This window comes from Exiguobacterium sp. SH0S2, from assembly GCF_004337185.1.
Lineage (GTDB): Bacteria > Bacillota > Bacilli > Exiguobacteriales > Exiguobacteriaceae > Exiguobacterium > Exiguobacterium aurantiacum_A.
In genome coordinates this window covers 229,005-285,618 of sequence record NZ_SJVB01000003.1, presented here as the reverse complement: position 1 = coordinate 285,618, position 56,614 = coordinate 229,005, and the positions used below count along the sequence as shown (strand labels likewise).

Sequence of the window (56,614 nt, the reverse complement as noted above, 5' to 3'; positions counted from 1 at the left end):
GTTAGTGCGTGAGCTCATCTACAACGTCGCCGACTTGGTCAACAAGGTCGGATTCGGATTGATCGCTTTCTTCGCAGTGAAAACGATCTCGACGCTCAAACAAATTAAAACGTGATTGTAAGTTCACATTGACGTAGATTTTTATCTTGCGCTAGAATGAAGAGGTGAGATAAAAATTGCGTTGATAAGGAATAGTATCGTAGGGTCGATATTTTAGAGAGCCGGTGGTTGGTGTAAACCGGTATATGGACCGCGAGAACTCGCCTTGGAGCTGTTCGCCTGAACTAAAAGTAGGGTGAACCGAAGTTACGCCTCGTTACCGGCGTCTCAAGTGGCAGACATGCAACATGGGTGGTACCGCGGAGAGCTTTCAAGCCTTTCGTCCCATTTACCGGGGCGGAGGGCTTTTTATTATGCAGAGGAGGAAGAAATTTGAGCTATTTTAAACATCAAGACATCGAGCCGAAATGGCAAAAGCGTTGGGAAGAGAAAGATTCATTCCGGACGACGGAAGACCCGGACAAGGAATGTTTCTACGTCCTCGACATGTTCCCTTACCCGTCAGGAGCCGGACTTCACGTCGGTCACCCGGAAGGTTATACGGCGACAGATATCATCGCCCGTATGAAACGGATGCAAGGCTATAACGTCCTTCACCCGATCGGTTGGGACGCGTTTGGTCTTCCGGCCGAACAGTACGCCCTCGACACAGGGAACGACCCGCGCGAGTTCACGGAGCGTAACATCGGGACGTTCCGCCGTCAGTTGAAAGACCTCGGTTTCTCGTACGACTGGGACCGTGAGATCAGCACGACCGACCCGAAATACTACAAGTGGACGCAATGGATCTTCACGCAGCTCTATGAGCGTGGCCTCGCCTACGTCGACGAAGTGGCGGTCAACTGGTGTCCGGCCCTCGGTACGGTACTCGCTAACGAGGAAGTCATCGACGGATTGTCTGAGCGTGGGAACCACCCGGTCTACCGCGTCCCGATGAAACAGTGGGTGCTCCGCATCACGCATTACGCCGAGCGGTTGCTTGATGATTTAGAAACACTCGACTGGCCAGAGAGCGTCAAAGAGATGCAACGCAACTGGATCGGAAAATCGGTCGGCGCCGAAGTCGACTTTAAAGTCGACGGGCACGATAAAGTCGTTACCGTGTTCACGACGCGGCCTGATACTCTTTACGGAGCGACGTACGTCACACTCGCGCCGGAGCACCCGTTCGTCAAAGCGATTGCGACGCCGGAACAACTCGTCGCGGTCGAAGCGTACGCGGAAGAAGTCTCGAAGAAGACCGACCTCGAACGGACCGATCTCGCCAAAGAGAAGACGGGTGTCTTCACGGGCGCTTACGCGGTCAACCCGGTCAACGGGGAAAAACTTCCGATCTGGATCGCTGACTATGTCTTGTCGACGTACGGCACGGGTGCGGTCATGGCCGTACCGGGCCACGATGAGCGAGACTATGAGTTCGCGAAGACGTTTGACCTCCCAATCCGCGAAGTCGTCAAAGGCGGTAACTTGGATGAGGCGGCTTACACGGAAGACGGCGAACATGTGAACTCAGGAGCGCTCGACGGTCTCAATAAAGTCGATGCCATCGCCAAAATCATCGAAGAACTCGAACTTGCCGGCACGGGCCGGGCGAAGACGACGTATCGTCTCCGTGACTGGTTGTTCAGCCGTCAACGCTATTGGGGCGAGCCGATCCCGATCGTTCATATGGAAGACGGGACGCTCAAGACGGTATCGATCGAAGAGCTTCCGCTCGAACTTCCGATCATCGATGAGATCAAGCCGTCAGGCACAGGCGAGTCACCACTCGCGAACGCAGACGAGTGGTTGACGTACACAGACCCGGTGACGGGTGAGAAGGGTCGTCGTGAGACGAACACGATGCCGCAATGGGCCGGCAGTTGCTGGTACTACATCCGCTACATCGATCCGCATAACGAAGACATGATCGCCGATCCTGAGAAGTTGAAGCGCTGGCTCCCGGTCGACTTGTACGTCGGTGGGACGGAGCACGCGGTCCTACACTTGCTCTACGCGCGTTTCTGGCACAAAGTGCTCTACGACATCGGGATCGTCCCGACGAACGAGCCGTTCCAAAAGCTCTACAACCAAGGTATGATTCTCGGTGAGAACAACGAGAAGATGTCGAAATCAAAAGGCAACGTCGTCAACCCGGACGATATCGTCAAATCACACGGTGCCGACACGCTTCGTCTCTATGAGATGTTCATGGGACCGCTTGATGCGGCCATCGCGTGGTCGACAAACGGCCTTGACGGGGCACGTCGCTTCCTCGACCGTGTCTGGCGTTTGTTCGAACAAGCGAAACTCGAAGACGTCGCTGCGACGGCCGACTTTGAGCGCACGTACCATCAGACTGTGAAAAAAGTGACGGAAGATTATGAGGCACTTCGCTTCAATACAGCGATCTCGCAACTCATGGTCTTCATCAACGAAGCGTACAAGCAAGACACGTTACCGAAGCAAGAGATGGTCAACTTCATCAAGATGCTCGCTCCGGTCGCACCACACTTGGCTGAAGAGTTGTGGGAGCGTCTCGGGATGGCAGAAGAGTTGACGTATGCGGCGTGGCCGACGTTTGACGAGTCGAAACTCGTCAGCGATACGATCGAGGTCGTCATCCAAGTGAACGGCAAGCTCCGGGCGAAGATGCACGTGACGCGCGACGCTTCAAAAGAAGCACTTGAGGCGGAGGCACTCGCGAACGAGCGTGTACAAGAGTTCACTGAAGGAAAAACGGTCCGTAAAGTGATCGTCGTCCCAGGTAAACTCGTTAACATCGTCGTAGGATAAGTTAAGGAATGTGTGACATTGTCACACGTTCCTTTCTTTTTGGGGATGCCGTTTTCTTTTTGAGGCGGTTTTGTTACACTAAAGGGCGACACTGAATATAAAGGGGACTAAGCGTCCATGAAACGATCTTACGTACTGTACACGACGTTGTTTGCGGTCGTGGTCGGCGTGATTCTTTGTTACGTGTTCGTTTTTTCAGACGAAGACATTCAAAGCCAAATCGCTGCGACATTTGAAAAGATTGAGATTCAAACGAGTCATCAAGCGACGTCGATGCCTCCGGTCGAGGCCTCGCCAGACGAAGAAGACATCGATACGACCGATGCGCTCGAACAAATACAGAATATTGACGAAGTTTACTATAGCGACACGATCGGGGCTTATTTGGTCTTGACGAAAGACAACGACTTCTTTGAAGTGAGCGGAAACGCGAATCGAGTGAACGCTTCGCTCAAGCTCGAGACCGAGAATCAATCGTTCCCGCTCGGTGACTTTATCGGGATGCGTATGATTGCAGAAGATAAAATTTATGCCGTCACATCGACCGGTGTCATCGTGACGATCGAGCGAGAAGAAGGACGTTGGATGGAGCGCGAACGAAAAGCAATCGGCGGGCTTGTTTCGACCGATCGGCTGTTCGGGCTCGGGTACGACCAAGAGACGGAACGGCTCATCATCATGAACCGCACGGCAGCGGCGCCGGATATCGAACTCATCTACGTTCAAGAACGGATTATGAAGGCGGAAACGCCGGATGAAGCCGAAGCGACACCGGATGAGGAAGTCGACCCAGCAACGGATGAACCGGCCCAATCGGCTGAAGAAACGATCGAGACGGATGCTGTCTCTCCGGAAGATGAGGCACTTCAAACAGAAGAAACAGAAGACGTCGAACCGTTGACGGAGTGGACGATTGAATCACGCAAGCCACTCACGACGGAAGGGATGAGCGCCTCGATTCAACAGAAGTTTGAGAAGTTCCGTGGGGTCGGTCTTGTCGAACGGCAAGGACGGATTTACGTCCTCGATTCGGAAGAACTCGTGTTATACACGATCAACCCAGGCGAAGGGACGATGAACGGTCAAATGGTGACGCCTCGCGTCTACGGTTCGACCGGCATGTTCCTGCAAGACAATGAAATTTTTGCAATCGTACGACCAGACGTGTTCGATCTTGACGCGTTCGTCTCGGTCGACTGATAGGAGCGGATCAAATGAGTAAACGTTATTTTTATGAAGAAGTACGTCAGTTTCACGAAACGTTCGGTCACCCGGAAGCAAGCGTGCCGAGCCCGCTCGAACTTGACCGGGCCGTGAAACGGTCGGTCTGGACGGCAGAAGAAGCGGTCGTCGAATTTTTGCACCAGTCAGCCCGGACGGAAGACGAGTTTTTGCAAGCCGTCGCGACGTTCCAACAAGGGTTTGAGAAAGCCGTGCACAAATCGCTCCAAGAAGCGCCGCCGACGAACGACGTCGACCGGCTCGTCGGTCAAGGGGACGCGCTCACGGACGCACTCTATTTCGTGATGGGGAGTTTCGTCGAGCTCGGGCTCGACCCGGTGCCGCTGTTTGAAATCGTCCAGCGTGCCAACATGGCGAAACTCGGCCCGGACGGATTGCCGATCCTGCGCGCGTCAGACAATAAAGTCATGAAGCCTGAAGGGTGGATGCCACCTGAGCCGGAACTCGAGGCTGAGGTCCGTCGCCAAATGGCAGAAAAATAAGAGAGCGTGGTCACTAGGACCACGCTCTCAGATTGTTGATGAACCAAATCGTAAACAGCGATCTGGTTCATCTTTTTTTATGTTCGATGGCCTTAAGGCGCTCTGTCTAACATAAAATTGAAGTCGAGTCCGCAGTAGACCGATGTCGACCGTTTACGTTGCTCGTCAGACGGCGCCCCGACTCCTGCAGGAAAGCAATCCGACGGAGACCCAGCAGCGGATGCGGCTCCGGGATTACCTGCGGAAAGCGTGGGCGCCGATAGGACGAGCGATATCACTCCTGTTAGTCCACGCTTTCTTTACGTTGTAGGCTCGAGTGTGGAGAATTCCGCTGCATGTGACCCGGCGCAGTGGCCGGTCGTGAAAGCGGCCGTAATGTTATAGCCGCCCGTGTATCCATGAATATCGAGCACCTCGCCGGCGAAGAACAAACCGTCTGCTTTCTTTGACATCATCGTCTGCGGGGCGATCTCTTTGACCGAGACACCACCGCCCGTGACGAACGCCTTGTCGAAGTCGAGCGTACCTGTCGCGTGCAGTTCGAACGTCTTGAGACGCGTCGCGAAATCGATGACCGATTGTCGTTTCAACTGGCTCGCGTCCTCTTCGCCGAAAGCGAGTTCAGCCAAGAGGAGGTCGAGCATCCGTTCCGGGATGAACCCTTTCCAGACGTTTTTGACGGCGCGTTTCGGCTGGGCTTGGACTTGGTTCCACAACTCTTGAACGAGCTCGTCGCGCGCCATGTCTGGGAATAAGTCGAGTGACAGTGCGACGACCCGTTCTTTGCTGCGCTTGCGTTCTTTGATCGTATATTGACTGCATCTGAGTGCGATTGGACCCGAGATACCGAAGTGGGTGAAGATCATGTCGCCGCGGTGCGTTTTGATCGGCTTGCCTTTTTTACCGTGCACCGTGAGTGCGACGTCACGAAGCGATAGCCCTTGCAACTGTTTCGTCCCGATGAACGAATCGTTCAAGAGGATCGGCACTTCGGTCGGGAACAGCTCGGTGATCGTGTGCCCCGCTTTCTCGGCCCACGGGTAACCGTCGCCGGTCGAACCGGTGTGGGGGACGGATTGTCCGCCGACGGCGATGACGCAAGCTTTGGCCTCGATCCGTTCCCCGTCTTCTAGCTCGACCGCCTCGAACTCATTTGCTTCATTAAAATGGAGCGTCTTCACTTTCGCGTTCTTCCGAATCTCGACACCGAGCGAATCAATCGCGCGGAGGAGCGTGTTGACGACGTCCTGGGCCTTGTCCGTCACCGGGAACATCCGGCCGTTGTCTTCTTCTTTCAACGGGATGCCGAAGCCCGTGAACAAATCGATGATGGACTGATTATCGAACTGGGCGAGGGCGCTGTACAAAAAGCGGCCGTTCCCAGGAATGAACTGAATCAACTCGTCGACCGGTTTCCGGTTCGTGACGTTACAACGCCCGCCGCCGGAAATGGCGAGCTTGCGTCCGAGCTTAGAACCTTTATCAATCAGGAGCGTGTTCGCCCCGGCTTTTGCGGCTGCATAGGTCGCCATCAGGCCGCTTGGGCCTCCTCCGATGACGATGACATCTTTCATCATAGTATCCCTCGTTTCTGTTTCAAATCCTCGTTTCTGTTTCAAATCGACACGTAAAATTATCGTAACTTTATTATCCGCAACAGTAAGAGTATAATGAGAAACGGTCGTTTTGTAAAACTAGGACATTTCAAACGTTGTATGAATAGATGGAGGTATCTCATGTCATCAAGCGTCAAACAAGATTCAGGACGAGAATCCTTCGTCAAAGGAACGCTGCTCTTATCAGCCGGGAACTTGATTTCCCGTGCGCTCGGACTGCTGTACACGTTCCCGTTCCAAGCGATGGTCGGGATTGCCGGTGTTACGTTATACCAAGCGGCATATACGTATTATGCGCTCATGATCGCCATCTCGACGGCAGGGATCCCGGTTGCCGTCTCAAAATTCATCGCCAAGTATAACGCGCTCGGCGAGTATGGGACGAGTCAACGGCTGTTCCGGCAAGGGATGAAGCTGATGCTCGTGACCGGTGTCGTCGCCTTTTTCTTACTCTTCTTTGCCGCTCCGTGGTTATCGGAGCTCATGGTCCGCAATTCGGAAAATAATCAACAGTATATCGACTCGCTCACGCTCGTCACAAGAAGCGTCAGTTTTGCGCTCTTGCTCATCCCGGCGATGAGTATGGTCCGTGGTTATTTTCAGGGACATCAAGATATGGCCCCGACGGCCATCTCACAAGTCATTGAACAAATCGTACGCATCATGTTCTTGCTCAGCGGAACGATGCTCGTCTTGTTCGTCTTCTCAGACTCGGAACTCGTCCGTCCGCTCGCTGACACGCTCGGCGGAACGGCGGCGGTCGAGACGACGGAACTGAATGGATTGAAAGTGCTCGCCGTGACGATCGCGACGTTCAGCGCGTTCATCGGTGCGATCGGGAGTATCGCCGTCCTCGCGATGTACTGGCGCAAGCGAAAAGACATTCATCGACAGACCGACAACCCTGAAGGGACGCCGGTCCGTTCGATGAAATCGCTCTTGCTCGAATTGCTCAGTTACTCGATTCCGATCGTCATGGTCGGCTTGTCGACACCGCTCTACCAGTTCGTCGATCAGTTGACGATGGTCAACACGCTGCTCAACGCTGGGAAATCGGTGGCTGAAGCGACGTCGGCGTTCGGTTTTTTGACCGGTAACGCCCACAAGATCGTTTTGATCCCGGTATCGATCGCGGCTAGTGTGTCGATGGCGACGATTCCACTCGTCACCCGATCGTTCACACACGGGGACATGGATAAAGTCCGCAATCAAGTCAATCATATTTTCCAAGTATCGTTCTTCGTGACGATTCCAGCCGTCATCGGACTCGTCGCGCTCTCAGAGCCTTTGTTTGGGACGCTCTTCCCGGGTGACCGGGAAGGGTGGGTCTACTTGCTCCATTACGCACCGAGTGCATTCTTCCTCGCCTATTACTCGGTCGCTGCGGCAATTTTGCAAGGGATCAATAAACAATACTTCACGATTTTCGCGACAGCGATGGGGCTCTTGACGAAAGTCGTCTTGAACGTCCCGTTCGTATACGCGCTCGGCGGCATCGGGGCCGGGTATGCGACGATTGCCGGATACATCGTGGCGATCATCCTCATGGTGTGGAAGATTCAGCGGGCACTTCAGTTTCCATATAAACAACTGTTACGTCGCACGATCCTCATGTTTGCGATGGGTGCGGCGATGTTCGTTGCGGTGTATGGGTCGTTGTTCGTCACGCTGAATGACCAACCGAGTTGGAGCAATGACATCGTCGCGACCGTCGTCGGCTTCGGGATCGGGCTCGTCGTGTATGGCTATCTCGGATGGAGAAGCCACTTGGCCGGGAAACTGTTAGGAAAACGATTCCAATATCGGAGGAAAAATAATGCGAATTGATAAGTTGTTAGCCAATATGGGCTATGGTTCACGTAAAGACGTGAAACTGTTATTAAAACAGGGAGCGGTTCGAATCAACGACCAACCTGTGAAAGATGCGAAACGTCACGTCGACACGGACAGTGAGCCGGTCACCGTGCTCGGTGAGCCGGTCGAGTACCGTCCGTTCGTCTACTTGATGATGAATAAGCCGGCTGGTGTCATCAGTGCGACCGAGGACAAAGTCGAGTCGACGGTCATCGAATTGATCGACCCGGCTTACGCCCATTACGAGCTGTTTCCTGTCGGTCGTCTCGACAAAGATACGACGGGCCTGCTGCTCATCACGAACGATGGCGCGTTCAACCACGCCCTCATGTCACCGCGTAAACACGTCGACAAGGTGTATATCGCCGAAGTCGACGGTGAGATGACGGTCGAGGACATCCGCACGTTCGCAGAAGGAGTCGCTCTCGAGGACGGATACACGACGAAACCGGCGCGTCTTGAAGTGCTCAGTCAGACGGGCCAAAAATCGGTCGTCCGCCTGACGTTGTCGGAAGGGAAGTATCATCAGGTCAAGCGGATGATCGCTGCGGTCGGCAAGCACGTCGAACAGCTCGAACGTGTCCAAATTGGACCGCTCGAACTCGATGAATCGTTACAGCCTGGTGAATACCGTGAACTGACTGAAGCAGAAGTCGAACAGTTTTTGTCATGAATCAGGGGTGAAAAGTGAGACCGGATGTCGGAAAGGCATCCGGTCTCATTTTTTATGTAAAAAAAGAGGCCCCGCTCGCGGAACCCCTTGTAATTATATTCAATTTGCCGTCTTCAGTGAACGTTTCGATGACGTCCACGTGCCGCGACTCGGACTTTCTACAAGATTGTTGTATTCAAGTACGTTCAAATCACGCTGGACAGTGCGTGATGTGATGCCGAACTCTTCTACTAGTTCTGAAGTGGTAACGCAATCCCTTTCGTTGATAAATAAATAAATCGACTTAATACGGGTTAGCATACGATCTGTTGAACCTTTCATTGGATGACCTCCCAATGCGTAGAATGGTGAAAGACGAAACCGACGGACGACGAATGAAATATGAAATTGTTATTTTCTAAAATTACATCTTAAGTATAACGCTCCTAAACAGAAAAGCAAGAGAAAAGAACGAACGATTTCAATGTAAAGAACATGTTATGAACGTAAATATCGAATGAACGAACTGTAAATCATCTGTTATAGAGCTTAAAGACGAACGAAAAATTATTTTCGAAATAAATGTTCGTCTTTCTGACATTTGGATATACTAATAAGGGAGAGAACATTCGCAAAGGGGAGATTGACATGAACTGGAGACAAGAAGTCGACTTACGAAAAGATGCGTTTTTAAACGATCTTAAAGGATTACTTACAATTCCGAGCGTGTTAAACGAATCGAAAACAGGACCGAACGAGCCGTTCGGCCCAGAAGTCCGTCAAGCGCTCGACTATATGCTCGAGCTAGGTCAACGTGATGGCTTTATTACAAAGGATGTCGACGGATATGCGGGACATTTAGAATACGGCGAAGGTGAAGAACTCGTCGGCATCTTGTGCCATCTCGATGTCGTACCGGCCGGGGACGGGTGGACGTATGGGGCGTTCAACCCGACAATCACCGACGGCAAAATTTTTGCACGCGGTAGCAATGACGATAAAGGGCCGACGATGGCTGCCTATTACGGATTGCTGATCGTCAAAGAGCTCGGTTTGCCGCTATCGAAACGGGTCCGGCTCATTGCGGGCTGTGACGAAGAGAGCGAGTGGCGTTGCGTCCGTGAGTACTTCAAACAAGAAGAGATGCCGACGTATGGGTTTGCGCCTGACGCCGATTTCCCGATCATCAACGCCGAGAAAGGTCTATACGATGGCGTGCTCAAGCAACTTCCGATCCAGCACGGCACGGGAACGAAACATCACCTCGTCTCGTTCATCAGCGGGGAACGCCCGAACATGGTGCCAGACGTTGCGACAGCGGTGTTGAAAACGAATGAAGTGCTCGAAGACCAATTCGAGGCGTATCTCGAGAAGTATGAAGCGGACGGGACGTGTGTTTTTGAAGAAGGGATGTACACGTTCACAATAAAAGGCGTCGCGGCCCACGCGATGGAACCAGACAACGGGGTGAACGCGGCCTACGTGCTCGCAGGCTTCCTGCTCACGCTCGCGCTCGATATTCAAGGTGAGCGCTACATCGAGTTTGTCCGTCACGTCTTTGCGGACTCACGTGGCATCTCGCTCGGTATTGAAGCGAGTGACGAGACCGGGGATCTGACGATCAACGGTGGCGTCTTCCGCTACAACGACACGGAGCGGATGGCGACGGTCAACATCCGTTACCCGTATACGGCAAAGTTCACGGAACGTCTGCAAAACTTGAAAGAAATCGCGTTGTCATTCGGTTTCGAATTGACGACAAAACACCATATGCCGCCACACCACGTTTCGGAAGACCATCCGCTCGTGACAACATTAGCAGGCGTCTATGAGCGCCAAACTGGTGAATCAGCGCACCTGATGGCAATCGGAGGCGGTACGTATGCCCGCTCGCTCGAAGCCGGCGTCGCGTTCGGCGCGTTGTTCCCGGGAGCGAAAGATGTCGCCCATCAGGTCGACGAGTATATGGAAGTTGAAGATTTATTACGTGCGGCCGCAATCTATGCGGAAGCAATTTACGAGCTCGCTAAATAATAACCTTTGAGAGCTGACTGCATCGGTCGGCTCTCTGTCTGTTAGGAAGGAAGTTGAACGTGAACCAGCAAAAAAAATCGTTTCAATCGATTTATGTCGCCATCTTTTTCGCACAAGGCGCCCTCATCCCATACATGGCCTTGTTCTTCTCACAAGCACGTTTTGATTTGTCACCAAGTGAGGTCGGGACGATCGTCGCTATCTTGCCCATTTTATCGATTGGTGTACAACCACTCTGGGGCATGCTGGCCGACCGCACGGGACGAACCCGCGCCTGGTTAATGTTAGCAATGATTGCGGCTGCGGCAATCTCAATCACATTTTTATTTGCGACATCGTACGTCTGGATCATTCTGTTGATGATAGTCTGGTCGATATTTCAATGTGCCCACATTCCGCTCGTCGATATGATGACGCTCGATTACACGTCCCGCGCTAAAATCGATTACGGAGCCATCCGTTTGTTCGGCTCGGCCGGGTTTGCTATCGCGGTCTTCATGATCGGCCGGATTGCGGATACGTCATGGGGGTTATCGAGTACGTTTCTGCTTAGTGCGATCGTGCTCGTCGTCGGAACCGTCGCCTTGAAGCAAATTACGGATACGGGTGTAACCCATACGACTACAGCAGCCCCGTTCGCTTGGTCAGCCATTTGGAATGCACCGTTCGTGGCGTTTTTAGTCGGCGGCATGCTCGTCTTTGGTCCGATTTACGCAAACAACTACTACTTTGGCATTTATGTGACGAGCATCGGCGGCTCGACGACGCTCGTCGGGACGTTGTTTTTAGTGGCGGTGCTCTGTGAGATCCCGTTTATGAAAGTGGCGCATCAAATTGTCGCACGTCTCGGCACTGTCAACGTACTCGCTGGGGCAGCTTTGATTTCAGCGCTTCGGAACGGTTGGCTCGCACTCGAACCGTCGTTGTGGGTCGTTTGGTTGCTCGCCATCGTTCAAGGACTCGTCGTCGGGTTGCTCATTCCGGTTGCACTTCAGTTTGTCCGAAGTCTCGTCAGCTTAAACGTCACCTCGACAGCGATTGGCGTCTATATGGCTGTCACATCGGGCTTGGCGACAGCCGCATTCAATCAGTTGAGCGGGATTATCATTGAAGTAGACAGCATTATCGGTGTATTTTGGATGTACACAGCAGTCAGTGTCATCGGCGCGATTTTATTCTTGGGACTGAGACGGTTCCGTGAGAAAGGATGACGAGCGATGTCGACACATTATTTTATAGCGCTCCCGATCGAAGCGCGACAGTTTGAACAAATCCAACGGGACATCTTACCGTTCTATTCCTATCGCCGCGTTTATCGACCAGAGGAATTTCATTTGACGCTTCAATTTTTAGGGGCATTAGACGATGACCAAGTAGAGGCAGTCAAAGAGATCACTCGAGACGTGGCGCACGAAACGGCGCCGTTCACGTTATATTTTCAGCAGATTGATCATTTTGGGAGACCCGATCGTCCGCGCGTGCTGACAATCATCCCGAATCCGTCTGTAGCGCTTTCGACATTCGTCAGTACACTTCGGCGCAAATTGGCAGAAGAGATTTCAGCAATCGATCGGAAACCGTTCGCAGCACACGTCACCCTTGCAAAGAAATGGGATACCGGCGAGCGGATCCCTTATATCGCACCTGCGTTTGACGTGGAAGAAGCAATCACAGAAGTAGTGCTCTATCGAATCAATCCGACAAAGACTCCTGCCTATGAAGCAGTTGAAGTATTTCCGCTAGCGCATTCAGAGGAGGACACATGGCGATCCCGATTAAAATTTTTGACGTAATTTCTAAATATGAACGGAACATGCTCGATCAATTCAATCGTTTTCAAGAGTATATCGAATCCGATACGGCGCGAATGCGCAGACTCTACGACTCAAATCGGCTAACTCCGCCGGAAATCATGGAGTTTGAAAACCCGTGGTGGAAATTTTGGCGTCGTACGGAGCGCATCGAGCTCGAAGCGAACCCGTTGACGGAAAAACAATTTCAAACGCTGCTCACAAACCGGCGCCGCATCCAAAAGCTTCAATTTGCGTGCGAAGGGGCAACAGAAGCGGACATGCCACTATTAGCTTTTTTGCGGGACTATAGTTATCGGCATATGCTCACAGAATGGAACGAGCATCACTTTTTCATGTATCGTCCTGTCGTCGAGTGGAACGGGGCCATGGTTGAACTAAGCCATATCATCGTTGGGCCGTCGCATATTTATCTCGTTGAATGGCTTGAAGGTGACCGCAGCATCTATCACGTATCGAAACAGAAGACTTGGATTCATCAACCACTCAAAGGGGAAAATAAACGTGTAGTCAATCCGCTCATCGCATTGACACGCACCGAAGAAATCGTAAGGCAGTTTCTTCCGTCCTATGATGGGGTCATCCAAAAAGTGGCGTTGGCTCCGAACGGCTATTTCGATCATGTGCCGGAGACACGCGCGACCCAGTTTGTTTCACGGTCGGATTACGACCAATGGATGAAACAAGTCAATGCGAGGGCATCCATCGTGAAAGCCCAACAAATTCGAGATGTGGCGAAACTTCTAGATACGACAGCACAGATGCCGTTTCGACAATTTTTGGATCAGTAGGAGAGGATGGAACGAGTATGTATCACACACCTGATCAACAGGCGACAACGCATGTAACAATCGAGCGGGCAACGCTCCTCTCATTTGAGACGGTTCGACTCGAAGTCATCGCCGAATATGAGTCCATTCCAGTACAAATCGAGCAAAATGGGCGCCCTGTTACTTACGTGGTGCTCGAAGAACGATCAACTGAGGCCGGGACGATTGAACGGGACATCCGTCTCGCGCGCCCGGTAACGCTGGAATCGGTTTATACCGTATTTCATCCTGGACATAAAACAATCGTGGTCGTCCCGAGAGAAATTGTCCAGACGAATGAGTTTGAACGCAGATACGCCTACGATGGACCGCTCGGACTCCTCTTTGGCATAAATGTGATTGACGTATTCGTCTGGTCACCTGTCGCTTTCTCGATTTGGGTGACGGTGCATGATGAAGACACGCATCGGGAAATCGAGCGATTTCGGATGATGCGCGGTAGCCGCGGCGTCTGGCATGCCGAGGTGCCAAAAGGTTACGAAGGTTTACTATACCGTCTTCACGTCAAAACACCGGTCGAAACGAACGATATCGTCGACCCTTACGCGAAAGCCGTCAGCCTGAATGGCGAATTTGGCGTATTGGTCGATGTCGAAGCCGAGATTGCGAAACACGTTGAACCGGTGTTACGGCCGCCGCTCCGAAAAGCGACTGACGCCGTCATCTACGAACTTCATATCCGCGACTTCACGAGCCACCCCGCTTCGACGAGCCGTTTAAACGGATTGTACGGCAGCATCGTCGAAACCGGGATTCGGACGACCGGTGACAAGAGTGCCGGTCTCGATTACTTGAAAGAGTTAGGCGTCACACATTTACAATTGCTCCCGGTGCATGACTTCGGCAGCGTCGACGAGTTGACACGCATGCCTTATAACTGGGGGTACGACCCGATTCATTGGTTCGCTTTAGAAGGGAGCTACGCCTCAGACCCAAGCGCCCCGACAACAAGAGTGCTCGAATATGCCCGAATGGTGAATGAGTTACACAAAACCGGGATGCGCGTCGTCGTCGATGTCGTCATGAACCATGTGTTCATTCGTGAACAGTCGTCGCTCGAAGCGCTCGTGCCGTATTATTATTTCCGGTATGAGCACGACGGAACGGTCGCAAACGGTACCGGTGTCGGGAATGACACAGCGTCTGAGCGGTATATGATGCGTCGCATGATTGTCGATTGCATCACTTATTTTGCGACGACGTATCAAGTTGACGGTTTTCGATTCGATTTGATGGGGATCCATGATGTGGAAACGATGAACCAAGTTCGGACGTCGCTTGATAAAGTCGACAGGTCTATCTTGATCTATGGAGAAGGTTGGGATTTGGCGACACCGCTCGGCCCGTCCTTGAAGGCGTCTTCCCACAATGCGGCGCATATGCCACGAATTGGTCATTTTAACGATATGATGCGAGATGCGCTGAAAGGTTCCTCGTTCAACGAGCGCGAGCGCGGCTTCGTATCCGGGAACGAATGGCGGGAGTGGGAACTTCGTGAATGCATCACCGGTGCCGTTCAGATTCCGAACGTCACCGTCGGTCGGTTCCCGAGTCCGCAATATACGATCAATTATGTGGAAGCGCACGATAACTATACGACGTTTGATAAATTGCTGCTCGCTTGTGAGGATACGGATGAGACGACGAGGTTACGGATGCAACGGCTGGCCACGGCGATCGTCATTACGTCACAAGGCGTTCCGTTCCTTCACGCCGGACAAGAGTTCGGTCGGACGAAACAAGGCGTAGAGAACAGCTACAACGCCCCTGATCGGATCAATCATTTTGATTGGGACCTTCGTGACAGTCGGGCGACAGAAGTGGAGTATGTGAAAACGCTGCTCAAGTTACGCCGGCGCCACACGTGTTTCCGATATGATACCCGGCAAAAAGTAGTCGAGCAGTTCAAGTTTCTCCCGTCGCCACCTGGTGTGATCGCTTACGAACTGACAGCAAGCCATTCTTACGATGCTTGGCAGCGAGTGCGTGTGTATTTGAACGGGACGTTCGAGCAAGTGACGTTCCAAGCCGAAGGCGACTGGAACGTATACGTGCAAGGGGATAAGGCGAGTTTGACGCCGATTGTTCGAAACCCGAGTCAGATTCAAGTCGAGTCGTTGTCAATGACGATTATCGCGTGTTAATATTGTGATTGTATCTTTTTAACTTCCAATGAGATTTGAGCGTGATGAACATGTATTCAGATATAATCGGTGCCCTCGGTGAAGAGTGGACAGTGGCTTCCGCAGGCGGGATTACGGGTGAAGCGTACGTAGCGACGACGCACCAACAAAAAATCTTTGTTAAACGGAATTCGTCTCCATTTTTAGCGATTCTATCCGCCGAAGGCATCGTCCCGAAACTATTGTGGACGAAGCGGATGTTCAACGGAGACGTTCTCAGTGCCCAACAGTTCATCGAAGGTCGCGAGTTATCGCCTGCCGACATGGAGCGTTCCGAAGTGGCGGCGCAACTCGGAAAGATCCATCATTCGAAAGAGCTATTATTCATGTTACAGCAGTTAAACCATACACCGGTCACTTCAGAACTGTTGTACCGGCAATGTGCCGCCTATGAGCAAGATGAGGCAGATGAGACGATCGATGAGGCGGTCCGTTGGTTATCAGACCATCGGCTGCCCGATGACGAGCGCGAACTAGTCGTTTGTCACTCTGACCTCAATCACAATAATTGGATTGAGGATGAGTCGGGACTTCTTTATTTGACCGATTGGGACGACGCCATTATCGCAGATCGCGCGTTTGATTTGGCGATGGTCGTCTATAGCTATGTCGATGAAGTCGATTGGGAAGAGTGGTTCAGCCATTACGGGATCACGCTGACCCCCGATCTGCATTACCGAATGCACTGGTACGCGATTGCCCAGACGGTGTTGACCATCTATGGTGAACAGAGCGCCATGGCAAGAGCTGAAGGTTTGACCGTGCTTCGTGAGCTTCTCGACGAAGCGGATGAACGGACGCAATGAAAAAAGGGATGGCTCACGAATGTGAGTCATCCCTTTCGATATACATCAGACATCTTCAGGTTTCATAAAGTACGCCCAGACGAACGTAGCGATGACGGCGCCGAAAAACGTGAGCGGGGCCGCATAAAAGATTAAGAATTGATCTAACGTGCTCATTGATTTAACCTCCTTGTGAGGGATGATTCATGTTCATTAAACAATGATTTCGTGTATAATCGCAAGGGGACTGCTCGCGCGAAGCGGCTCAGTCAGCAGAAACTTGAACATTTCATGAACGAAAGGTAGGATTTCAATGCGCTTACGCCATAAACCTTGGGCTAAAGACTATATGCAAGCCCAAGAACATGTATTTATCACGAATCCCGAACAGTTGAAAGGGAGTTGGAAAACCGAATTCGGTAACGACAATCCACTCTTTATCGAGGTCGGTTCTGGGAAAGGGCAATTCGTTCTCGGGATGGCCCAACAGTTCCCGGACGCCAACTTTATCGCCATCGAGCTATTCGAGAGCGTTGCCGTCTCGATCGTCCAAAAACTCGTCGAAACGCCGATGCCAAACGTACGCGTCTTGACCGTCGATGCGAAGCAACTCGTCGATTACTTCGAAGCAGGGGAAGTCGACCGCGTTTACTTGAACTTCTCGGACCCTTGGCCGAAGACGAGACATGCGAAGCGTCGCTTGACGTATAAGACGTTTTTAGCCACATACGAAGCGATTCTGCCTCGCGGGGGCGAAATCCACTTTAAGACGGACAACCGAAGTCTGTTCGAATATTCGCTCGAGAGCATGAGCCAATACGGCATGTACTTCACGGATATTTCACTCGATTTGCACGCAAACGAACCGGGTGACAACGTTCGTACCGAGTACGAAGAGCGCTTCAGCGCCATGGGTCAGCCGATCTACCGGATGGAAGCAGCGTTCCGACCGAAAATTTGACACGCTTTTTTCTTATTTTGATAGCATTTTCTTCACACTTTTTTCTTTCTTCTTGGTACAATAGGAATGACGCTAAATTGGAATTAGAGAAGGGGGAATATGGGGATGTTGAAAAAAGCATGGGCAAGCCTGCTTGCAGTAATCTTCATTCTAACAATCGCACCACTCAATACCTCGGCAAACGAGGCGTTCTTAGACGCACTCGAAGAGGATTTGAAAGCGACGCATTACGACTATAAAGAAGGAACGGCTAAAATCGTCAAAGAAGAGACGCTCACGCACTCGAACGGCAACGAAGTCATCGCAGCGGTCGTCGAACTCGATACGGTACGTGACGGCATCTTCATCACACGTAAGACGGAGTTCCATTATTACGATGCGACGGACAACAAGATTCTTGCAACGGCTGACCTTGTCGAAGTCGAAGGTGCGACCGAGTTTTCGGACGCGAACATCGACATGCTCGGTCAACAGATCATCTACTGGCTGCCGGTCTTGATCATGTTGCTCTTAATCGCGGTTCCGGCGCTCATTCTTTTCTTCGTCGTACCACGCTTCTACTCGACGACAGATTACATGAATCCGATTTATGAGAAAAACGATAATCCACGTTAAAAAAGAGCCGAGAGGCTCTTCAGCTTGTTGACTAACATCAATAGAATCGCTCGTCCTTCCGGCGCCCACGCTTTCCTGCAGGAGTCGGGGCGCCGTCGGACGAGCAACGCAAACGGTCGCCATCTGGCGGCCGTTTGTCTTTTTCTGAGGCCTCGATGGCCGACGAGAAAAGCCCTGGATATGTTCTTAGAACCGATGAAAACGGAAAACGGTATGTATGGACCGTCACCGCCTCCGAACAGGAAGGGAATCATCATGAACCGATCCGCACCGACGCCTCGTTAGACCAGTTGGTCCCGAAAAACCACCTCGTCCGTAAGATTGACCGCCATGTCGACTTCTCCATCGTCCATCGCGCCAACCTTATGGCAGCCACCGCATAAAACATGAAGAAGTTGGCCAGTTCACTGGCCTGGAGAGACTGTATACATACCATTTTTTCAATCTTGTGCCGGGCAGAGCGCCTCAAGGTCATCGAACATAAAAAAAGATGAACCAATTCGCTTTTCGCGAATTGGCTCTTTTTTTACGTCATTTTCAACTGTTCCATAATTTGATCAAGACCCATGCCGTTTCCTGAAGAGACGGCTGCGACGAACGCGCTCTCGACGATCGGACCGTCATAGAACTTGATTTTCTTATCGCCTTCATACATATCGATGGCAAGCTCAGCGTTCATCGTCGCCGATCCGATATCGGACAGGATGAGTGCCTCTTTGTCGACGGTTTCGATGGCCTCGAGGATACGGGTCACATCGGTTCCGATACTGCCGTCTTCTAGTCCGCTCGCAAGATGAATCGGAACGGCTGGAGCCATCTCTTTCATCAAATCTTGAATCCCTTCACCAATTTTAGCGCTATGCGAAACGATGATGAGCTCTACGATGTCAATCGACCTCCTTCATGATCGCTTTCAAGACGATTGAACTGGACAACGCGCCAGGGTCGATTGTACCGCGAGAGTTCTCTCCGAAGTATGAGGCGCGGCCTTTCGTCGCCAGCATCCCCTCCGTCTCATTGACGAGATGATCCAACTTTGAGGTGAAATCATCTGATTCACTCAAACCGTCTAAAAATGGCTCCCAGACGTCGACCATTGTCTTTTGCCCGGCGGTGGACTTGCCACGAGCTTTGATCGCAGCCGTCCCTTCCTCTAGCGCTTCTTTCACGAGCGCGAAGTCGGCCTCGGTCGCGTCACCAAATTTCGGTGCTGCTTTGACGAATGCCGAACCGTAGAGTGGACCGGCCGCACCACCGACTTTTGACATGAGCGTCATCCCGACTTTCTTACTCAACTCACCGAGAGAAGCGTACTCATCGTCGAGGATCGCAACGACCGCATCAAAGCCGCGTGACATATTGATGCCGTGGTCACCGTCCCCGATCGCCCGGTCTAGGTCTGTCAGTGTATCTTTATTCGCTTCAATCTCAGATTGGGCATGGCGTAGCGCTTGTTTGAACCCTTCAATCGTCAACATCGATTAAACACCTCGTTTGTTAGATTTTGAAACCGAGCGCCGCTGATGGCGCGTCAAGATAACTTGTCAATTCATCGTCGAGCGGTAACAGGGTGATGGAGAAACCATGCATCTCGAGAGATGTCATATAGTTACCGACGTATTTACGTTTTAACGTGTAACCAGCTGCTTCTAATTTTTTGGCAACGAAGTGGTACGTCACGTAAAGCTCAGACAGCGGTGTCCCACCCATACCGTTGACCATGACGGCGACTTCTCCAGGCTCGACTTCTTTTGTCAAATGTTCGAGTAGGTCGTCGACAATCGAATCGACGTCGGTCGTCGGTTTCCGTTCGACACCGCGCTCGCCGTGAATCCCGATTCCGATTTCCATCTCTTCCTCGTTCAGGTCAAAGCCGGGTTTACCGCTCACGGGCATGTAGCACGGCTCGACCGCCATTCCCATCGAGCGGACGTGAGATGCGACTTTCTCGGCAAGCGCTTTCACTTCTTCCAATGACTTCCCGCTCGCTGCTGCGGCTCCGGCAATCTTATGCACGAACACCGTGCCCGCTACGCCACGGCGGTCTTCTTTATTCGCAATCGCGACGTCATCAGCGACGACGACGTGATCGACTTTGATCCCTTCGGCGTCGGCGAGTTCGCCGGCTAGTTCAAAGTTCATGACATCACCAGCATAGTTTTTGACAACGAGTAACACACCATTGCCGCCGTCTGCCGCTTTGATGCCTTCGAGTACCATGTCTGGGGTCGGGGACGTGAACACTTCACCACAGACAGCGGCGTCGAGCATCCCATCGCCAACGTAACCGGCGTGTGCAGGTTCATGCCCGCTTCCGCCACCTGAGACGAGTCCGACTTTTCCGGACTTGGCGCCGTCCGCTCTGCAGATGACGTTCACCCCTTCGACGCGACCGTACAGTTCAGGATGGGCGTGGACCATCCCTTCGACCATTTGCGACACAAGTTCACTTGCTTCACCAATCAGTTTTTTCACGTGGGATCACTCCTTTTTAAGTTTGAAAACTACCATTCTCAATTTTCCACTCTTTCGAACGGACTAAACAAAAAAGTCGGCGAATTGTTTCGCCGACTTTGTTTCATGCATATTCAAGTAAAGCGCCAGTCTCTGAATCGACCGTGAATTGGTACGTTTTTTCTTCGTCGCTCTCGAGGACCGAAATCCCGCCTTTGTAAACATCATACTCACGACCGTCATAAGTATAAATCTCTGGTGATGCCGAGATCCATGCGCCTTGGACGTGACCTTTCGCTGAGAATGCCCGTTTCGTGTACTCGAGCGCATCTTCAGCCGATAAGCTTCGTTCATCTAACACTTTTTTCGTCATAAGTGCGGCAACGACGGCAACCCCGATTCCAACTAACCAATACCTTTTCTTCATATGACTACCTCCCCTTGAACTATGGCTATCACATACATCGTACCAAAACCTGTACCCCATTGGAATGAAAAGCATTCGCTTCCATCGAAATATTCTGTATATAATGAGACCAGAACGAGTGAAAGGATGAAATAAAATGGAACAAAAAACGAGAGAATTATTTAAGACGTTGACAGAATTGCCAGGAGCGCCTGGTTTCGAATCAGAAGTTCGGCAATTTGTCCGCGATCGGATCACCCCGCACGTCGATGAAGTGATGACGGACGGAATCGGTTCAATCTTCGGGAAACGAGTCGGGGACGAGTCGGGACCACGCATCATGGTCGCCGGTCATATGGATGAAGTCGCGTTCATGGTCACACGGATCACAGAGAACGGAATGTTGTACATACAACCGCTCGGCGGCTGGTGGAGCCAAGTGCTGATGGCACAACGGTTCGACATCATAACATCGAACGGGAAAATCCCGGGTGTCGTCGCCTCGACGCCTCCGCATTTACTCGGGCCTGAGGCACAGAACAAACCGATGGAAATCAAGCAGATGTTCATCGATATTGGGGCCGACTCAAAAGAAGAGGCGGAGTCATGGGGCGTCCGGCCAGGAGTTCCTGCCGTGCCGACGAGTGAATTCACTCCGCTCCACCATCCGAAAAAAATTATGGCCAAAGCATGGGACAACCGCTACGGCGTCGGTCTCGCCGTCGAGTTGCTCGAAGAAACGACCAAAGCAGATCACCCGAACATTTTGTTCTCGGGTGCGACTGTCCAAGAAGAAGTCGGCCTGCGCGGGGCCCAGACGGCTGCCGAGATGATTCAGCCGGACGTCGCGCTCGTGCTCGATGCGTCGCCAGCCAATGATGCTTCCGGCAATAAGACGGAATTCGGTCAGCTCGGCGAAGGCGCGCTCATCCGGATTCTTGACCGCGTCATGGTCATGTCTCCTGAGATGCGTGACTTCTTGCTCGATACAGCGTCAGATGAAAACATTAAGACACAATACTTCGTGTCACCAGGTGGGACGGACGCAGGTCGTATCCATATGAGTGGGCAAGGTGTGCCGACCGCCGTCATCGGCGTCGCAGCCCGTTACATTCATACGCACGCCTCGATTTTGCACACGGATGACTACGATGCGGCCAAAGCGCTTCTAAAAGCGCTCGTCAAACGGTTAGACCGCTCGACGATGGAAACGCTTCGCGCATCCCGTTAATGAACGACGCCACTTTAACCGAGTGGCGTTTTTTTCTGTTGATATTTACCGGGAAAAGATTATACTGATAAAAGTGTGAAGACAGAAACTTTACGACTGACAAGACAATAGAAAGAGGGGTGAATCCCATGCTCAAGAAGAAAGGGATCACGCTCAGCCCGTCACTCTACTTTGTGACGGCGCTCAGCTATATGGCACTCGGATTATTCAGTACACTCATTATCGGGTTGATCATGAAGACGATTGGCGGACAATTGCTCGGCACGAGCGTTAGCGGTCTCGGTGATACACTCCAACAAATCGGAGACGTCGCCATAAGTTTGACGGGACCAGCCATCGGGATTGCAATTGCCTATGCGCTCCAGGCTCCGCCACTCATCTTGTTTTCAGCGCTCGTCGTCGGGACGTTCGGCTATGAGTTCGGGCCGGCGGGTAGTTACGTCGCGACGCTTCTTTCGGTCGAACTGGCCAAACTCGTTTCGAAGTCGACGAAGCTTGATATTTTAGTGACGCCATTCACGACGATCGCGATCGGCTACTTGAGTGCGACGTATATCGGGAAATATGTCGGTCTGTTCATGACCCAACTCGGCACGTGGATCGAGTGGGGGACTGAACAACAACCGCTCGTTATGGGCGTCATCGTCGCGACGCTCATGGGTCTCGCGTTGACGGCCCCGATTTCAAGCGCGGCCATCGCGCTCATGCTCGGGCTTAGCGGGATCGCCGCCGGTGCGGCGACGGTCGGTTGTGCGGCCCAAATGGTCGGGTTCGCGATCACGAGTTACCGTGACAACGGCATCGGCGGATCGGTTGCTCAAGGGATCGGCACGTCGATGCTTCAAGTCGGGAATATCGTCAAAAATCCATGGATCCTACTGCCCCCGACGGTTGCCGGTGCGGTGCTCGCCCCGATCGCCATCTTGTTGTTTGAATTAGAGAGTGTCGCGGCCGGAGCCGGGATGGGGACGAGCGGCCTCGTCGGTCCGATCGTCATGCTCGAAACGATGGGCTTCAGTTGGCATACGTTGATCGTCGTCTTCGGTTTCTTGATCGTCGGTCCGGCCATACTCAGCTATGCGGTATATCAAGTATTGACCCGGATGAACCGGATTCAGCCGAATGATATGAAAATCGAATATTGAACCGACACACAAAAATAAGCGTCTCGCCAAGTTGCGAGACGCTTATTCATTTGACGCCGAGCAGATCACCAGCCGAAGAAGTTACGGACGGTCTCGACGGTTTCGCGCGGGATTCTAAAGCTGACGAAGAACAGCGTGAGTATCAATGCGTAGATGGGAAGTAAAAAACGTTTCCTGACAATCGGCAAGTAGCGGACAAGGCGTTTCAATCCACGTTCTACGATGTAAATGATGGCGAATCCAACGATGAGCCAAACGAGAATCTGACTTCGTGTCTTATCTGTATCGATGAACAAGTACCCGTAGCGGAGAATAGAGAGCATTCCGACGGCGCCGACGAGCTGTTCGAGTGGGTGTTTCATATCCGGATTTAATTGTTCACGCGTCCATTTTGTCATATCGTCACCTTTTTCAAATAGTCTTCGCCCTTGATTATAGCAAAACACGAGAGCGGATTGTGAGAACGGACTTATGCTATCATTAACGAGGAAAATAGAACAGGAGTGATGAAGATGAAACGACTGACAACGATGACTGAATATACGGAAGCGAAGCAAGGAAAGACTGTGTTTATGTTCTCGGCGACATGGTGTGGCGATTGCCGCTTCCTCGATCCGTTCATGCCCGAACTTGAATCAAAGTTCAATGAGTGGACGTTCTACTACGTCGACCGTGACGAATGGATGGAGCTCGCACAAGAACTCGATATTTTCGGAATTCCGAGTTTTGTCGCTTTTAACGGTGGGCAAGAAGTGGACCGCTACGTCGGACGCGAACGTAAAACGCCGGAGCAAGTCGAAGCATTTCTTAGCGAGTTAGGGTGATCTAGATGGAACGGAATGAACTGCGTCGAGCGATCGAACGTCAATTCACTGACGGGTATCGGACGTCTTATGACAGAGAAAATGAAGTGTTGCGAATCGAACGGGCAGCTGACCGGTTCGGCGTCAACATTCGACTGGCCCCACTTGTTGCCAAAGCAAAAGTTCGCGGCAATGTTGCGGTTGAAGAAGTCGTCGAATATATAAAAACGGCCCTTACAGCCGACCAAGAGATTGAATTAGTCGGCAATGAAGCCCAAATTTTCCCGGTCATTCGGGCCGGTTCGTTCTCGACAGAAACAAAAACCGGACAAGCGCTCGTCATGACACCGCATACGGCGGAGACGGCCATCTACTATGCCCTCGACCTTGGCAACGGGTATCGTTTGATTGAAGAGCGGCATTTGAATGCGACGATGACGAAAGAGCGAGTCGATCAAGTGGCGCGGGATAACGTGAAAAAGTTACCGACCGACTTAAAAGAAGACGATGTCGCCGGCAACAAATTCTATTTCCTATCTGCCCGTGACGGCTACGAGGCGTCTCGTATCCTCAATGACGAATTTTTACGGGTCATGGATCGACGAATCGAAGGAGACATGTTAGTCGGGGTCCCGCATCAAGATGTGATGATCATCGCCGATATCCGGAACGATCAAGGATACGACGTGATGCAACAGCTCATGTTCGACTTTTTTACGAACGGACGCATCCCGGTGACAGCTCTTGCGTTTCATTATGAGGACGGCGTTCTCGAACCAATTTTTATTGTTGGAAAAAAGAACCCACCAACGGACGCATAATCTGCTAAACTATTTGTGTCTAGTTTGAAAGAAGGGGCGTATTTACGTATGCAAATTAATGCTTTTTATAACCGTGAAGGAATTGGCGATGTTCTCATGGTGTTGTTAAAAGAAGGTGATCGCCATCATCAAGTCGTCGAACGAAAAGACGATGTCGCCATCGTTAAAGCGGCGGACGGATCAGTGAACGGCTACAACGTGTTCAATGCGAGTAATTATTTCAATGTCAGTGACTGGCATGGGTCGGTCGACTTGACGGCAGAATTGATTGAGACGCTCGGTGTCATTTTACGTAAGCAAAATATCGAAGCGGATTTATCGGGCGTCGACTTCACACCGACGTTCGTTGTCGGTTATGTCGAATCGGCTGAGAAACATCCCGATGCGGATAAATTATCGATCTGCCAAGTCGAGATCGATCAAGGTACGGTTCAAATCGTTTGTGGAGCACCGAACGTTGCGGCCGGGCAGAAGGTCGTCGTCGCGAAACCAGGAGCGGTCATGCCGTCTGGTCTCATTATCCGGCCGTCTAAACTCCGTGGCGAGAGCTCGCACGGGATGATTTGTTCAGCACGCGAGTTGAACCTCCCTGATGCGCCGCAAGAAAAAGGGATTTTAGTGTTAGATGACGAATATGAAGTAGGGAAAGCATTTGAAATCGGTCGCTAAACTCGACCGATTTTTTGCTAAATTAGGATTGAGCGAAAAAGCGAGGAATCAAGTATGGATGCATATGAACGTTCATTAAAACAGCAAGCAGAGCGAATTCGGCGCGAACTATCCCAAGAAGGGAAGAAAAGTGCGCCTGCACCAAAACCTGAACCAACGGGCGAGTTTATTCCGTCTGACGTCCCATCTCCGATTTATGGATATGCGCGACCGAAACCAAAAATCAACTTACCGACCGAGCATTCGCCCGAGACGAGAGACGATCTGTCCATCAATCAAAGCGAGCCTGATATTGATCCAGAACCATCGACTGTAGTGCCTGCTAACGAGGAAATAGTCGTCGACGAACCTGTGCAAGTTACAGAATCTTTCGTTCCAGACGAGGTTGTCGTGGAAGTGAACGAGTCGATGGAGTCACCATTCGTGGTAGAGGAAACGGTCTCGGCAGAACATCAGACTGTGGCCGAGCCTTCTGAGCCAGAAGAGGCGACTATTTCCCAGGAAACGTCTGACGTGAGCGCTGATGAGTCTTCTGTGTCGGAGGCCGACAACGCATCCGACTCGTCGAGTGATCTGAAACCGTTACTCGGAGACGTATCTATTTTAGAAGACGGTTTTGCCTCGGTGTTCATGGGTTCGACCCATTTGAAAACGTCAAAGATCGTCGTCCGTGAAGAAAAAGAAGAGGCAGCTTCAACGGACGTTTCAATCGGAGTGACATCGGTCGAAGAAGTAGCTCCTGTCGTCGAGGATGTTGCAAAAACATTACAGACCGATACCGACGAGCCCTTTCACGCTCTTGACGAAGCCGAGTTGACACCTGCTGTCAACGTGTCTTACAAAGCGGATAGCCCTCCATTGAACGTCATGATGACTCCGCAAGACCGGATGGCGATGTACCGCAGCCGACGCCTTGCTCAAAAAAACAATAATCTGTAATAGCACGACTCCATGAGTTTTGCTATAATGACAAAGGTTTGTCGCTTTTTCTGCAAACCGCAATGAATTAGGGGGGCTATTTACAGATGAACCGTTATCACTTCGTCGGAATTAAAGGAACGGGCATGAGTCCTTTAGCTCAAATTTTAAATGATATGAACAATGAAGTCCGAGGTTCGGACGTTGACAAAACATTTTTTACAGAAGAAGCATTGAAACGGAAAGGTATCGAAATTCTTCCGTTTGATCCTGAAAATATTACTGAAGGTCAAATCGTCGTTCAAGGAAATGCGTTCACTGACGATCATCCTGAAATCTTGCGCGCGCGTGAGCTCGGTTTGACGATTTATAAATATTACGAGTTCCTTGGTGAACTAGCGGATCATTATACAAGTGTCGCCATCACAGGATCGCATGGAAAGACGTCTACTACGGGTCTGCTCGCTCATGTCATGCGTGGGATTGAGCCGACGTCATTCTTGATCGGAGACGGTACGGGCGAAGGCGTGGAAGACTCGAAAAACTTCGTGTTTGAAGCGTGTGAGTATAAGCGTCACTTCCTTTACTATCGCCCAGACTATGCGATTATGACGAATGTCGATTTTGATCATTCAGATTATTTCTCTGGCTTAGACGATGTCATTGATGCGTTCCAAGAAATGGCGAAACAAGTGGAAAAAGGTATTATCGCTTGTGGTGACGATGAGAATCTTCAACAGATTCAAGCGAACGTGCCGATCGTCTATTACGGGTTTGGTGCCCATAACGATTTCCGTGCCGAAAACGTGAACTCGACGGATAACGGGACGACGTTTGACGTCTATTTGCGTGACGATTTCTATGGGACGTTCCGCATTCCGGGATATGGTAACCACAGCGTCTTGAACGCCCTTGCCGTCATCGCGACGTGCGACTACGAGAACTTATCGAAAGATCTTGTGAAAGAGCGCCTCGAGACGTTCAACGGCGTTAAACGCCGTTTCAGTGAATCGACGCTCGATGGACAAGTCCTGATCGATGATTACGCGCATCACCCGCGCGAAATCAGTGCCACCGTCGAAGCGGCACGTAAAAAGTACGCCGGACGGGAAGTCGTCGCGATTTTCCAACCGCATACGTACACGCGTCTCAAGTCGTTTATGGATGACTTCGCGTCATCACTCGCCGAAGCGGACGCCGTTTATTTGTGCGATATCTTTGGCTCAGCCCGAGAACAAGAAGGAACGGTCACGATCGAAGACCTTCAATCGCGAATCGACGGTGCGAGCGTATTGAAACGTCCTGATGTCGGCGTTCTCCGTCAACATCGTGATGCGGTCTTGTTGTTCATGGGAGCAGGAGATATTCAGACGTATCAACGCGAGTATGAGAACTTCGTCAAACTCGAAGCGTAAGTTGTGAGCGGATGGCCCGGGCCATTCGCTTTTTTTTTGTGTTTAAACTCGAATAAAGAAGGAAATAGTATTATCGACTGAACACAAAAAAGGAGATGTTAAGGATGGCAAGCCAAGGCTCATTGAATACGTTGAACAAAGAGGTGGCCAACTACGGCCTATTATTCGTCAAACTTCATAACTACCACTGGTATATTAGCGGACCTCACTTCTTCACATACCATGAAAAATTAGAGGAGCTTTACAACTTGGTCGCTGAGCTGTATGACGATGTCGCCGAGCGTTTACTCATGAATGACGGGGAACCGTATGCGACGATGAAAGAGTATTTAGAGCACTCGACACTACAAGAAGGTGATCGTCACGCCGATACAGAACAAATGATCAAAGACGTGATCAATGACTTCAAACAAATTCGTCAAGAGATGCAAGATGCGATGGAAAACTTTGAAGACGGGGACGAAGCGATCGAAGATACGTTCGTTTCCCACATCGAGCGTCTCGAAAAAGAAATTTGGATGATGTCTGCTGCTCTCGGCAGAAAGACGAAACTATAACGAAAAGGTGCGCCAATTTGGAGGCGCACCTTTTTTTGTTCATTTTAAGTTTTCTGGATTCAACGGTTGTAACGTGTCGACGACGAAACGGCCGTCTTTCCGGATCAAGACGTCGTCAAACCAAATCTCACCGCCGCCATAGTCAGGACGTTGGATATTGACGAGGTCCCAATGGATGGAAGAGTTGTTGCCGTTATAGGCATCGTCATACGCTTGTCCCGGGGTGAAATGGAAACTGCCATCGATTTTCTCATCGAATAAAATATCTTTCATCGGGTGTTGGATGTAAGGGTTCACGCCGATCGCAAATTCGCCGACGTAACGAGCTCCTTCGTCCGTATCGAACACTTCATTGATGCGCTCGGTATCGTTCGCCGTCGCTTCGACGATTTTTCCGTCTTTAAATGTCAGCGTCACGTTCTCGAACGTAAAACCGTGGTACGGCGATGGCGTGTTGTACGTGATGACGCCGTTGATTGAATCTTTGACCGGTGCGGTGAACACTTCTCCGTCCGGGATGTTCATTTGACCTGAGCACTTGATGGCTGGGATGTCTTTGATTGAGAACGTGAGCTCCGTGCCTGGTCCTTTAATCGTGACACGGTCGGTCTGGTCCATGAGCGTGACGAGTGCGTCCATAGCCCGGTCCATCTTGCCGTAATCGAGTGTGCAGACGTTGAAATAGAAGTCTTCGAACGCCTCCGTCGATTTTCCGGCGAGTTGGGCCATTGACGGTGATGGGTAACGTAAGACGACCCATTTCGTCCCTTTGACGCGATCTTCCGTATGCATTTTACCGATTGTGGCGCCGACAAGCTTTTGTTGCTCGGCGGGAACGTCCGACAGCTCGTTAATGTTATCACCCGCACGGAGACCGATATAGGCGTCCATCGCTTGCATTTGCTTGCGTTCGATGTCGGCCATCAACTCGAGTTGTTCCTTGCTTGCTTGCGTGTATAACTTCCGCAAGATACGGCTTTCTTTCAACAAGACGAACGGCTGCCCCCCGGCTTCGTACGCTTTTTCGACAAGTGCCTCGACGAGCGACTCCTCGACGCCGAAATTCTCGATGAGAACGCGTTCGCCTGGCTTTAATTCGGTTGAATAATTGATCAATCCGTCTGCCAATTGCGTGATTCTTGGATCTCTCATACAAACACCCCTTAAACTTTTTTTAATTTATTTCTATTTTAGTGTAATCGAAAACATAAAAACGGGTAAAGGAATAATCAGACCGGATGGCGAAAACGGTAGTGACAAATCTTTTCAGTCATAATGGTGCTATAATGAAACCACCACATAATCGAACAGGAGGAATGGACGAATGGAAATCACCTTAGGAGGCATTGCAGGGCTCATCGCAGCACTTGCATTTGTCGTACTCGTATTTTTCTTGGCTCGCGTCTTGTCGAACGTCAATCGCACACTCGGCAGCGTCGCGAATACGACAGAAAATTTAGAACGTCAATTAGATGGCATCACAATGGAAGTGACGGCGCTCTTACATAAGACGAACCGTCTCGTAGATAACGTGGAAGAGAAGACAGAGTTGCTCGCACCGGTGGCACATGCCCTCGACGAACTTGGTACTTCGCTAAATGAAGTGACTGAGTCGGTACGAACAGTTTCTTCATCGGTTCACGTGGCAGCAGACGAAAATAAAGACCAGATTGCCCAAGCTGTACGTTGGGGCTCGGTCGCAGTAGAATTATTCAAGAAAAACAAAACAGAAACTTCTTCAGAAGAGCGCCCGTCACGCCGTCGTGGCCGCCGGGAGCGTAAGCAAGAAACGCCGTCGGTCTCACCAGGATTAATCGCGACAGACGATACAATCAAATCATAACAAGCCCAAGGAGGATATATTATGACATACGTTAAAAAAGACCAAACAAATCAAGATCAGCAATCAAGCGGCGGATTCCTAGCCGGCGTCGTCCTCGGCGGTATCATCGGTGCAGCCGTTGCCTTGCTCACCTCGCCAAAAAGTGGACGCGAAGTACGTACTTATCTCGATGAGAAAACATCGACTTCACGTGAACGCTTGACCGTCAAATCAAAAGAAGTACGTGAAAAAGCTGAGCCGGTCGTCGGGGAATGGATCAAAGTAGCGAGCGACAAGGCTGCTCCGGTCCTCAATCTCGTCAAAGATAAGGCACGCGAGGCTGCTGAACTGAAACAGCAAGTCGACGAAGATGAACTCTCAATCGAAGAAGCGATGGAAAAAGCGGATCAGCTCGTCGCGGAAGCGGAAGCCGAAGTGAAAGAACAGCTCGATCAAGCAGCAGAAGAGACGTCAAGCGAAGCAACAAAACAAGCTGACACGGACGCTAAGCCAGAATCGGCCCAATCAAAAGGCGAGTCAAACTCGAAAGCGAACAATTCGAATGCGAACAAATCGAACACGAATAAGTCGAATGCGAGCAAGCAAGAGCCGAAGAATAGTCGCGACGAGTCGACGAACTATGAGTCGGATTTCGAGGCACCTGTCAAAGACTTGCTCGACGATGAATCAAAACAAGAGCTGAAAGAATTGAAGAACGACTTGAAGAACGGCAATAAATAATGCGTCAAGTGTCCGGACAATCCGGACACTTTTTTTGTGGATTTTGTGTCACAGCCCATTTGTCTATGACAAAGCGAATAAAGTTCGCTATAATTAAGATTCTGGAAAGAACGGATTAGGAATGAGAGGGAAATTATGAGTCCACAAGATCAATTGAATCGATTACGTCGTGAAATGGATGAGTTGAACCGTGAGATGCTCGACTTGATTAGTCGTCGTGGAACGCTCGCGGTCGAAATTGGAAAAGTGAAACGTCTTCAAGGTGTGGAGCGGTATGACCCGGTTCGAGAACGAGAAATGTTAGATTTCATCGCCGCCTCGAATCCCGGTCCTTTCGAGACGTCACGCCTTCAGCATTTGTTCAAAGAAATGTTTAAAGCGTCTGCCGAGTTGCAAGGAGAAGACCGAGATAAAACGTTGCTCGTGTCGCGCAAGCGTCAAGCCGAAGATACGATCGTCACATTGAAAGATGTAGTCATCGGTAACGGTCGGCCGCAATTGATTGCCGGTCCATGTGCGGTCGAATCGTTCGAGCAAGTGAATGCAGTTGCTGAGAAATTAGCGTTGTCCGGCGTGAAAATCATGCGCGGCGGCGCCTATAAGCCGCGGACTTCACCGTACGACTTCCAAGGTCTCGGATTTGAAGGGCTCAAACTGTTGAAACAAGCGGCCGATCGCCACGACTTGCGTGTCATCTCAGAGATTATGACACCGGGTGCGGTCGAGTCAGCGCTGCCTTACGTCGATATCATTCAAGTCGGGGCGCGCAACATGCAAAACTTCGATTTGTTGAAAGAAGTCGGAAAGACGTCAAAACCGGTTCTACTGAAGCGGGGTCTTGCGGCGACGATCGAAGAATTCATCTATGCGGCGGAATACATCATGGCGAGCGGCAATAGCCAAGTCATTTTGTGCGAACGCGGTATCCGGACGTATGAGCGGGCGACACGTAACACGCTCGACATCACGGCCGTGCCGATTTTAAAACAAGAGACACATTTACCGGTCATGGTCGATGTCACCCACTCAACGGGACGACGCGATTTGTTGCTTCCTGCAGCGAAAGCGGCGCTCGCGGTCGGGGCCGACGGCGTCATGGTCGAAGTGCACCCGAATCCGGCAATCGCCTTGTCTGATGCCCAGCAGCAGCTTGATTTCGATCAATTTGATCAGTTCATCGATGGGCTCACAGCTCAGTTCCCTCAACTTGATTTGGTTAAAAAATAAGCTTTCCAATTGGAAACGTTTTATATAGCGTGAAGACAGGGTAAAATGATGACAGATACCTGTCTTCCTTTTTTGATACGTTTTTTGAAAATCGTTTGAAAATCATTGCTTGTAGGAGGAGTTTTAATGAATAGTAACAATATCACAATCTATGACGTCGCACGCGAAGCAGGGGTGTCGATGGCGACCGTCTCACGTGTCGTCAACGGAAACCCGAACGTGAAGCCGACAACCCGTAAAAAAGTACAGGAAGCAATCGATCGACTCGGCTATCGTCCGAACGCCGTCGCACGTGGTCTCGCGAGTAAAAAGACGACGACCGTCGGCGTCATCGTGCCAGACATCTCAAACATCTTCTTTGCTGATTTAGCACGCGGAATCGAGGACGTGGCGACGATGTATAAATACAACATCATCCTCGGCAACTCGGACTCGAACCGCGACAAGGAAATTCATTTGTTGAACACGTTACTCGGTAAACAAGTCGATGGGATCATCTTCATGGGCGGCCGTCTTCACGAAGACCTCGTCGATGAGTTCAAAAAATCACCGGTCCCGATCGTTCTTGCAGCGACGTTGAACCAAGGGTATGACCTCCCAGCGGTCAATATCGACTATGAGCAGGCTGCTTATGACGCAACAAAAATGTTGATCGGCCACGGCCATAAACAAGTCGGCTTCATCACGGGGCCGCTCGAGCAACAAATCAATGGCGAGAAGAAGTTCTCTGGCTACCGCCGTGCCCTTGAGGATGCGGGACTTCCGTTCCGTGAGAACGATGTCATCCTTGGGAACTATACGTATGCGTCTGGCCTCGAAGCGATGCAAAAGATGCTCGGACGCGATGACTGCCCGAAAGCAATCTTCGCCGGTACGGACGAGATGGCACTCGGCGTCATCCATGCGATCCAAGACGCTGGGTATTCTGTGCCGAACGATTTTGAAGTCGTCGGTCACGATAACACGCGTCTCGCCACGATGATTCGTCCGAAGTTGACGACGGTCGTTCAACCGATGTATGACATCGGAGCTGTCGCTATGCGATTATTGACGAAAATCTTGAATGCTGAAGAAATCGAAGAGAAGAACGTCGTCTTGCCGCACCGGATCGAACGTCGTGACTCGTTACGAAAAGACTGAATCAAAAAACCCGATGTGAGTTGGCAATTGCCAACTCACATCGGGTTTTTCATAAGTAAAGTGACTTGCGGTCGTTTGAGATGAACGGCCAAAATGCGCGTTTCGTCACTTCCCAGTTCTTCTCTTCGATTTGTTGCCGTCGCGGAATATGGTCGAAAGTGTACGAATGGTCATCCCATGTCGTCGGCAACGGCTGGTCTGACTCTTTTTGCCACCGTTCAATCCAAGCGGAGGGGATGTCGCCTGCGTACGGAGCTTCGCGTGTCAATCCGGCCCATACTTGCGACCAGGCGCGCGGGACAGCTCGGAACCAGTCGTACCCGCCGCCGCCTAGGGCGACGAGTCGTCCTTCTGTGTACTCGTCGGCGAGGCGAGAGGCGATTTGAGGGATTTGTTCGAACGTATGAATCGTCGAGGCGAGATGCGTCAACGGGTCGAACGCGTGCGCATCAGCCCCGTTCTGCGTCAAGATGATATCTGGTTTGAACCACTCACACGCTTCCCGGAGCACGGTCTCGTAACAGCGCAGGAACGATTCGTCTTGGGTGAAAGCATCAATCGGGACGTTCCAACTATAGCCGTAGCCGTTCCCGTTGCCGCGCTCTGTGACCGCGCCTGTGCCTGGGAAGAGGTAGCGGCCGGTCTCGTGGATCGATAGCGTCATCACATCAGCGTCATCATAGAACAGCCATTGGACACCGTCTCCGTGGTGAGCGTCTGTATCGACGTAGAGGACCCGCGTCCCGTATTGCTTGCGGACGTGAGCGATGGCGACGGCCGCGTCGTTATAGACGCAAAAGCCGGACGCTTTTCGTCTCATCCCGTGATGGAGCCCGCCACCGACGTGAAAAGCGCGTTCGACTTGTCCGCTCGCGACGAGTTCAAGCGCATGCATCGTTCCGCCGACGAGCCGGGCAGCTCCTTCGTGAATAGCTGGGAAGATGGGTGTATCTTCCGTCCCGAGTCCGAATTTATTTGCTTTCAGCCCTGACAGTTTACCCGCGGCAGCTGCTTGGACGGCCTCGATGTAGTCGACGTCATGGACAAGCGCGAGCGACTCGACTGAAGCAATCGGTGAGGCGATCCACTCAGAGGCTGACAGTTTTCCGGAATCGACCAGAAGAGATGTCGTCAGCTCCAAACGAATCGGATTGAACGGATGATCCGCGTGGAAGCGGTACGAGTTCTCATTCTCCCCGAATATGTAGGCGGGTCTCATTGGAACATCTCCGGACCCAGTACGTCAAAACCTTCTCGCTTTAATCGATCGATGATGCGCAGCGGGTTCATCGTTTGAACACGGAATGAGATGATTCGCTTATATGGATCGGGTGTCGGATGGACGAAGACGTTGATAATATTCACGTTCGTTTTTGCCAAGAGCCGCGTCACTTTTTCAAGTGCCCCGGTCGTATTCTCGACAAGGATCTCGATTTGCGAGCTCGGTTCGAGTGCGCCCGTCAATTGGACGAAATAACGAAGTAAATCGGTTTCGGTCAACACACCGACAAGTTTTCCTTGTTCGACGATCGGCAGGCACGTCAAACGATATTCATAGAACAGGGCGGCCGCGTCTTCAAAAAAATCGTACGGGTGGGCTGTCGTCACGTCCTGACGCATAATGCTCGAGACCGGGTTTTTGAAGTCGGCACGCTCACTCTCTGGATGAAATACACTTGTGGCGCCGCTCATCTCGAACTGACCGACAATCCCGACGACTTGCCGGGCCGGATTGGTGACGATCAAGTGGCGTACTTTATGGTCGCGCATGAGTTTTGCCGCGTGCGCAATCGTATTGGTCGGTTGAATCGTCACGACGTGGCGATTCATCATTTGCTCAATCAGCATCGTAACCCTCCTCAGTCATACATGAACCGGCGGCGAAGCCGGAGTGAATCGAAGTGATCAATCGATTCTTGCCGCACGTTTTTTCCGATGCGGGCCATCAGACAGTTGGCCGGGTGGGACGCGATTTCCGGGTCGTCCGTCGGATAGAAGACAAGACCGCCGTGGTTCATCATTTTCTCCATCACTTTGCGGTAGTCCCAAATCGACAGACCGCTTCCTTTTAAATCCCAGTGCCAATAGTATTCCGTCGTCAAGATTAAAAAATCATCCATATGTGGATCCAGCATCGACACTTCGAGTAGCTGTTTACCGATCCGTTGTCCCCGGAAGCGCGGGCTCACCTCGATGGCGCCGAGCTCGAGAATATACGGATCATTGCCCTCGCTCCAACGTTCATACGGGTCCGGATATAAATACGTGACGTAACCGATGACGAGGTCGTCAACGCGCGCGACGATGATCCGTCCTTCTTTCAACCCGGCAATTTCAACGAGCGCCTTATGTTGGTCTTCTGGCTCTCGAAACGCGGTCAAGCCTTCATCAAGCCGATACGTTGCGAGCACGTCGCTCCCGATTGGTCCATCGATGATTACGGCTCCGAGTGAGGTTTCCCACACTTTTGAATGATATTGTTTTTCCATGGAGTCACCACCTTCTTCACGTTCTATTATAGCGCTTTCATTGCACAACGTTCACACTGTTTTGGAGTTTTTGGAAATTCATTGATTTGTCATAATATTAACACTATACTGAAAGTGGATACACCATTCACTATAGGGGGAGGCGAATCTTTGACGATGGAAAAATTGAAAGCGTTATCAGGGGAACATCAATTAGCGTCGTATGAAGAGGCTTGTCAGTCGTTCGAGTGGACACAAGCAGAAGCACTGTTGTCTTGGAACTTGACTGGAAATGTCAACATGGCGTACGAGGCGATTGATCGTCACGCTGAAGGGGAGCTGGCGGGCAAACTGGCACTGCTCTATTTCGATGGGGATCGGGAAGAGCGGTATACTTACGCGCAGATGAAACAGGAAAGCAATCGCGCTGGAAATGTTCTGAAATCGGTTGGGGTGGAGAAAGGCGATCGTGTCTTTGTCTTCATGCCGCGGAGTCCAGAACTTTATTTTATTTTACTCGGTGCGTTAAAGCTCGGTGCGATTGTCGGACCGCTATTTGAGGCGTTCATGGAACAGGCGGTACACGACCGGTTGCTCGACGCGGAAGCGAAAGTCATCGTGACGACAGAGGCGCTGTTGCCGCGTGTACCCGTTGATCAATTGCCACATCTTGAGACGATTTTGCTTGTTGGCGACGACGTCGACGAGTCAGGGAAAATCATCGATTACCGGAAACTGGCGCATGACGCATCGACCGATCTTGATATTACGTGGGTCGACCGGGAAGACGGCATGATCTTGCATTATACGTCGGGCTCGACCGGGAAACCGAAAGGCGTCTTGCACGTCCATAACGCCATGGTCCAGCACTTAATGACCGGGAAATGGGTGCTCGATTTGCAACCGGACGATATTTACTGGTGCACCGCCGATCCGGGCTGGGTGACGGGTACGAGTTATGGGATTTTTGCGCCGTTCTTGAACGGGGCGACGAACGTGATTGTCGGCGGACGGTTCAACCCTGAGTTTTGGTACTCGGTCATCGAGAGGTTCGGCGTCACCGTCTGGTACAGCGCGCCGACAGCGTTCCGGATGTTGATGGGCGCGGGGGAGGAAGCGTTCGAGAAGTACGACTTGTCATCACTGCGCCACATTCTATCGGTCGGCGAACCGCTCAACCCGGAAGTCATTCGCTGGGGCAACGAATCGTTCGGGCTACGCATTCATGACACGTGGTGGATGACGGAGACAGGAGCGATGATGATCTGTAACTATCCGACGATGGACATTAAACCGGGGTCGATGGGGAAAGCGATTCCTGGCTGTGAGGCGGCGATCTTAGACGACCGTGGCCAACCGCTACCACCGCATCGGATGGGCAACTTGGCATTGAAGACGCCTTGGCCGTCGATGATGCGTAAAATTTGGAAAAATGATGCGAAGTACGAGAGCTACTTCTGGGGTGACTGGTACGTATCTGGTGATTCGGCCTATATGGACGAGGACGGTTATTTCTGGTTCCAAGGCCGAGTGGATGACGTCATCATGACGGCAGGAGAGCGGGTCGGACCGTTCGAAGTCGAGAGCCGCCTTGTCGAGCATCCGGCTGTCGCCGAAGCCGGAGTCATCGGGAAACCGGATCCGATTCGCGGTGAGATCATCAAAGCGTTCATCGCGCTTCGCAAAGGCTATGAGCCATCGGACGAATTGAAAGCAGAAATCCAAAAATTCGTCAAAGAAGGTTTGGCGGCCCATGCGGCACCGCGTGAGATCGAGTTCAAAGACAAATTGCCGAAAACGCGGAGCGGGAAAATTATGCGTCGCGTCCTCAAAGCGTGGGAGTTGAACCTTGAGGCCGGAGACTTATCGACGATGGAAGATTGAGCATAAAAAAGGTCGACACGCGATGTGTCGACCTTTCGTTTGGCTTGCGTTATGAAGCATCCGCCTCTTTCTCGGCTTCTTCTTTTGCTTTCGCTTCATCTTCAGCTTTCTTCTTGGCTTCAGCTTCGGCTTTTTTAGCAGCATCAGCTTTTTTCTTTGCTTCTTCTTCGGCTTTCTTTGCGGCCTCAGCTTTTTGTTTTGCTTCAGCTTCAGCGTTTGCTTTTGCATCAGCATCACGCTTTGCATCGGCATCTTGTTCTGCCTGTTCAGCTTCTTCTTTGGCTTCTTCGGCTTTTTGTTTTGCTTCTTCAGCTTTCTTCTTCGCTTCCTCTTCTTTCTTCTTCTCTTCGAGTTTCTTCTTCTCAGAGAACGTTCCAGAGTCTTTGAAGTCGTCTGGTTTTACGCTAGACGGTTGAGAGAAGCGTGCCCCAGTGTTGAAGATTTCAGGATTGTCGGCGTACACGCGGTTGGCCGTCTGTGACCAGATACGTTGCGTCCGTTGATAATACTGACCTACTTCATAACTGTTTTGCATTTCACCGAATTGTGAGTCAAAACCAGACCACACGGCGAGCGTGACGTTCGGATTCGAGCCAACCAAATACGAGTCGCGGCGATCGTTCGTCGTACCAGATTTACCCATCCAATCGCCAGGGACGTTCAAGAGTGATCGAGCGTACGTCGCTGTTCCTGACGTATAGACATCACGGAGCATGTCGATGACAAGGTAAGACGTACGATCGGTATAGATGCGCGTCTTTTTCGGTTGTTTCTCAAAAATGGTTTCACCGTTATACTCGATGCGCTCGATAAAGTATGGTTCGACATGTTCCCCATAGTTCGCGAGCATCGCGTACGACGCTGCTAGGTTGACCGGACTGACTTCTCCGACACCTAATGCCATCGATGAAGCGTTTCGGTTCGCTTCCGATACTTCAATGCCCATATCGATGAGTTTTTGCGTATCGGCAGTCTTTTGGTTCCGTTCTTCGTAAATCTTAACAGCCGGAACGTTGAGGGAACGTTTCAGCGCTTCACGGGCAGTGACTGGACCGTTGTGTGTTCTACTCTCGTTCAATACTTCTTTTTTCGGTTGTCCTGGACCGGTGAATTTATAGAAATATTTTTCATCTAAAATGACGGTTTCAGGTGTGATCATCCCAGCTTCAATCGCATTCGCGTAAACCAAGATTGGTTTTGCTGTCGATCCGATTTGTCGCTCCATGCGCATAGCTCGGTTCACTTCGTCGGTTTTTCCGTTAATATAGCGGCCGCCGACGAAACCTAGGATGCGTCCTGTCTTATTTTCAATCATGATAGACGCTGTCTGTTCAGGTAACGTGCGGTCTTCTTCTTTGATGTATTGATTTTTATCAAAGTTATTGGCATTTTTAGCCGGTTGTTGCATCGCCTCGTGAACTTCTTTATCAAGCGTCATATGAATTTTGAATCCGCCCTGGCGCAACATATTGTGGGCTCGTTTGGCGTAAGTCGTTCTAATTTCATTTTGTTCTTTCGTTTTTAAATCTGCTAAGACGATGCCGTCTTGTTCGAGCAAGTAATTTGTGACGATCTGTCTAGCTTGAAGCTCTGCTTCTTGCACAACATACGGATAACGATCGCGCGGCTTCGATTGTGTCTTCATGAAGTCTTGCGTGATGTCGTAGTTGTACGCGGCGTCATAGTCTTCTTTTGTGATTTTGCCGGCGACGTACATCCGGTTGAGTACCGTCTTCATCCGATTGATGGCCGGTGACACGTCCTCTTTGATGACACCGCCTTGATAATACGGTGTATACAGGAACGGGTTTTTCGGAATCCCGGCGAGGAAAGCGGCTTGCGGCAACGTCAGCTTCTCGGCCGACGTGTTGAAGACGCCACGAGAGGCGGCCTCGATGCCTGAGATGTTGCGTCCCATCGAGTTACGTCCGAACGAGACGACGTTCAAGTAGGCGTTTAAAATCTCATCTTTGTCCATCGCTTTCTCTAAACGGAGGGCAAGCAGGATTTCTTTTGCTTTCCGTTCGAATGAGACCTCGTTCGTCAGCATTTGGTTTTTAATGAGCTGTTGGGTTAGTGTTGAACCACCTGTCCGCTCTTCCGAACCGGTCGCTTCTTGCAGGATGGCCCGAAGCGTCGCTTTCGGGACGACGCCGTCGTGTTCATAAAACTCGACGTCTTCGGTGGCGAGTAAGGCATCGACGACGAAAGGTGAAACTTTATCGACCGTGATCGGTACCCGAACTTCATCGGTCGTATAGTTCCCAATCCGTTCACCGCTTCCGAAGTAAATCTCGGACGTCGATGAGTACGTATTGATTTGTGACGTCATCGTTTTATAGGCTGGAGTCGGCATATCTTTAACGAGTGATGCGAAATATCCGGCCCCGATCCCGGCACCTAAGAAACCGATGAGGACGACAGAGATGATGGTGAGGAGCAAAACGTTCCACGACACATCATAAAATACATTGGCATAACGGCGGGCTTTCAACGACTTTGGTGTGTTCCATATGTCTCGAATCTTCTGCAGCATGACAGCCTCCTTAATATGGTGTAAAACTATTTTAGACAGTATTATATACGATTATAGCACAAGTCCTTGCCCACCTTATCGTGAATGAGCAGACTAATGCAAGTTTCAATCTTGCAGTTGACAACGAGGAAACGTAACTTATAAAATGAATAGCATAGTCAATAATAGTAGACGCGATGAAAAAAACGAAGTAGTCGGTTGACCGCTTGTCCAGAAAGCTAGTGGGTGCTGTGAACTAGCCAATGTCAACGATGAATTACACTTTTGGAGCGTGCCATTCGGCCGGGTTGGGACCGTTATCTCTCGTTTTAAGTGGCCACAGCTGTGGCAATTAGGGTGGTACCGCGGAATCTCCGTCCCTTCTCATTTGAGAAGGGGCGTTTTTTTATGTCAATTGAAGGAGTGGAAAACATGGAACTATTAAAAGATTTAGAATTTCGAGGGCTCGTCAACCAAATGACGGATGAGGCAGGATTGAAAGAGCAACTGAGCAAACCGACGACACTATACACAGGGTTCGACCCGACGGCGGACTCGCTCCATATCGGACACTTGCTACCGATCTTGACGTTGAAGCGTTTCCAAGAGGCGGGACACCACGTCATCGCGCTCGTCGGTGGCGCGACCGGGATGATTGGCGACCCGTCAGGACGGTCGGACGAACGCTCGCTCAACACGCTCGATACGGTCAAAGAGTTTTCGGACCGGATCAAAGATCAGTTGAGCCGCTTCCTCCCGCTCGAAGGGGAGAACCCGATCACGATCCGCAACAACTATGAATGGACAGAAGAGCTGTCGATCATCGATTTCTTACGTGACATCGGCAAGCATTTTCCGATCAGCTACATGCTCGCGAAAGACTCGGTCGATTCGCGCATGGAAAACGGGATTTCATACACGGAGTTCTCATACATGTTGCTCCAATCGTTTGATTTCTTGAAGTTGTACGAGACAGAGAATTGCCGTCTCCAAGTCGGCGGTAGCGATCAGTGGGGCAACATCACGGCCGGGCTTGAATTGATCCGTCGCTTCGGCCATTCGGAGAAGGCGTTCGGTCTGACTGTGCCGCTCGTCACGAAGTCGGACGGACAGAAGTTTGGGAAGACGGCCGGTGGTGCGGTATGGCTCGACGCGGACAAGACGACACCGTACGAGTTTTACCAGTTTTGGATCAACGTCGACGATGCCGACGTCATCAAGTTCATCAAGTACTTCACGTTCATGACACATGAAGAGATCGACGCGCTCGAAGCGGAAATGACGGCAGCACCTGAAAAACGTGCGGCACAGCGCCGTCTTGCCGAGGAAATGACGAAGCTCGTCCACGGTGAGGCGGGTCTTGACCAAGCGGAACGCATCACGACAGCGTTCTTCAGCGGCGATTTGAAGACACTCAAGCCCGAGGATATGGATGCCGCGTTCAAAGGGATGCCGCAGTTCGAACTCGACGGCGAACGCAATCTCGTCGATCTTCTCGTCGAGGCAAAAATCGCTCCATCAAAACGCCAAGCGCGCGAAGATGTTCAAAACGGGGCGATCTACTTGAACGGCGAACGCGAGCAAGCGCTCGACAAGCTCGTCACGCGTGAAGACACGCTCGGGGACTTCACAATCATCCGCCGAGGCAAAAAGAAATACTTCGTGATCCGTCACGTCTAACCGATCCGTCCATGTCCGCAAAGTTTGCGGACATGGACTTTTTTTGTTGTGTCAAATCAGGTGTGGTCTGATACCATTTCAAATATAGGGAACGAGGAGGACGTCTAATGGATATCGAAGAGTTTTTTGGCGAACAGTTTCATCAGTGGCGGGAACGGTTCCGCTATTACGAGATGGCGATCACGGAGCTTGAGAGCGACCTTGGCATCATCGACCTCGATTGGCAGACCCGACTTGGCTATTCGCCGATCGAACACGTGAAGACGCGGATGAAGACGTTGCCGTCGATCATTCGGAAGATGAATCAAAAACAGCTCCCACTCGAAGTGGAAGCGTTATGGGACAATATTTATGACGTCGCCGGCGTACGGATCGTCACGAGTTTCCGCGATGACATCTACGCGATTCTCGATCACTTGAAAAAGCGGGACGACTTACAGATCGACGTCATCAAAGACTATATCGAACATCCAAAGCCGAGCGGTTACCGCAGTCTCCATCTGATTGTGCGGACGAAAGTGTACTTGGCGGAACGTGTCATCTGGGTGCCGGCTGAGATTCAAATTCGGACGCTCGCGATGGATTTTTGGGCGGCGACCGAACATAAGCTTCAATATAAATATCAGCAAAAAATCCCAGAGACGTCGCGACAAGAGCTTATGGAAGCGGCTCGTATGGCAGACGCGCTCGATACGCAGATGGGCCGGATTCGCGAACAGATTTTACAACAATAAAAAAATCCCCTTTCCTGCCGATGCAGGGAAGGGGATAAAAGCATTAACGTGAGTAGTACTCAACGATGAGTTGCTCTTTGATTTGGTCGTTCAATTCAGCGCGCTCAGGGATACGTACGTACGTACCTTCGAGTTTCTCAGCGTCGAACGTGATGAATTCTTTTGTAGCTGGTGCTACTTCAAGAGCTTCAGCAATCGCTTTGAAAGTTTTCGATTTTTCGCGAACCGAGATGACTTGACCTGGTTTTACACGGTAAGACGCGATGTCTACGCGTGAACCGTCAACTTGGATGTGACCGTGGTTGACGAGTTGGCGTGCTCCACGACGTGTGCGAGCGAGGCCCATACGGTAAACGAGGTTGTCAAGGCGTGACTCGAGCAAGAACATGAAGTTCTCACCGTGGATACCTTGCATTTTCCCAGCATCGTTGAAGATGCGACGGAATTGCTTCTCGTTGATTCCGTACATGTGACGGAGTGCTTGCTTCGCTTGAAGCTGAAGACCGTATTCAGAGATTTTACGACGACCATTGCCGTGTTGGCCTGGTGCGTAAGGACGTTTTGCTAATTCTTTACCCGTTTCGCTAAGCGAGATGCCTAAGCGACGCGAGAGTTTCCAAGCTGGACCTGTGTAACGAGCCATGATTGGACTCCTCCTTGTTGTTCATGTATTTTGCACAAAAGAACAACGGTGTCAAAGACGGGTGACGCCCCTTTCTAGGTTCAAGCACCTTCACTTGATAGCGAAGCTACAAGATGCTCCTCCGACTCAGTCGAGGCCCGAAAGGTGGATACGTCTGTCTAGGACTGCTATCGTCATTTCATGCACAAAAATCAGTATACGATGGATCGGGCAGCTTGTCAATCAGATGAAGCGAAGTAATGTCTGGCAAAATTGCTCTAAGCCTTGGCGATCGACTTCTGAGAAGCGATCGAACTCGGGACTGTCGATATCGAGGACGCCGATCGTTTTGCCGTCACGGATGAGCGGGACGACGATTTCAGAGTTCGAGGCCGCATCGCAGGCGATATGGCCTGGGAATTGGTGGACGTCGGCGATCAACTGTGTCTCTTGTGTCGATGCGGCCGTGCCGCAGACGCCTTTGCCGAAGGCGATATGGACGCAAGCAGGAAGACCTTGGAACGGTCCGAGGATGAGGCTGTCGTCACCGTCAGTCAAATAGAAGCCGACCCAGTTGATGCGGTCAAGAAACTGGTTGAGCAGAGCGCTCGCGTTCGAAAGGTTAGCGACTTGGTTCGTCTCTCCTTCGAGCAGGGCAGCGAGTTGTTTGTTAAGTAAGTCATAGCCGGCGGCCAGGTCGCCAGAGTAAGTAGTAGTTTGGAACATTTGTTTCCCTCCTATATCAAGATGTATTTCAGATTAGCATCATGGTACACGCATTTTTTTATTTTGTCTCCCAAAAAGATTTTCGCGGAAAATAACATTCTCTCCCTAAACCGTTGGAAAACCTATGCAAAACATTGTTTCTATAATATGATTATTAATATCTATACTTATAAAATACTTCATTTTCTTCTTAAAGATACATAAGTCCACGAAAGCGGCTTGGAGGTTGTTACAGAGATGGATTACGGAATATACGGAATTTTAATTGGAATTATTGTCATCGCTCTAGGAGCAATGTTAGGTAGTATGCTAGCTAGACGAAGTTTTTACCAGAAAATTGATGATTTGGATATGCGAAAACAAGGCATCCTGAGTGCGAGTGTCCCGGCCGAGCTTCAAAAGTTCAAACAGTGGCCGATGGAAGGCGAAACGAAAGAAAAATTCGAACGCTGGCACCAGTCGTGGGATGAACTCGTCAGCGTCCACACGGGTCAAATCGATGAGGCGCTATATCGTTCAGAGGAAGACCTCGACAAATATCGTTTCCTTAAAGTCAAATCAGACTTGGCTGCGACCGAACAGTTGATCGAAGAACTCGAATCGATGGTTCACGCGATGCTCGATGAGATGGCAGAGTTTAACGACTATCATGCCTCCCTGCTAGATATCGTCAAAAAAGACGAGAAAGAACTGTATCAGTTCCGCAAGACGCTCATTTCTCAAAATAGCGCTTTTGGCCCGACATACGATCTCGTCGAAACCGAAATCGCTGTTGCGGAAGCGAAACGGACCGAGATGATGACCCTCAAGCAAGAAGGGCAAGTCTCAGAGGCGTTCATGGCCGGCCAAGTCCTGTCTGAAAAGGTGACGAAGATCCGTGAACTCGTTCAAGTGATTCCCCAGTTTGTCCGGACGGTTCAATTTGACTTAAAGCATCAACTGAATCAACTGCGTGCAGGTCATAAAGAAATGCAGATGGATGGCTACGCCCTCGAGACGCTCGGGTTAGTCGAAGAGATCGAGCAGGCAGAAGACCGCCGTCTTGCGCTCATGACTCGGATCGAACAGCTTGATTTTGAACACTTTGAAACGGACATGCAGCAACTCAGTTCGGATATCGATCAATTGTTCGAGGCGTTCAGCTCCGAGGTCGATGCAAGGCAGTACGTAAAAAAAGAGTTTGCTGGGGTCAAAGAACGCGAACGGCAGACGAACGAATTGATGACGCGCCTTCACCAAGAGATGTCGCGGCTTGTCAGCAACTATGAGATCAATGCCCGGGTCGGTGAGGAGTTCGAACAATTGGACCGGGAACGTGCGGTGCTCGCTGCGAACGTCCTCGATATCGAACAAGCACTCGTCGCTCAGGTGATTCCGTTCAGTCTGATCAAATCAAAAGTGCAAGATGCGAAACGGTCACTCGACCAGTTCGGTGCGATGCATGAACGGTTTATCGAAAATACGAACTCGCTTCGTAAAGAAGAGCTCGAAGTTCGGAATAAACTCGAGTCATGGAAGAAGGAATTGTCCGCTCACCGTCGCCTCTTGGCGAAGAGCGCGATGCCGGTCGTTCCGACTGATTTGACGAGTGACATGCGACAACTTCAAAAAGGGGTGCAGTCGCTAGATGAACAGTTCGAGAAGGCACCGTTCAACATGACGTATATCGTCGGCCTCAGTCACGATGTCGAGGAAACGATGGATAACTTCCGTGACCGCGTCAAAGCACTGCTCCGGCAAGTGACGTATGCGGAACAGTTGCTCCAGTATGCGAATCGGTACCGTCGTCGTGATAACGAGGTGCATGTCGCCTTGACGCTCGCTGAGAACAAGTTTTTACACGGCGAGTACGGTACGGCCGTCGAAATCGGTGAACGTGTGCTCGGGCGCTTCGACGAAGGAGCGGCTCGCGAGATCCGTCAACGTGTTGAAAAAGGTTTGGAACAACAAGATATGCTTCGAAAATAATCTATGCATGAAGATTGACGTAAACGGGAATTAACGTAGACGTCAATCTTTTTTGAATCGAGGAGGAATTTTGTGATGGGAACGCTTTGGGTAAACGGAAAGATCTATACGCTGAACAAAGAACATGAAATGGCACGGGCGATGTATGTCGAGCACGGACGCGTGTTGAAACTCGGGGAGGAAGGTCATCTTCGCCGTACATACGCGGGCCGGATCAAACAGATTGTGAACCTCGAAGGGAAGAGCGTGTATCCGGCGTTTACGGACTCGCACATTCACTTGATCGGATATGGCGAGGCGCTCGACCGCATCGACGCGACCGAGACGACGGATTTAAACGCCTTGCTCGAAGCGATGAAAGCGAAGTCGGGAGGGGACGACTGGATCGTCGCTGAAGGCTTTAACGATCGTCTGCTCGGACAGATGCCGACACGTGAGATGATCGATGCCGTCATTCCGGATCGCCCGGTCGTCTTGAAGCGCGTCTGTCGCCACGTCGCCGTCGTCAACTCGAAAGGCCTCGAGCGCTTAGGCCTCATTCATCACACCGTCATCGAAGGCGGGAAGCTCGGACGTGATGACGACGGGAAATTGAACGGCGTGTTGTACGATGCGGCGCTCGATCTGCTCCATAAAGAGCTCGGCGGAAATCGTGAGAAGAACGTCGCCTCGATCCGTCGGGCCGTCGACTCGTTGTTCGCCCATGGGATCGTCGGAGCCCACACGGAAGACTTGTTCTACCACGGAGACCCGCTCGAGACGATTCAAGCATATGAAGATGTGCTTCAAGAACTTCCGTTCCATGCCCATCTGCTCGTCCATGAACAAGTCGTTGATCAATTGCTGCAAAAAGATGCGCTCGCGAAGCGCCTACGCTTCGACTTCGGGGCGATGAAGATTTTCGTCGACGGTTCGTTCGGCGGTCGGACGGCGCTCTTGTCCGAGCCGTATGCTGATGAAGTCGGGCAGCGCGGGATCGAAGTCCACCGCCCGGACCACCTCGAGGCGCTCGTCAAAAAAGCGCGCTCATACGGGATGAACGTTGCGGCTCATGTCATCGGAGATGCGGCGGCTGAGCAGTTCATCACGCTGCTCGAGAAGTATCCGGCGAAACGAGGGACGCGCGACCGCATCATCCACGCTTCGCTATTGAACGATTCGCTGTTGAAGCGGATCAGTGCGTTGCCGGTCCTCATCGACGCACAACCGGTCTTTTTGTCGGATGATATGGACTTGTTGTTCGACCGCCTAGGCAACGAGCGGGTCGACGACGCGTATCGGTTCAAATCGATGCTCGATACGGGTGCGCTCGTACTCGGGGGTAGTGATGCCCCGATCTCTTCTGTCGACGTCAGAAAGGGGCTCTATGCCGCTGTGACACGACAATCGTTTGAAGCGTCGGGTGCACTGAATCCAACGGAACGTCTGTCGATGTACGAAGCGCTACGGAGTTTCACCTACTCACCGCGTGTCGCGACTGGGACACATGGCCGTGACGGCCTGTTGATTCAAAGCTATAATGCGACGTTCACCGTTTGGGAAGAGGATTTCTTTGACTTGAACGGACAAGATATTTTGAACAACCGACTTGTCATGACCGTCGTCGAAGGTTCGCCCGTCTACGAGGCGGACGTCATCAAAGCATGAGAAAAGGCTAGTCGTCCGCAATGGACGACTAGCCTTTGTCAGTTCAGAAGAAAGAGCGTTGCACTTTGTGCCAGAACGAGTTGGTTTTCAACTTGACCGTTTTGACGACCTTGTCCGACAATTCGATGTCGATCCGGTCTGTATACTTCAAACTAAGCGCTTCGTTATCCATACCGATAATCGGATAATCGTTTCCGTCTTCAACGATGCGGAGCGACAGCTTACGTGAATCGTGGACGATGAACGCTGAGCCGAGCGTGCGGTAACGGTTGTTGTTCACCGAAGCGATTTCACTCACTTGCATGCACGGGATGAGCGGGTCGACGACCGCGCCATTCAACGATTTATTGTAGGCGGTCGATCCGGTCGGTGTCGACACGACCATTCCATCCCCGCGGAACGTCTCGAAGTGGAGGTCGTCGATGTAGACTTCGATCGCGAGCGATTTGATGATACTCGATTTGATCGATGCCTCGTTCAAACAGAGGAGTGGCGACGATTCATTGATTGAAGCGGATAAGAGCGGATATTTCCGTACTTCGAGACCGGCTTCGATCCGGGCAGAGTTATCCGAGAATAAACGGTCGACTTCGTCGAGTTTATGTATATCGAAGTCGCAGTAAAATTCGTTGAGGCCGCGGCCGAAACCGACATAGATGGCGTCTTGACGGAACCCGGTGTAACGGACGGCCTGTAAAAACGCGCCATCTCCCCCGATGGCGACGATGATGTTGGCATCTTCCGGGCGGTCCATGATGTTGAAACCATGTTTCTCCCCGATCTCTCTTAATTTTTTTACCTCTTTCGTGAACTCGTTGACGTTACGATGGTGCAGATACACGTTGTTTCTCATCTAAATCATCCCCTTTGTCAATTGTGTCCTTCTCATTATAACTTGTTTTAGGCGTCCGATATAGGGAAAATGACAATCAGGCCGTCTGAAGCAGGATGCTTGTCTTCGTGACGGCACCATCGATATGATGAAGAAGTAAAATTCAGAACAAGGGGATGATTTGATGCCAACATTTAAAGGGAATACAGTCACATTGCAAGGGAATCCAGTGAAAGTGGGAGATGCTGCACCCGATTTCACCGCCCTCACGACTGCACTCGAAGAAGTGTCGCTCGCGTCTTACCCAGGGAAGAAATTGATTAGTGTCGTCCCATCGATCGATACAGGACTATGCGACACGCAAACTCGTGCGTTCAATGAAAACGCGGCATCGCTCGGTGGAACGGTATTGACCGTCTCGAACGATTTACCGTTCGCCCAGCGACGCTGGTGTGCGGCGTCAGGTCTCGATAACGTCATCATGTTGTCAGATCACCGCGACCAGTCGTTCGCGCATTCGTACGGCGTGCTCATGGAAGAGCTTCGTTTGCTAGCCCGGTCAGTCTTCGTGATCGACTCGGAAGGAACTATCCAATACGTTCAGTATATGGATGAGATGACAGACGAAGTCGATTTTGACGCGGCGCTTGAAGCGTTCGACGCGGCAAACTGATTCACTTGGCGAAACGTGGACGAATAGCTTACACTATATTGTAGTTAACCAACCGGCTCTCGAAACGAGAGCCGGTTTTGTATGGAGGAGATGAACGACTATGGAACGATTTGAACAGTTGTACCGAGATTGGAAGAAAGAAACGAAAAAATTGGTGGCCGACCTCGATTTATTGCCGCTCGAAGCTTTGATCGAAGTGTTTGAACGAGTCGACGTTGAATCGGAGAAACCGGATGACGTGCGCAAGGCAGTGAGTCTGCTTGTGCTTGAAGAGACGACAACGCTTCCGCCGAACCATCAACCGACACCGGACGCAGTCAGCTTATTCATCGGATATTTGGCGACGAAGCTCGTCAAAGACGGAGCGAACGTGCTTGAACTCGGAAGCGGCACCGGGACTCTCGTCCACGCCATTTTATCGCAAGTGAAAGACGCGACCGCACAAGCCGTCGAAGTCGATGAACTGATGCTTCGTTTGTCATATGCGATCAGCAATTTGCTCAAAAAGCCGGTTTCTTACTTCCATCAAGACGCACTTGCACCGCTGTTCGTCGAGCCGAGTGACCTCACACTCGTCGATTTGCCGATCGGTTATTATCCGAACGACGAAGTGGCGAGCGGTTATGAGTTGAAGCGAGAAGAAGGTCATTCCTATTCTCACTTCTTGATGATCGAGCAGGCGATGCGGCATACGTTGCCGGGAGGCCATGGTGTCTTCGTCATCCCGAACAATTTGTTTGAACAGGATGATGAAGGGAAATTAAAACAGTGGATGGACCGAGAAGCGGTCGTGAAAGGTGTCCTCCAACTGCCGACGACGATGTTCAAAGATGAACGGTATGCGAAGAGTATCCTCATCTTACAGAAGCAAGGAGAGGGCGTCACACGCCCGAAACAAGCGCTCCTCGTCGAGTTGCCATCGTTCACTGATGTGCGCGCTGTTGCCAATATTGTGAAACAGATTGATGAATGGTTTAAAACAACATAATATTTATTGGGCAAAAGACTTGAAAAACATATGCCATATCAAGTATCTTCATTATGATACAGTTATCGGTTTTAAAGAGAACAGATAAAGAAACGTGTTTAAATCGAAAGGTAAGAGGTGTATGACATGACAAAAATTATGGCAGTCAACGCAGGTAGTTCGTCACTGAAGTTCCAACTTCTCGAGATGCCATCTGAGAACATGCTCGCGCTTGGTCTCGTCGAGCGCGTTGGAAAAGACGATGCGATCTTTACTATTAAATACGGCGAAGGGCAAAAGTTCAACGTCGTCACACCGCTTCACACACATAAAGAAGCGGTCGAGCTTGCGCTCGAAAAATTGATTGACCTTGGAATCATGGCTTCGTTCGATGAAATTTCGGGTGTCGGGCACCGTGTTCTTCACGGGAAAGAACTTTACGCGGATTCAGTCGTGATCGACGAGGAAGTGATGAAGAACATCGAATCGTTCGTCGAACTCGGACCGCTTCACATCCCACCTAACTTGACTGGGATTCGTGCGTTCCAAACGATTTTGCCGAACGTGCCGCAAGTCGCCGTGTTTGATACGGCTTTCCACCAATCGATGCCGGAAGAAAACTTCCTGTACAGCCTCCCGTACGAGTACTACACGGAACACGGTGTACGGAAATATGGTTTCCACGGGACGAGCCACAAATATGTCACGCAACGTGCTTCTGAGCTACTCGGTCGTCCGCTCGAAGATTTGCGCTTGATCTCATGCCATCTCGGCAGTGGGGCGTCAATCGCGGCGGTTGCCGGCGGTCGTTCAATCGATACGACGATGGGCTTCACGCCACTTGAAGGAATCACGATGGGAACGCGCTCAGGATCACTCGATCCGGCCCTAATCCCGTTCCTTATGCAAAAAACGGGCAAGTCGGCTGAAGACGTATTGAACGTCATGAACAAAGAATCAGGCGTTTACGGTCTCTCGGGTATTTCAAGTGACTTACGTGACATCGAACAAGCTGCAGCAGAAGGTAACCACCGGGCTGAAGTGTCACTTAAAATCTTCTCGAACCGGATTCACGGTTACATCGGTCAGTACGCTGCTGAGATGAACGGCGTCGATGCCATCATCTTCACGGCGGGTGTCGGTGAAAACTCTGACGTCATTCGTGAGCGTATCCTGCGTGGGCTTGAATTCATGGGCGTCTACTGGGATCCATCACTCAACAACGGAGCGCGCGGCAAAGAGTTGTTCATCAACTATCCGCATTCGCCGGTCAAAGTCATCATCATTCCGACGAATGAAGAATTGGTCATCGCCCGCGATACAGTTCGGATCGCAAACCTTTTAGAAACACACGCTTAATCCACACAATTTAACCTCTCTAGTCGCGCTGTTCATCCGAACAGCGCGACTTTTTTTAGTTCTTTTGTCATAGTTCATCCGGGAAAATTATGTCTAAAGGATTATCCGGGAGACGCGCACTGTAATAAAAAGAGTCGGAAAACGATACGTTTGTAACGTTTGAGTCATATTGAAACCAATAATTGGAATTTAATATGACACAAAAGGTCGTATATCTGTAAAGTTGTCATCCGTCGTTAAAATAGTCCGTTTTTGTAACACTCCTGTAATTTTAGTGTCATTCAAATGAATTTTAGTTGTAAACGCACGTCCGGTTGTTTCGTCATATAGTTATCTGGACGAAACATTACTCGTCTTGACGCATCGTGTTTATGTTTGAACGTAACAATCACCAAGAACTGACAACTATGAAAAACGACAAAACAAACCGACTAGGAAAGGACGAACCTCATGTTTAAAAAAATTGGAACGGTCTTATTACTGACGGTCATGACATTCGCCATGCTTTTACCGCAACAACCAGTAGAGGCGTCTTCTAAAATTTATGTAAAAAGCCAAGTGAACGGATTGAACGTTCGCTCAGCGGCTACGATTAATGGTAAGGTACTTGGAAAAATCAATAAAGGACAACAACTCCAGCGCACTGGTACAAAAGGGGCTTGGATTCGCGTCAACTATAAAGGCAAGGCCGGTTGGATCGCAACCAAATACTTACGCACCGTTAAACCGGTTGCGAAAGCGAGCGTGAAATCGTATACGATGAACGCTTCTGCCTACACACCATACTGCAAAGGGTGTTCAGGTAAGACGGCACTCGGATGGAACGTTCGTACACAAAAACATAACGTCGTCGCTGTCGACCCGCGCGTCATCCCGCTCGGTTCTAAAGTACAAGTGTATGTCGGTGGTAAGTTGATGGGTACGTACACGGCGGCTGATACAGGCGGCTCTATCAAAGGACATAAGATCGACATTCTCATGTACTCGCAAAGTGCGGCCATCAACTTCGGTCGCAAGACGGTCACGGTCAAAGTCTTATAAGCCAATAAGAAAGAGTCATCGCAAACGCGATGACTCTTTTTTAATGAAATTATTGACGAACGATCAAGACGTCGCACTTCGAGTACCGGACGATGCTCTCGGATACGCTACCGATAAAGAAGCGTTCGACCGCATTCAAGCCGGTCGCTCCACAGATGATAAGGTCAATTTCGTGATTCGGTGCGATTTTTTTCGCAATCGTCACTTTAGGCGAACCGTATTCGATGACCGTTTCGACTTCTTTGACACCACGTTCTTTGGCCCGATTGACATAGTCGTCGAGCAGTTCTTTCGCATAAGTTTCTGCACGTTCGGTAATCGTCCGATCGTATGCTTCGACCGTTGCGAACGTCCGTGTATCGATCACGTGACCGATATACAGTTTTCCGTCGTTTCGAAGTGCGACGTCGATTGCTGTTTCGAATGCGCGTTCCGCCTCTTTCGAGCCGTCGACGGCAGAAAGGATATGTTTGTAGACAATTGCCATGTAAATCCCAACCTTTCGCTTGAAATGTACGTGCGGCTTACATATATAGTATACCACTTCACTCGAAATTCACGCCCGCTTCTTTTGAGAATGTGTGAAATTTTCACAACTTTCTTACGGAACAGGTCGAAGTTTGGAAATCAATAGATGGAACGGGTAAGATGATACAGAGGAGGGATGACGATGAAACACGTAGTCATCACGGCTGGTGCGAAAGGGATCGGCCGGGTTGTAACGGAACGACTGTTGGAGGAAGGCTGGTATGTCAGCGTGCTTCAACGAAAACCGATTGATTGGGAGCACGAACGGCTACATATGATCGAGACACCGTTGACGGACCGAGAAGCGGTGACGGCCGGTTATGACGAGGCGGTGAGCAAGTTCGGTAAGCCGGACGCTTTGATTTTGAACGCGGGTCCATATATTTTCGAACGAAAATGTCTCGTTGATTTGACGGACGAGGAGTGGGAGGAAGTGATCACCGGGAACTTGTCCGCCTCGTTTTGGCTGATGCGTCGGGCGATTCCGGATATGCGGGCGAAACAGTTCGGTCGTATCATCACGTACGGCTTCCCTGAGAGTGCGACGGCACCGGGCTGGTTGCACCGGTCCGCCTTTGCTGCCGCGAAGACCGGTCTCGTCAGTTTGACGAAGACGGTCGCGCTCGAGGAAGCGGTGCACGGTATCACGGCGAACATGATCAATCCGGGTAACATCGTCGGTGCGCAGAAAGAGATGCGGATCGAATCCGCTGAACCGGATAATCAAACACCGGTCGGTCGGCATGGGACCGGCGAAGACATCGCGCGAATGATCATGTTCTTGCTCGCGCGGGACTCGGACATGGTCACCGGGGCGGTCATCGATGTGACCGGAGGCGTCAACGTCGTCCACCAATATCGAAAGTAAGGAGTGCTTCATATGAAGTTGGCCATTTTGACGGACATTCACGGGAACGTCCAAGCGTTAGACGCGGTATTGAACGAGTTGGACGGTCAAGGGATCGATGACATCTGGAGTCTCGGCGATATGATCGCGATGGGACCAGATTCGAACGAAGTGATGGCGCGACTCCTCGACCGAGGTGTCAAGATGATCACGGGAAACCACGATGAAGCCGTCCTCTCACTGCTCGCGGGAACGGGACATCCCGAAAGTTATGCCCATACGCGGCCTCATCACGAATGGGTCGCGCGAACGTTGCGCCCTGACTACGCCGATGCGCTTATGAAATTGCCTCGTACAATCGAGCAAACGATAGGCAGGAAGCATATATACGGCATTCATTACCACATCCCGACTGAAAAGCGTGAGGCATCGATCGTCGACGAGCCGTTTCATGACATCGTCGAAGCGACGCTTCCGAACATGCAACGCTTATTTGGTGATTACGCGGCGGACGTCGTTTGTTTCGGCCACCATCACCCGGTCCACGCGTTTCAAGATGAGCGCAAACGGTATTTCAATCCAGGGGCGCTCGGCGTCGCCAAAGACGATTTGGCCCGCTACGGGGTGCTGCAGTGGGATGAGGCGGGACTGCGTGTCAGTGCTAAGACGATCCCGTACGATAAACCGTCTTTCATGAACAAGATGGAGCGTGACGAAGTGCCACAGCGCGAAGTGATGTGGCGCCTGTTCTATTGAAAAAGAGGTTGAAGACATATGCCTTCAACCTCAAGTTGTTGACGAACGAGGTCGCTAAAAGCAATCTCATTCGTCTTTTATCATGTCCGAAGACCTTGAGGCGCTCTGCCCGACATGAAATTGAAGAAATGCTATGTAACGGTCGTTCTCGTCCGCGGTAGAACGTGAAACGGCCGCCCGAGAGCGACCGTTTGCTTTGCTCGTCCGATGGTACTAAGGCTCAGGGATTGCCTGCGGAAAGCGTGGGCACCGGAAGGACGAGCGAATTTGATTGTGTTAGTCAACCTCTTTTAAATTTCTTGTAACGTCTTCGGGAAGCTCGTCAACAAGATTGGTCCGCTTTCGGTCATCACGATGTCATCCTCGATGCGGACGCCGCCGACACCAGGGAGATAAATGCCTGGCTCGACCGTGAACGTCATGCCGACCTGGGCCGTCATATCGTTGTTGGCTGCCATCGATGGGAACTCGTGGACCTCGATGCCGATACCGTGACCGACGCGATGGGTGAAGTATTCCCCGTATCCGGCCGTCGTGATGACTTGGCGGGCGGCGATATCGATCGAGCCGAGCGTCGTCCCGACGTTCGCCATCTCGATGGCGGCTTCTTCGGCCCGGAGCACGGTCTCGTAGATTTCCCGTTGTTTTGTGCTCGCCTCACCGTAGACGACGGTGCGGGTGATGTCTGAACAGTAGCCTTGCCAGACGACACCGAGATCGAATAAGGCGAAGTCACCTTTTTTGAGTCGGTTGTTGCCAGGAACACCATGCGGATCGGCGCTATTTTCACCGAACAAGACGAGTGTGTCAAATGACATTTCACGGACACCTTGCCGTTTCATGGCGTATTCGATCTCGGCGATGACTTCAAGTTCGGTCACCCCTTCACGCAACGCGCGGATGCCGGCTTCGATTGCCATGTCGGCAAGTTCGGCCGCGCGTTTCATGACCCGGATCTCATCTGTCGACTTGATCATTCGGAGCGCTTGTAATTCTTCCGTCAAATCAATGATCGACAGTCCGGCAAATCCGGCACGCAGTTGTTCGACGCGGTTATATGGTAAATGCTCGCCTTCAATCCCGATTCGTTCCGGAATGATTTGTTGGTCGAGAAACAGTTTGACGACTTTGTCCCACGGATTTTCGTGGTCCATGTACGTCACGATCTCACCGTTCCAGTCGCTCGCTTCGACGATTCCTTTTTCAAGGGCCGGACAGACGAGCGCCGTTGTCCCGTTCTTCAGTACTAGGATAGCGATCAAACGTTCATGGGCCTCGGCGTATACTCCTGAAAAATAGAAGACGGACGCTTTTGACGTGACAAACGCGGCGTCTAGCCCTTTCGTGGCCAAAGATTGTGCAATGTGGTTGGTTCGTTGATTCAACTCGATTCCCTTCCTTCTTGTTCAGTGGCTTTCTCGTTCATTATAGCGTTTTCCAAAATGGAAAGGAAATGTTGCATTTTCAGTAGTACAGTTTGAACAAGGTTCACTGATACAGTATACTGAGGATGACAGAAAATGTATTGAGGAAAGGGACTCGTGACATGACAACAAAACATGAACAGATCATAGCACATATCGAGTCGCTCGATGTCGGGTCTAAAATCTCCGTTCGCCAAATCGCCAAAGAACTTGCGGTATCAGAGGGGACGGCTTATCGGGCCATCAAAGAAGCGGAGAACTTGGGGTTCGTGTCAACGATCGAACGGGTCGGCACGATCCGCATCAAGCGCAAACATAAAGAGAACATTGAAAAACTGACATTTGCCGAAGTCGTCAACATCGTTGATGGTCAAGTGCTCGGCGGACGCGACGGCCTGCATAAAACGCTATCTAAGTTCGTCATCGGGGCGATGAAGCTCGAAGCGATGATGCGATATATCGACGTCGACTCGCTCGTCATCATCGGGAACCGGGAGAAAGCGCATGAACTCGTCTTGCAATCAGGCGGGGCCGTACTGATCACCGGTGGATTCGATACGACCGACGAAGTGAAACGGATGGCGGATAAGTACAACATGCCCGTCATCTCGACTTCCTATGACAGCTTTACCGTGGCGACGATGATCAACCGCGCCATCTATGACCGTTTGATCAAAAAGGAAATTCTGCTCGT

At 51.1% G+C, this 56,614-nt stretch carries 57 protein-coding genes and 2 other annotated features (2 of these 59 only partly in view); of the genes, 39 read left to right on the top strand and 18 right to left on the bottom strand.

The genetic code is table 11. From position 1 onward, the window contains the following. From EVJ21_RS10100 to EVJ21_RS10085, 4 genes are all read left to right on the top strand, one after another. A protein-coding gene (locus EVJ21_RS10100; RefSeq protein ID WP_131490422.1) for a bacteriorhodopsin-like crosses the window boundary here: on the top strand, window positions 1-115 show its end. Its footprint begins 632 nt before the window's first position; only the last 115 of its 747 coding nucleotides appear in the window; the start codon falls outside the window, past its left edge; its stop codon occupies window positions 113-115. Between the two features lie 57 nt (window positions 116-172). After that, window positions 173-390, top strand: a binding site (T-box leader). 42 nt (window positions 391-432) lie between these two features. Further along, on the top strand, window positions 433-2,835 hold the full coding sequence (leuS, locus tag EVJ21_RS10095; protein WP_131490421.1) for a leucine--tRNA ligase: 2,403 nt from the start codon (window positions 433-435) through the stop codon (window positions 2,833-2,835). Between the two features lie 117 nt (window positions 2,836-2,952). Continuing rightward, window positions 2,953-4,035 (top strand): hypothetical protein, encoded by a 1,083-nt coding sequence (locus EVJ21_RS10090; RefSeq protein ID WP_131490420.1) that lies wholly within the window; start codon window positions 2,953-2,955, stop codon window positions 4,033-4,035. Window positions 4,036-4,049: 14 nt separating this feature from the next. Continuing rightward, the gene (locus tag EVJ21_RS10085) at window positions 4,050-4,559 is read left to right on the top strand and encodes a pyrophosphohydrolase domain-containing protein (protein ID WP_131441468.1); all 510 of its coding nucleotides are present in this window, start codon (window positions 4,050-4,052) and stop codon (window positions 4,557-4,559) included. A 299-nt stretch (window positions 4,560-4,858) separates the two neighbouring features. On the opposite strand, the gene EVJ21_RS10080 is transcribed toward EVJ21_RS10085, so the two are convergent. After that, window positions 4,859-6,136, bottom strand: coding sequence for a BaiN/RdsA family NAD(P)/FAD-dependent oxidoreductase (locus EVJ21_RS10080; protein WP_131490419.1), 1,278 nt, complete (start codon window positions 6,134-6,136; stop codon window positions 4,859-4,861). Window positions 6,137-6,295: 159 nt separating this feature from the next. Here EVJ21_RS10080 and EVJ21_RS10075 point away from each other — a divergent pair, with 159 nt between their 5' ends. Together EVJ21_RS10075 and EVJ21_RS10070 are read left to right on the top strand one after the other, a co-directional pair. Next, window positions 6,296-8,002 (top strand): putative polysaccharide biosynthesis protein, encoded by a 1,707-nt coding sequence (locus EVJ21_RS10075; RefSeq protein WP_131490418.1) that lies wholly within the window; start codon window positions 6,296-6,298, stop codon window positions 8,000-8,002. After that, window positions 7,992-8,702: a pseudouridine synthase gene (locus EVJ21_RS10070; protein ID WP_131490417.1), complete on the top strand. Its 711-nt coding sequence runs from the start codon at window positions 7,992-7,994 to the stop codon at window positions 8,700-8,702. The genes EVJ21_RS10075 and EVJ21_RS10070 overlap by 11 nt, the downstream gene beginning before the upstream one ends. Before the next feature lie 99 nt (window positions 8,703-8,801). On the opposite strand, the gene EVJ21_RS10065 is transcribed toward EVJ21_RS10070, so the two are convergent. Next, window positions 8,802-9,023 carry a DeoR family transcriptional regulator gene (locus tag EVJ21_RS10065; protein WP_083274163.1) on the bottom strand — a complete coding sequence of 74 codons (222 nt, stop codon included), beginning with the start codon at window positions 9,021-9,023 and terminating at the stop codon, window positions 8,802-8,804. Window positions 9,024-9,329: 306 nt separating this feature from the next. Here EVJ21_RS10065 and pepV point away from each other — a divergent pair, with 306 nt between their 5' ends. Genes pepV through EVJ21_RS10035 form a run of 6 tightly spaced genes read left to right on the top strand, consistent with a single transcriptional unit; the run spans window position 9,330 to window position 16,345 of the window. Further along, the gene (gene pepV, locus EVJ21_RS10060) at window positions 9,330-10,715 is read left to right on the top strand and encodes a dipeptidase PepV (RefSeq protein WP_131490416.1); all 1,386 of its coding nucleotides are present in this window, start codon (window positions 9,330-9,332) and stop codon (window positions 10,713-10,715) included. A gap of 59 nt (window positions 10,716-10,774) precedes the next feature. After that, the gene (locus EVJ21_RS10055; RefSeq protein ID WP_236633356.1) at window positions 10,775-11,926 is read left to right on the top strand and encodes an MFS transporter; all 1,152 of its coding nucleotides are present in this window, start codon (window positions 10,775-10,777) and stop codon (window positions 11,924-11,926) included. Window positions 11,927-11,932: 6 nt separating this feature from the next. Then, complete coding sequence (gene thpR, locus EVJ21_RS10050; RefSeq protein WP_131490414.1) at window positions 11,933-12,508, top strand: RNA 2',3'-cyclic phosphodiesterase; 576 nt, start codon at window positions 11,933-11,935, stop codon at window positions 12,506-12,508. Then, complete coding sequence (locus tag EVJ21_RS10045; protein ID WP_071397856.1) at window positions 12,478-13,317, top strand: NERD domain-containing protein; 840 nt, start codon at window positions 12,478-12,480, stop codon at window positions 13,315-13,317. Before thpR ends, EVJ21_RS10045 begins: the two co-directional genes overlap by 31 nt. A gap of 17 nt (window positions 13,318-13,334) precedes the next feature. Next, the gene (gene pulA, locus EVJ21_RS10040; RefSeq protein WP_070329419.1) at window positions 13,335-15,500 is read left to right on the top strand and encodes a type I pullulanase; all 2,166 of its coding nucleotides are present in this window, start codon (window positions 13,335-13,337) and stop codon (window positions 15,498-15,500) included. 50 nt (window positions 15,501-15,550) lie between these two features. Then, the gene (locus tag EVJ21_RS10035; protein ID WP_255570029.1) at window positions 15,551-16,345 is read left to right on the top strand and encodes a phosphotransferase family protein; all 795 of its coding nucleotides are present in this window, start codon (window positions 15,551-15,553) and stop codon (window positions 16,343-16,345) included. A gap of 45 nt (window positions 16,346-16,390) precedes the next feature. On the opposite strand, the gene cydS is transcribed toward EVJ21_RS10035, so the two are convergent. Next, entirely contained in the window at window positions 16,391-16,501 is a 111-nt protein-coding gene (gene cydS / locus EVJ21_RS15600; protein ID WP_438802343.1) for a cytochrome bd oxidase small subunit CydS family protein, read from the bottom strand. A 136-nt stretch (window positions 16,502-16,637) separates the two neighbouring features. Between cydS and trmB the strand changes: the two genes are divergently transcribed. The 3 genes from trmB (at window position 16,638) to EVJ21_RS15375 (ending at window position 18,283) form a co-directional block, all read left to right on the top strand. Continuing rightward, window positions 16,638-17,285 carry a tRNA (guanosine(46)-N7)-methyltransferase TrmB gene (gene trmB, locus EVJ21_RS10030; protein WP_131463856.1) on the top strand — a complete coding sequence of 216 codons (648 nt, stop codon included), beginning with the start codon at window positions 16,638-16,640 and terminating at the stop codon, window positions 17,283-17,285. A 105-nt stretch (window positions 17,286-17,390) separates the two neighbouring features. Beyond that, window positions 17,391-17,900 carry a hypothetical protein gene (locus tag EVJ21_RS10025; protein ID WP_233589570.1) on the top strand — a complete coding sequence of 170 codons (510 nt, stop codon included), beginning with the start codon at window positions 17,391-17,393 and terminating at the stop codon, window positions 17,898-17,900. A 155-nt stretch (window positions 17,901-18,055) separates the two neighbouring features. Further along, the gene (locus tag EVJ21_RS15375; protein WP_070329422.1) at window positions 18,056-18,283 is read left to right on the top strand and encodes a hypothetical protein; all 228 of its coding nucleotides are present in this window, start codon (window positions 18,056-18,058) and stop codon (window positions 18,281-18,283) included. Window positions 18,284-18,426: 143 nt separating this feature from the next. Here the strand turns inward: EVJ21_RS15375 and dhaM are convergent, their stop codons facing one another. The 4 genes from dhaM to EVJ21_RS10000 form a co-directional block, all read right to left on the bottom strand. Further along, window positions 18,427-18,771 carry a dihydroxyacetone kinase phosphoryl donor subunit DhaM gene (gene dhaM, locus EVJ21_RS10015; protein WP_269089707.1) on the bottom strand — a complete coding sequence of 115 codons (345 nt, stop codon included), beginning with the start codon at window positions 18,769-18,771 and terminating at the stop codon, window positions 18,427-18,429. A 16-nt stretch (window positions 18,772-18,787) separates the two neighbouring features. Next, window positions 18,788-19,378, bottom strand: a complete 591-nt coding sequence (dhaL, locus tag EVJ21_RS10010; RefSeq protein WP_071397851.1) for a dihydroxyacetone kinase subunit DhaL — start codon at window positions 19,376-19,378, stop codon at window positions 18,788-18,790. 19 nt (window positions 19,379-19,397) lie between these two features. Beyond that, window positions 19,398-20,375, bottom strand: a complete 978-nt coding sequence (gene dhaK, locus EVJ21_RS10005; protein ID WP_071397850.1) for a dihydroxyacetone kinase subunit DhaK — start codon at window positions 20,373-20,375, stop codon at window positions 19,398-19,400. 103 nt (window positions 20,376-20,478) lie between these two features. After that, window positions 20,479-20,781, bottom strand: coding sequence for a PepSY domain-containing protein (locus EVJ21_RS10000; protein WP_016508468.1), 303 nt, complete (start codon window positions 20,779-20,781; stop codon window positions 20,479-20,481). Window positions 20,782-20,917: 136 nt separating this feature from the next. Between EVJ21_RS10000 and EVJ21_RS09995 the strand changes: the two genes are divergently transcribed. After that, on the top strand, window positions 20,918-21,991 hold the full coding sequence (locus tag EVJ21_RS09995; RefSeq protein ID WP_070329426.1) for a M42 family metallopeptidase: 1,074 nt from the start codon (window positions 20,918-20,920) through the stop codon (window positions 21,989-21,991). A gap of 128 nt (window positions 21,992-22,119) precedes the next feature. Next, complete coding sequence (locus EVJ21_RS09990; RefSeq protein ID WP_131463854.1) at window positions 22,120-23,136, top strand: PTS sugar transporter subunit IIC; 1,017 nt, start codon at window positions 22,120-22,122, stop codon at window positions 23,134-23,136. 65 nt (window positions 23,137-23,201) lie between these two features. Here EVJ21_RS09990 and EVJ21_RS09985 read toward each other — a convergent pair whose 3' ends face one another. Beyond that, the gene (locus EVJ21_RS09985) at window positions 23,202-23,534 is read right to left on the bottom strand and encodes an MLKL N-termimal domain-containing protein (RefSeq protein WP_016508496.1); all 333 of its coding nucleotides are present in this window, start codon (window positions 23,532-23,534) and stop codon (window positions 23,202-23,204) included. A 114-nt stretch (window positions 23,535-23,648) separates the two neighbouring features. Here EVJ21_RS09985 and EVJ21_RS09980 point away from each other — a divergent pair, with 114 nt between their 5' ends. The 6 genes from EVJ21_RS09980 (at window position 23,649) to EVJ21_RS09955 (ending at window position 28,319) form a co-directional block, all read left to right on the top strand. Then, window positions 23,649-23,960 carry a thioredoxin family protein gene (locus EVJ21_RS09980; RefSeq protein WP_070329428.1) on the top strand — a complete coding sequence of 104 codons (312 nt, stop codon included), beginning with the start codon at window positions 23,649-23,651 and terminating at the stop codon, window positions 23,958-23,960. A gap of 5 nt (window positions 23,961-23,965) precedes the next feature. Continuing rightward, complete coding sequence (locus tag EVJ21_RS09975; RefSeq protein WP_070329429.1) at window positions 23,966-24,760, top strand: DUF1444 family protein; 795 nt, start codon at window positions 23,966-23,968, stop codon at window positions 24,758-24,760. Between the two features lie 48 nt (window positions 24,761-24,808). Next, the gene (gene ytpR / locus EVJ21_RS09970; protein WP_070329430.1) at window positions 24,809-25,429 is read left to right on the top strand and encodes a YtpR family tRNA-binding protein; all 621 of its coding nucleotides are present in this window, start codon (window positions 24,809-24,811) and stop codon (window positions 25,427-25,429) included. Between the two features lie 54 nt (window positions 25,430-25,483). Next, complete coding sequence (locus tag EVJ21_RS09965; protein WP_131490412.1) at window positions 25,484-26,368, top strand: hypothetical protein; 885 nt, start codon at window positions 25,484-25,486, stop codon at window positions 26,366-26,368. Between the two features lie 86 nt (window positions 26,369-26,454). Beyond that, window positions 26,455-27,762 (top strand): UDP-N-acetylmuramate--L-alanine ligase, encoded by a 1,308-nt coding sequence (gene murC / locus EVJ21_RS09960; protein ID WP_131490411.1) that lies wholly within the window; start codon window positions 26,455-26,457, stop codon window positions 27,760-27,762. A 104-nt stretch (window positions 27,763-27,866) separates the two neighbouring features. After that, entirely contained in the window at window positions 27,867-28,319 is a 453-nt protein-coding gene (locus EVJ21_RS09955) for a Dps family protein (RefSeq protein ID WP_016508447.1), read from the top strand. 39 nt (window positions 28,320-28,358) lie between these two features. On the opposite strand, the gene EVJ21_RS09950 is transcribed toward EVJ21_RS09955, so the two are convergent. Continuing rightward, window positions 28,359-29,471 carry an aminopeptidase gene (locus EVJ21_RS09950; protein ID WP_131463850.1) on the bottom strand — a complete coding sequence of 371 codons (1,113 nt, stop codon included), beginning with the start codon at window positions 29,469-29,471 and terminating at the stop codon, window positions 28,359-28,361. Window positions 29,472-29,643: 172 nt separating this feature from the next. Between EVJ21_RS09950 and EVJ21_RS09945 the strand changes: the two genes are divergently transcribed. The 4 genes from EVJ21_RS09945 to ccpA all read left to right on the top strand — a co-directional run bounded on the left by EVJ21_RS09945 (window position 29,644) and on the right by ccpA (window position 33,249). Further along, complete coding sequence (locus EVJ21_RS09945) at window positions 29,644-30,162, top strand: DUF948 domain-containing protein (protein ID WP_131490410.1); 519 nt, start codon at window positions 29,644-29,646, stop codon at window positions 30,160-30,162. A 21-nt stretch (window positions 30,163-30,183) separates the two neighbouring features. After that, window positions 30,184-30,882 (top strand): YtxH domain-containing protein, encoded by a 699-nt coding sequence (locus tag EVJ21_RS09940; protein WP_070329436.1) that lies wholly within the window; start codon window positions 30,184-30,186, stop codon window positions 30,880-30,882. Window positions 30,883-31,017: 135 nt separating this feature from the next. Beyond that, entirely contained in the window at window positions 31,018-32,109 is a 1,092-nt protein-coding gene (locus tag EVJ21_RS09935) for a bifunctional 3-deoxy-7-phosphoheptulonate synthase/chorismate mutase (protein ID WP_070329437.1), read from the top strand. Between the two features lie 126 nt (window positions 32,110-32,235). Beyond that, window positions 32,236-33,249: a catabolite control protein A gene (gene ccpA / locus EVJ21_RS09930; RefSeq protein ID WP_070329438.1), complete on the top strand. Its 1,014-nt coding sequence runs from the start codon at window positions 32,236-32,238 to the stop codon at window positions 33,247-33,249. 49 nt (window positions 33,250-33,298) lie between these two features. Here ccpA and EVJ21_RS09925 read toward each other — a convergent pair whose 3' ends face one another. Genes EVJ21_RS09925 through EVJ21_RS09915 form a run of 3 tightly spaced genes read right to left on the bottom strand, consistent with a single transcriptional unit; the run spans window position 33,299 to window position 35,738 of the window. Beyond that, entirely contained in the window at window positions 33,299-34,468 is a 1,170-nt protein-coding gene (locus tag EVJ21_RS09925) for an acetoin utilization protein AcuC (RefSeq protein ID WP_131463848.1), read from the bottom strand. Then, on the bottom strand, window positions 34,465-35,097 hold the full coding sequence (locus tag EVJ21_RS09920; protein ID WP_070329481.1) for an acetoin utilization AcuB family protein: 633 nt from the start codon (window positions 35,095-35,097) through the stop codon (window positions 34,465-34,467). The genes EVJ21_RS09925 and EVJ21_RS09920 overlap by 4 nt, the downstream gene beginning before the upstream one ends. Before the next feature lie 11 nt (window positions 35,098-35,108). Next, a complete protein-coding gene (locus tag EVJ21_RS09915; RefSeq protein ID WP_070329482.1) occupies window positions 35,109-35,738 on the bottom strand; it encodes a GNAT family N-acetyltransferase in 630 nt (209 codons plus the stop codon). Window positions 35,739-35,894: 156 nt separating this feature from the next. Between EVJ21_RS09915 and acsA the strand changes: the two genes are divergently transcribed. Continuing rightward, window positions 35,895-37,601 carry an acetate--CoA ligase gene (gene acsA / locus EVJ21_RS09910; RefSeq protein ID WP_131464908.1) on the top strand — a complete coding sequence of 569 codons (1,707 nt, stop codon included), beginning with the start codon at window positions 35,895-35,897 and terminating at the stop codon, window positions 37,599-37,601. 49 nt (window positions 37,602-37,650) lie between these two features. Here acsA and EVJ21_RS09905 read toward each other — a convergent pair whose 3' ends face one another. After that, window positions 37,651-40,137 carry a transglycosylase domain-containing protein gene (locus EVJ21_RS09905; RefSeq protein WP_131490409.1) on the bottom strand — a complete coding sequence of 829 codons (2,487 nt, stop codon included), beginning with the start codon at window positions 40,135-40,137 and terminating at the stop codon, window positions 37,651-37,653. Window positions 40,138-40,304: 167 nt separating this feature from the next. Beyond that, window positions 40,305-40,501: a binding site (T-box leader), on the top strand. Between the two features lie 47 nt (window positions 40,502-40,548). Between EVJ21_RS09905 and tyrS the strand changes: the two genes are divergently transcribed. Both tyrS and EVJ21_RS09895 read left to right on the top strand, forming a co-directional pair. Beyond that, window positions 40,549-41,796: a tyrosine--tRNA ligase gene (gene tyrS, locus EVJ21_RS09900; RefSeq protein WP_070329484.1), complete on the top strand. Its 1,248-nt coding sequence runs from the start codon at window positions 40,549-40,551 to the stop codon at window positions 41,794-41,796. A gap of 107 nt (window positions 41,797-41,903) precedes the next feature. Then, window positions 41,904-42,530 (top strand): GTP pyrophosphokinase, encoded by a 627-nt coding sequence (locus EVJ21_RS09895; protein WP_131490408.1) that lies wholly within the window; start codon window positions 41,904-41,906, stop codon window positions 42,528-42,530. Window positions 42,531-42,573: 43 nt separating this feature from the next. Here the strand turns inward: EVJ21_RS09895 and rpsD are convergent, their stop codons facing one another. After that, complete coding sequence (rpsD, locus tag EVJ21_RS09890) at window positions 42,574-43,173, bottom strand: 30S ribosomal protein S4 (protein WP_016508465.1); 600 nt, start codon at window positions 43,171-43,173, stop codon at window positions 42,574-42,576. A 222-nt stretch (window positions 43,174-43,395) separates the two neighbouring features. Then, window positions 43,396-43,878, bottom strand: a complete 483-nt coding sequence (locus EVJ21_RS09885; protein WP_070329486.1) for a GAF domain-containing protein — start codon at window positions 43,876-43,878, stop codon at window positions 43,396-43,398. 237 nt (window positions 43,879-44,115) lie between these two features. On the opposite strand from EVJ21_RS09885, the gene ezrA reads away from it, so the two are divergent. Together ezrA and EVJ21_RS09875 are read left to right on the top strand one after the other, a co-directional pair. Then, entirely contained in the window at window positions 44,116-45,846 is a 1,731-nt protein-coding gene (ezrA, locus tag EVJ21_RS09880; RefSeq protein WP_131443037.1) for a septation ring formation regulator EzrA, read from the top strand. 75 nt (window positions 45,847-45,921) lie between these two features. Next, window positions 45,922-47,493 (top strand): amidohydrolase, encoded by a 1,572-nt coding sequence (locus tag EVJ21_RS09875; protein WP_131490407.1) that lies wholly within the window; start codon window positions 45,922-45,924, stop codon window positions 47,491-47,493. A gap of 43 nt (window positions 47,494-47,536) precedes the next feature. Here EVJ21_RS09875 and EVJ21_RS09870 read toward each other — a convergent pair whose 3' ends face one another. Beyond that, window positions 47,537-48,346, bottom strand: a complete 810-nt coding sequence (locus EVJ21_RS09870) for an NAD kinase (protein WP_071397834.1) — start codon at window positions 48,344-48,346, stop codon at window positions 47,537-47,539. A 163-nt stretch (window positions 48,347-48,509) separates the two neighbouring features. Here EVJ21_RS09870 and tpx point away from each other — a divergent pair, with 163 nt between their 5' ends. The 4 genes from tpx (at window position 48,510) to EVJ21_RS15570 (ending at window position 52,365) form a co-directional block, all read left to right on the top strand. Next, complete coding sequence (gene tpx, locus EVJ21_RS09865) at window positions 48,510-48,998, top strand: thiol peroxidase (RefSeq protein WP_071397833.1); 489 nt, start codon at window positions 48,510-48,512, stop codon at window positions 48,996-48,998. Between the two features lie 100 nt (window positions 48,999-49,098). Continuing rightward, window positions 49,099-49,986 (top strand): class I SAM-dependent methyltransferase, encoded by an 888-nt coding sequence (locus tag EVJ21_RS09860; RefSeq protein WP_071397832.1) that lies wholly within the window; start codon window positions 49,099-49,101, stop codon window positions 49,984-49,986. A 126-nt stretch (window positions 49,987-50,112) separates the two neighbouring features. Beyond that, the gene (locus tag EVJ21_RS09855) at window positions 50,113-51,324 is read left to right on the top strand and encodes an acetate kinase (RefSeq protein ID WP_070329492.1); all 1,212 of its coding nucleotides are present in this window, start codon (window positions 50,113-50,115) and stop codon (window positions 51,322-51,324) included. Window positions 51,325-51,774: 450 nt separating this feature from the next. Then, window positions 51,775-52,365 carry a 3D domain-containing protein gene (locus tag EVJ21_RS15570; RefSeq protein ID WP_131463844.1) on the top strand — a complete coding sequence of 197 codons (591 nt, stop codon included), beginning with the start codon at window positions 51,775-51,777 and terminating at the stop codon, window positions 52,363-52,365. Window positions 52,366-52,414: 49 nt separating this feature from the next. Here the strand turns inward: EVJ21_RS15570 and EVJ21_RS09845 are convergent, their stop codons facing one another. Further along, the gene (locus EVJ21_RS09845) at window positions 52,415-52,852 is read right to left on the bottom strand and encodes a universal stress protein (RefSeq protein WP_016508455.1); all 438 of its coding nucleotides are present in this window, start codon (window positions 52,850-52,852) and stop codon (window positions 52,415-52,417) included. A gap of 183 nt (window positions 52,853-53,035) precedes the next feature. Between EVJ21_RS09845 and EVJ21_RS09840 the strand changes: the two genes are divergently transcribed. Next, on the top strand, window positions 53,036-53,761 hold the full coding sequence (locus EVJ21_RS09840) for an SDR family oxidoreductase (protein WP_070329494.1): 726 nt from the start codon (window positions 53,036-53,038) through the stop codon (window positions 53,759-53,761). 12 nt (window positions 53,762-53,773) lie between these two features. Then, a complete protein-coding gene (locus tag EVJ21_RS09835; protein WP_131490406.1) occupies window positions 53,774-54,496 on the top strand; it encodes a metallophosphoesterase family protein in 723 nt (240 codons plus the stop codon). Window positions 54,497-54,786: 290 nt separating this feature from the next. Here EVJ21_RS09835 and EVJ21_RS09830 read toward each other — a convergent pair whose 3' ends face one another. Next, complete coding sequence (locus EVJ21_RS09830; RefSeq protein WP_071397827.1) at window positions 54,787-55,881, bottom strand: M24 family metallopeptidase; 1,095 nt, start codon at window positions 55,879-55,881, stop codon at window positions 54,787-54,789. A gap of 161 nt (window positions 55,882-56,042) precedes the next feature. Here EVJ21_RS09830 and EVJ21_RS09825 point away from each other — a divergent pair, with 161 nt between their 5' ends. After that, window positions 56,043-56,614, top strand: the 5' portion of a protein-coding gene (locus tag EVJ21_RS09825) for a DRTGG domain-containing protein (RefSeq protein WP_070329497.1). It continues 739 nt past the right edge of the window; only the first 572 of its 1,311 coding nucleotides appear in the window; it begins with the start codon at window positions 56,043-56,045; the stop codon falls past the right edge of the window.

What these genes read in the sequence shown, in the direction of transcription:
- cydS (WP_438802343.1), bottom strand. Translation starts at nt 16,501, where the DNA reads ATGAGCACGTTAGATCAATTCTTAATCTTTTATGCGGCCCCGCTCACG.
- EVJ21_RS09940 (WP_070329436.1), top strand. Translation starts at nt 30,184, where the DNA reads ATGACATACGTTAAAAAAGACCAAACAAATCAAGATCAGCAATCAAGC.
- EVJ21_RS09860 (WP_071397832.1), top strand. Translation starts at nt 49,099, where the DNA reads ATGGAACGATTTGAACAGTTGTACCGAGATTGGAAGAAAGAAACGAAA.
- EVJ21_RS09840 (WP_070329494.1), top strand. Translation starts at nt 53,036, where the DNA reads ATGAAACACGTAGTCATCACGGCTGGTGCGAAAGGGATCGGCCGGGTT.
- EVJ21_RS10065 (WP_083274163.1), bottom strand. Translation starts at nt 9,023, where the DNA reads ATGAAAGGTTCAACAGATCGTATGCTAACCCGTATTAAGTCGATTTAT.
- EVJ21_RS09875 (WP_131490407.1), top strand. Translation starts at nt 45,922, where the DNA reads ATGGGAACGCTTTGGGTAAACGGAAAGATCTATACGCTGAACAAAGAA.
- EVJ21_RS09915 (WP_070329482.1), bottom strand. Translation starts at nt 35,738, where the DNA reads ATGGAAAAACAATATCATTCAAAAGTGTGGGAAACCTCACTCGGAGCC.
- EVJ21_RS09855 (WP_070329492.1), top strand. Translation starts at nt 50,113, where the DNA reads ATGACAAAAATTATGGCAGTCAACGCAGGTAGTTCGTCACTGAAGTTC.
- EVJ21_RS10000 (WP_016508468.1), bottom strand. Translation starts at nt 20,781, where the DNA reads ATGAAGAAAAGGTATTGGTTAGTTGGAATCGGGGTTGCCGTCGTTGCC.
- tpx (WP_071397833.1), top strand. Translation starts at nt 48,510, where the DNA reads ATGCCAACATTTAAAGGGAATACAGTCACATTGCAAGGGAATCCAGTG.
- EVJ21_RS10035 (WP_255570029.1), top strand. Translation starts at nt 15,551, where the DNA reads ATGTATTCAGATATAATCGGTGCCCTCGGTGAAGAGTGGACAGTGGCT.
- EVJ21_RS09985 (WP_016508496.1), bottom strand. Translation starts at nt 23,534, where the DNA reads ATGACAAAATGGACGCGTGAACAATTAAATCCGGATATGAAACACCCA.
- EVJ21_RS09885 (WP_070329486.1), bottom strand. Translation starts at nt 43,878, where the DNA reads ATGTTCCAAACTACTACTTACTCTGGCGACCTGGCCGCCGGCTATGAC.
- EVJ21_RS15570 (WP_131463844.1), top strand. Translation starts at nt 51,775, where the DNA reads ATGTTTAAAAAAATTGGAACGGTCTTATTACTGACGGTCATGACATTC.
- EVJ21_RS09845 (WP_016508455.1), bottom strand. Translation starts at nt 52,852, where the DNA reads ATGGCAATTGTCTACAAACATATCCTTTCTGCCGTCGACGGCTCGAAA.
- pulA (WP_070329419.1), top strand. Translation starts at nt 13,335, where the DNA reads ATGTATCACACACCTGATCAACAGGCGACAACGCATGTAACAATCGAG.
- EVJ21_RS09950 (WP_131463850.1), bottom strand. Translation starts at nt 29,471, where the DNA reads ATGAGAGATCCAAGAATCACGCAATTGGCAGACGGATTGATCAATTAT.
- murC (WP_131490411.1), top strand. Translation starts at nt 26,455, where the DNA reads ATGAACCGTTATCACTTCGTCGGAATTAAAGGAACGGGCATGAGTCCT.
- EVJ21_RS09955 (WP_016508447.1), top strand. Translation starts at nt 27,867, where the DNA reads ATGGCAAGCCAAGGCTCATTGAATACGTTGAACAAAGAGGTGGCCAAC.
- EVJ21_RS10085 (WP_131441468.1), top strand. Translation starts at nt 4,050, where the DNA reads ATGAGTAAACGTTATTTTTATGAAGAAGTACGTCAGTTTCACGAAACG.
- EVJ21_RS10075 (WP_131490418.1), top strand. Translation starts at nt 6,296, where the DNA reads ATGTCATCAAGCGTCAAACAAGATTCAGGACGAGAATCCTTCGTCAAA.
- EVJ21_RS09925 (WP_131463848.1), bottom strand. Translation starts at nt 34,468, where the DNA reads ATGAGACCCGCCTACATATTCGGGGAGAATGAGAACTCGTACCGCTTC.
- EVJ21_RS09835 (WP_131490406.1), top strand. Translation starts at nt 53,774, where the DNA reads ATGAAGTTGGCCATTTTGACGGACATTCACGGGAACGTCCAAGCGTTA.
- EVJ21_RS09945 (WP_131490410.1), top strand. Translation starts at nt 29,644, where the DNA reads ATGGAAATCACCTTAGGAGGCATTGCAGGGCTCATCGCAGCACTTGCA.
- EVJ21_RS09990 (WP_131463854.1), top strand. Translation starts at nt 22,120, where the DNA reads ATGCTCAAGAAGAAAGGGATCACGCTCAGCCCGTCACTCTACTTTGTG.
- ezrA (WP_131443037.1), top strand. Translation starts at nt 44,116, where the DNA reads ATGGATTACGGAATATACGGAATTTTAATTGGAATTATTGTCATCGCT.
- rpsD (WP_016508465.1), bottom strand. Translation starts at nt 43,173, where the DNA reads ATGGCTCGTTACACAGGTCCAGCTTGGAAACTCTCGCGTCGCTTAGGC.
- EVJ21_RS10080 (WP_131490419.1), bottom strand. Translation starts at nt 6,136, where the DNA reads ATGATGAAAGATGTCATCGTCATCGGAGGAGGCCCAAGCGGCCTGATG.
- EVJ21_RS09975 (WP_070329429.1), top strand. Translation starts at nt 23,966, where the DNA reads ATGGAACGGAATGAACTGCGTCGAGCGATCGAACGTCAATTCACTGAC.
- EVJ21_RS10045 (WP_071397856.1), top strand. Translation starts at nt 12,478, where the DNA reads ATGGCGATCCCGATTAAAATTTTTGACGTAATTTCTAAATATGAACGG.
- EVJ21_RS09980 (WP_070329428.1), top strand. Translation starts at nt 23,649, where the DNA reads ATGAAACGACTGACAACGATGACTGAATATACGGAAGCGAAGCAAGGA.
- EVJ21_RS10070 (WP_131490417.1), top strand. Translation starts at nt 7,992, where the DNA reads ATGCGAATTGATAAGTTGTTAGCCAATATGGGCTATGGTTCACGTAAA.
- dhaL (WP_071397851.1), bottom strand. Translation starts at nt 19,378, where the DNA reads ATGTTGACGATTGAAGGGTTCAAACAAGCGCTACGCCATGCCCAATCT.
- EVJ21_RS09920 (WP_070329481.1), bottom strand. Translation starts at nt 35,097, where the DNA reads ATGCTGATTGAGCAAATGATGAATCGCCACGTCGTGACGATTCAACCG.
- EVJ21_RS09905 (WP_131490409.1), bottom strand. Translation starts at nt 40,137, where the DNA reads ATGCTGCAGAAGATTCGAGACATATGGAACACACCAAAGTCGTTGAAA.
- pepV (WP_131490416.1), top strand. Translation starts at nt 9,330, where the DNA reads ATGAACTGGAGACAAGAAGTCGACTTACGAAAAGATGCGTTTTTAAAC.
- acsA (WP_131464908.1), top strand. Translation starts at nt 35,895, where the DNA reads ATGGAAAAATTGAAAGCGTTATCAGGGGAACATCAATTAGCGTCGTAT.
- EVJ21_RS09935 (WP_070329437.1), top strand. Translation starts at nt 31,018, where the DNA reads ATGAGTCCACAAGATCAATTGAATCGATTACGTCGTGAAATGGATGAG.
- thpR (WP_131490414.1), top strand. Translation starts at nt 11,933, where the DNA reads ATGTCGACACATTATTTTATAGCGCTCCCGATCGAAGCGCGACAGTTT.
- EVJ21_RS10090 (WP_131490420.1), top strand. Translation starts at nt 2,953, where the DNA reads ATGAAACGATCTTACGTACTGTACACGACGTTGTTTGCGGTCGTGGTC.
- tyrS (WP_070329484.1), top strand. Translation starts at nt 40,549, where the DNA reads ATGGAACTATTAAAAGATTTAGAATTTCGAGGGCTCGTCAACCAAATG.
- EVJ21_RS09995 (WP_070329426.1), top strand. Translation starts at nt 20,918, where the DNA reads ATGGAACAAAAAACGAGAGAATTATTTAAGACGTTGACAGAATTGCCA.
- EVJ21_RS09870 (WP_071397834.1), bottom strand. Translation starts at nt 48,346, where the DNA reads ATGAGAAACAACGTGTATCTGCACCATCGTAACGTCAACGAGTTCACG.
- trmB (WP_131463856.1), top strand. Translation starts at nt 16,638, where the DNA reads ATGCGCTTACGCCATAAACCTTGGGCTAAAGACTATATGCAAGCCCAA.
- EVJ21_RS09895 (WP_131490408.1), top strand. Translation starts at nt 41,904, where the DNA reads ATGGATATCGAAGAGTTTTTTGGCGAACAGTTTCATCAGTGGCGGGAA.
- ccpA (WP_070329438.1), top strand. Translation starts at nt 32,236, where the DNA reads ATGAATAGTAACAATATCACAATCTATGACGTCGCACGCGAAGCAGGG.
- EVJ21_RS09965 (WP_131490412.1), top strand. Translation starts at nt 25,484, where the DNA reads ATGGATGCATATGAACGTTCATTAAAACAGCAAGCAGAGCGAATTCGG.
- EVJ21_RS15375 (WP_070329422.1), top strand. Translation starts at nt 18,056, where the DNA reads ATGGCCGACGAGAAAAGCCCTGGATATGTTCTTAGAACCGATGAAAAC.
- ytpR (WP_070329430.1), top strand. Translation starts at nt 24,809, where the DNA reads ATGCAAATTAATGCTTTTTATAACCGTGAAGGAATTGGCGATGTTCTC.
- EVJ21_RS10025 (WP_233589570.1), top strand. Translation starts at nt 17,391, where the DNA reads ATGTTGAAAAAAGCATGGGCAAGCCTGCTTGCAGTAATCTTCATTCTA.